The sequence below is a fragment of the Niabella terrae genome, assembly GCF_054783135.1.
In genome coordinates this window covers 1-57,671 of record NZ_BAAGRD010000012.1, presented here as the reverse complement: position 1 = coordinate 57,671, position 57,671 = coordinate 1, and the positions used below count along the sequence as shown (strand labels likewise).

Here is a 57,671-nt window from a genome sequence, read left to right as displayed (position 1 = left end):
GCCCACCGCAGCAGCATTCGCATCATTGGTCAGGGTACAGGGGACACCGAATTTATCACTAATCAGTTTGGCAATGGGTATAATGCCTTTCCAGTGGAGATTAGGCGCGTATTCAATGGTACCGGTATAATAGTTGCCATTCGGAGCGCCGACGCCGATACCGATCAATCGATGGGTCTTCTGGTATTGGTCGAGCAGGGGCTTCAGCGCTTTATGCAGCGCGTTGATGAATTGTTTCATGGTCGGGTAATCATCGGTCTTGATCTCCCCCTTGTCGAGAATTTCTCCGCGGTGATTTACCAGTCCGTATTTGGTATTGGTGCCGCCGATGTCAATACCTATCACCATCTCGTTTGAAAGGTCATATACCCCCATGTTCTTAATTTGATATATTGAAAATAAAATGCATTTACTGTAGTTTTTGGTCGCTAGTGACCGCCGCCACTCACTGGATTGTCAAAATCAATTCCCTGACTCTTCAACGCTTTTTGGCTGTTGATGGTATGCCAGGCGATATAAGCAAAACAAATAAGTGGCACAATATACGACATATGCGTCCAGGGACCCGTTGTTACGCCGTTAACTTCTGTACCCAGGTCCAGATCAATCAGGGCGCCCTGTGCCGGTGGGATGATCGCCCCTCCCAGGATCATCATGATCAGGAAGGCGGAACCCTGACTGGCATATTTGCCGGTACCGGCGATGGCCAGAGAGAAGATACCCGGCCACATGACCGAACAGCAGAGCCCGCAGGCAATCAGGCAATAATTGGCCAGCATGCCGGTATTGAACAGGGAAACCAGTACAAAACCAACGGCCATTACCGCAACGGTTAATAATAATTTGACGGGTTTTTCCTGCGCATACAGATTGGCACCAACCAGGAACAAAAGGAAGATCGGATAGTACTTGAAATCACTGATAGGATTGCCTTTCAGGAAATTGGCCAGACAAATGATGCCGAAAGCGATAAATGGCATCAGGATCACCAAAATCCTTTTTGCAGATTTGCTGATATTAAAAACACTAACGGCACCAGTCCAGCGACCGATCATCAGACTGCCCCAGTAAAGGGCGATCAGATGAGAATTATGTTCTTCGTTAAATCCGCCAAACTCGCGGCGCAGCAGCAGGGCGCCGAAATTATTATCGATGGTGACTTCCACACCCACATATACGAATATTGCAATCATGCCCAGCACCAATTGGGGATACTGCATCGCACCCCAGCCTGTTTTGTCTTTTTTTGCCAGGCGCATACTGCTGAACAGCAGGCCGAGGATGATAATCAATGAGCCATAAATTACCGCGGATTTGGGAATACCGGTGGATTCCCGGATAGCGTCAGCAAATAAAATAGGCAGGAAGACGATACCAATGATCAGCAGTACCCGCAGTGCTTTGGGACTTTTCTCCAGTTTCTCGTCGCTGGTGACTTTGGGCAGTTTGGAAAAAGCAAATATGATAGCCGCCAGCGTAAACAGTCCTGCCAGTACAAAATACACGGTTTCGATATTGCCGAGTGTTGCTTCGGTCTGACTGGTAACACTTCCAAATAACATAAAACTTACCGCTAGGGGGCCCAGCAGGGTACCGAAGGAGTTGACACCCCCGGCCATATTGAGCCGGTGGGAACCCGTTTCAGGAGAACCCAGCGCAATGGCAAAGGGATTGGCCGCCGTTTGCTGCAGGGAAAAGCCCAGTGCAATGACAAAAAAAGCAACCAGAATCAAACCAAATGTCGGATTGGCGGAAGTACTGATCAGCGCCAGTGCCACGGCACCCACCACAGAAATCAACAGGCCATAAATAATACCTTTCTTGTAACCGATCTTATTGAGGATGTCCACACCACTGAGGTAGGAGAAAAGGTATAAAAGAAGCGATCCATAAAAATAAGCACCATAAAAAGCAGATCCGATCAGTTGCGACTGTAATTGATCCAGGTGGAAAAACTTCTTACAGAAAGGAATAAAGATGCTGTTACTTGCGGCTACAAAGCCCCAAAAAAAGAACACTATTATTAGTGTTCCGAACTGCGACCACTTCGTGGTTTGTGTATTCATGTCAATCGTTTTAGTAAAATATTATGCGGGTAAATGTAAAAAGATCTGCTGTAAATAAAAAGTTTTAAATAGATCGGGTGGTTTTGTCGCTATTAGCAAAATTATCCTACTTTTAAGCTAACCAAGTAATTACGCATGGAAATAATTCACGTATCAGCAGAGTGTTATCCGATGGCTAAAGCCGGCGGACTGGGCGACGTGGTGGGAGCGCTGCCAAAATACCAGAATGAACTGGGGCATACCGCAAAAGTGGTGATGCCAATGTACCGTACGAAGTTCCTATACGATAATGAATGGGAGCTGGTTCATGAGGGAGGACAGTCACTGGGTAATAACTGGTTTAAATACAGTATTATCCGGGAGAAGACCAATAAACTCGGTTTTGATTTGTACCTGGTGGACATCAATGGAATGCTGGACCGGGAGAAAATTTACGGTTATGATGATGATACAGAAAGATTTATTGCTTTTCAGCTGGCTGTCTGCGACTGGATCAGTCACTGGGTGGACAAACCCGATCTGATACATTGTCACGATCATCAGGCGGGTTTTATTCCTTTTTTGTGTCGGCATGCCTATGTGTTCCGCTATCAATTGGGAAATGTACCGACCATATTTACCATTCACAACGGCGAGTATCAGGGCCAGTTTGGCTGGGATAAATATTATCTTATTCCAGCTTACGATACCTGGAACTGGGGGTATCTGGATTGGAATCACCTGATTAATCCGATGGCTTCTGCTGTCAAATGTGCCTGGAAAGTAACGACCGTGAGTCCCAATTATATGGAAGAACTGCGCCATTCGGCAGCGGGACTGGAAGCGCTTTTCGAGTATGAAAAAGGTAAATGCAGCGGTATTATAAACGGAATCGATACCGGGGTCTGGGATCCCGCAACAGACCCGTTCCTTATCAAAAATTATACAGCGGCCCATGTCAAAACAGGCAAGGCCAGGAACAAGACGGAACTTATCAAACAGTTTGGGCTGGATCCTAAAAAGCCCCTGATCTGCTTTATCGGCCGACTGGTGGATGAGAAAGCCGCTGATCTGTTGCCCGAAGCCATTAGTCAGTCCGTATATCAGCATGGCGGCAAAGCCTCCTTTCTGGTACTGGGGTCTGGTAATCCTTATGTGGAAGCCGCACTGGCGGAAATGAACCGTACCCTGCGGGGCTATGTCAACAGTTATATCGGTTACAGTGAACCGCTGAGTCACCAGATATATGCCGGTGCCGATTTTTTGCTGATGCCCAGCCGTGTTGAGCCCTGTGGCCTGAATCAGATGTATGCCCTGAGGTACGGCACCATCCCCATTGTCAGAAGCATCGGCGGGTTGAAGGACACCGTACTGGATTATGGTGAACCGGGTGGTTTTGGTATCACGATGGAACAATCCAGCATCGGAGATATTGTATATTCGGTACAGAGGGCCATCGAATTATATGAGGAGAAACCGGAACGGTACAACGAGATTGTGCAGCAGATAATGGGCATTGATCATAGCTGGAACCAATCAGCGAAAAAATATATTGAGTTATATCAAACAGTGTTGTAGATTTATGCCTGAAAATATCAACCTTGAAATTATGTAAGCCGGAACGAAGTTTTTGCCATTAAAAGCTACCGGAAATTTTATTATATTTTTAAAATAATGTTATGAGTTTTTCCCAGGAAGTTATTGCGATGATTTTAGGCGGTGGGGCAGGAACGAGATTGGCTCCTTTAACCAGCAGCCGATCCAAACCGGCGGTTCCGATTGCGGGTAAGTACCGGTTGGTGGATATACCAATTTCCAACTGTATTAATTCAGACATTAACCGGATGTTTGTACTGACCCAGTTTAATTCGGCATCACTCAACCGGCATATCAAGAATACCTACAGTTTTAGCGTATTCAGTACTGCTTTTGTCGATATTCTGGCAGCGGAACAAACACCGGATAACCCGGCCTGGTATCAGGGTACGGCAGATGCCGTCCGACAGTGCCTGCGGCATCTTTCGGCTTTTCCCAGTGAATATGTGCTGATACTTTCGGGAGATCAGCTCTACCAGATGGACTTTAATAAGATGCTGGATAATCACAAACAGACCGGTGCTGATATTTCTATTGCCACCATTCCGGTAGGAGATCGGGAAGCGCCGGAGTTTGGCATCCTCAAAGCGGATGAAAACAGTATGATCAGTTCCTTTGTTGAAAAGCCCGCTAAAGAACTGCTCGCCGACTGGGTCAGTGATACCGGGGCGGTAATGCAGCAAAAAGGCCGCAATTATCTGGCGTCCATGGGCATCTATATATTTAACCGGCAACTGCTGCTTGATCTGTTGTTAAAGATTCATCCTGAAGCAACTGATTTTGGTAAAGAAATTATCCCGGCATCCATAGAAACCTATAAAGTCGCCAGTTATCAGTACGATGGTTACTGGACCGATATCGGAAATATTTATTCTTTCTTTGAGGCCAATCTGGAACTCACAGCCGACATTCCGGAGTTCAACCTTTTTGACAATACCAAGGCTATCTACAGCCGACCGAGAATGTTGCCACCCGCCAAGATCAGCGGAACGACACTGGAAAAAACGGTCATCGCGGATGGCTGTATCATTAATGCTTCCAGGATCGAGCACAGTGTGATTGGTATCCGGTCCAGAATCGGCTATGGTTCCACCGTAGTCAGTTGTTATATCATGGGTAGCGATTATTATGAAACGATTGACGATATCTCCAATGACCAGAGTCGGGGGCTGCCGCCCATCGGTATCGGAAAACGCTGTTACCTGCGCAACTGTATCATAGATAAAAATTGCCGTATCGGCGACGATGTCCGGCTCAACGGGGGCCCACACCTGGAAAATTCTGATACGGATTTATATACGATTAAAGAGGGGATTATCGTTACCAAGAAAGGCGCTGTATTTCCTAACGGTTTTGTGGTATAAGCGCAGTATAGGCGCACCGGAGGTTCAATAAGTACTCCGGCAGCCGGTTCCTTACTGCAGTATTTGCTGACCTATTAAGGCCTGCCATTGCCAGTAAAGAAAATTAATGTGTATTAAATACATATTACTATATTTGTAACCGGTTAACTGCCCCATAATTTAGGATTGCATATGTCAGCAACGCATCAAGTACAAAAACCCCTGTTATCGCTGGGCCGTATCATCAATATGAGTATCGGTTTTCTCGGTATTCAGATGGCATTTGGCCTGCAGAATGGAAATGCGAGCCGTATCCTGGCGAATTTCGGTGCCGATGTGCATCAGTTGTCCTGGTTTTGGCTGGTGGCGCCTGTAACCGGTCTGATTGTACAACCATTGATTGGTCACCTGGGCGATCATACCTGGGGGCGCTGGGGCCGCCGAAAACCTTATTTTCTGATCGGCGCCGTCTGTTGTGCCCTGGGCCTGGTCTTTTTGCCGAATTCCGCAAGTATCACCTATTTTATTGGGGCAAATGTCTTATTACTGGCCGTGATATTTCTGACACTGATGGATGCTTCGGTGAATGTGTCGATGGAGCCGTTCCGGGCGCTGGTAGGGGATATGCTGCCCAAGGAACAGGGTACACTGGGATTTAGTGTCCAGACCATTCTCATCGGCATTGGTGCGGTGATTGGTTCTTCGCTGCCCGCCCTACTCAGCTGGGCCGGAGTTCCCAATACCGCTCCACAGGGTTTTGTACCACCCAATGTGATCTGGTCTTTTTATGTGGGCGCCTTCCTGCTGATTGCAACGATTCTGTACACCATGGCGACAACCCGTGAATACAGTCCCGAGCAATTGGCGGCATTTTCGGGTGAGCCCAGGTCGGAGACCCATAAAGGAATTTCCGGTATCCTCCGGGATTTTGCCGGCATTCCACGGGTGATGCGTCAGCTGGGACTGGTGCAATTCTTTTCCTGGTTCGCGCTTTTCTCGATGTGGGTATTTACGACCAGTGCGATAGCCACCCACCATTACGGGCTCACACCCGATGATACCCATTCAATAGCCTTCAATCAGGCAGGTGATCAGGTAGGTTATCTGTTCGGCTTGTATAATTTTTTTGCCATACCGGCAGCTTTCTTACTGATTCCCCTGGCCGCCAGAATCGGGAAAAAACAAACGCATTCCCTGGCTTTATTATCCGGAGGGATCGGGCTTTTACTGCTGTATTTTATAAAGGATCTGGGTTATTTATGGATCCCGATGATCGGGATCGGTTTTGCCTGGGCCAGCATCCTGTCCATGCCTTATGCCATGTTAATTGAAGCCATTCCCCAGCAAAAGATGGGGATATTTATGGGCATATTTAATTTTTTTATCGTCATACCGCAGATTGTGAATGGTGTTATTGGCGGACCGATCGTCAGTAAATTATTTAATAATCATGCGATCTATTATTTGATGGTTGCCGGTATACTGATGATACTGGGAGCGGTCATCGTCCTGTTTATCAGGGAAGACAAGCCGACCAGCACCCAGGGACGTTAACGCAAAAATTATTGTATATGAAGAAAAAAAGCAGCGGACTGCTTTTCTGTCTGCTATTGGCAGGCTTGACGCTTTGCGCACAAATCAATGTCTATCCGACCCACTGGTGGACCGGCATGAAATGGAATCGGGTGCAACTGATGATCCGGGCAAAAGACATTGCGGCTTCGGTGCCGCAGGTTAAAATGAAACCGGAAGGTATGGAACTGGCCAGGGGTGTCTACCTGCGAAATATCCGTCGGGTGACCAATAAGAATTATATTTTTTACGATATCGAAATCGGACCGACTGCGCAGCCGGGGACGGTCCGACTCCCCTTTATCGGTAAAGACGGCCGGGACTGGGAACTCAAAGCCCGCCGTACCGGCAATGGCAGCAGTTATGCCAATGGCGTAGGTTCGGAAGACCTGTTGTATCTGATCATGCCCGACCGTTTCAGTAACGGTGATCCCTCCAATGACAGGATTGCCGGGATGCGGGACCAGAGCCTGAACCGGGACACGGTATTCAACCGGCATGGCGGCGATCTTTCCGGCATTCAACAGCATCTGGATTATTTGCAGGACCTGGGCGTAACAGCGCTCTGGCTGAATCCGGTCATTGAGAATGATATGCCCGAACGTACCGAACACGGGTATGCATTTACCGATCACTACAGGATAGACAGACGGATCGGTGGTGAACAGGCCTACCGGAATCTGGTTGATGCAGTGCATGCCCGCGGTATGAAGATCATTCAGGACGCCGTTTACAACCACGTGGGTACCGAACATTTTCTCTTTAAAGACCAGCCGGACAGCAGCTGGTTTCACCGATGGCCCCGTTTTACCCAGACCAGCTATAAGGACCAGGTGCTTTTTGATCCCTACGCCGCTACCGCAGATAAGCAACGCATGGTGGATGGCTGGTTTGTTCCTTCCATGCCGGATTGGGACCACAGCAATCCCATGGTGCAGAATTTTCTGATTCAGCATGCGATCTGGACGGTTGAAAATTTTGGTATTGATGGATGGCGGATCGATACTTATGCTTACAATGACCTGGATTTCATGAATCGATGCAATCAGGCACTTTATGATGATTTTCCACGAATCAGTCTGTTCGGAGAAACCTGGGTACACGGCGTGCCCAATCAAAGCTTTTTCTGTCAGAATAATTACACCGATATTTCTTTCAAGAGCAATTTACAGGCGACAACAGATTTTCAAACCCTGTTTTATGGCATACAGCCGGCCCTGACCGAGCCGTTCGGATGGACCAATGGCGTCAATAAGCTCTATACCACCCTGGCCCAGGATTTTGTCTACCAGGATCCGATGCGGCAGGTCATTTTTCTGGATAATCATGATATTTCGAGGTTTTACAGTGTACTGCAGGAAGATACTTCCAGGTACAAGGCAGCCATGGCCTGGTTGCTGACCTGTCGCGGCATTCCGCAAATGTATTATGGCAGCGAGATCCTGATGACGGGCACGACTTCACCCAATGACGGCTATGTTCGTCAGGATTTTCCCGGCGGCTGGGCGGGAGATCCCCGGAACAAATTCAATTCAGCAGGCCGTACTGAAAAGGAAAACAGCATTTTTAATTATATCCGGAGTCTGGCGCAGTTCCGGAAACATTCATCGGCCATCCGAACAGGAAAAATGATGCAGTATGCACCCTATGACGGGGTCTATGTATATTTCAGGTATGACAGTGTCCAGACGGTAATGTGTTTAATGAATACCAATGATCAACCCGTCTCCGTAGTGACGGACCGGTTTCAGGAACGATTGGAGGGATTCCGTGAGGCGACGGATATCGCGACAGGTCAGACTTTCCCGATCACAGATTCCATGCGTATAGCGGCTGCCAGCACCCGGGTACTGGAACTGCGCCGATAGGTTACAAACCCCTGATGCCGGAAGTTTTTAATTGCCAATCGTAACCGTTTGAACCATTTTTTTGGCTACTGGTTTTTCGTGGTATATCGCCGGGGTCCATTTGGGCATCTGCTCCATATTTTCGACGACCTTCGAATTGAGATAATCGTCAACACCTTTCAGGACTTTGAAGTTGACAGGTGCGCCATCCGTATCCACGATGAATTCCACCTGCACGTAGGCCCGCATTACTTCATCAGGTAATTCTTTTACCAGGTCCTTGCCGAGTTGGGACAGATAGGCTTCATAAGCATCCATACCGCCGGGGAATTCGGGCCATTTAGCCACGGCGTCTGCCACGAAATCAATCTGACGGACGATGGGTTTATGGTTGGACTTGGGTCTGAGTTTTGGCTGGAATTTTAATACCTTGGGCAGGGCATCGTTAATGGTATATTCACCATTGTCCCTTACCATTACAATAGGAATCTGTTTGTATTTTTCAAAATAGTCAAAAGCCTGTTCGAGCCGGTCAGTGAAAGATTTTAAACGCGCGTCGTCTTTGGTAAGTTTTGCCAGGTACTCATAGCTTCTCTTCACATTATAGTTGATTGGGAAAATATGTACCGGAATAAAATCCAGTCCGCCGGACTTGGCGCTGGCCGTCAGTACATATAATTCTTCAATCTGATTGTCCTTAATGGGGATACAACCTACCGTTGCACATCCGCCATGTATAAAGATATCACCACCCGGTTTTACAGGATCGCTCAGCATCCGGTCAGATGCATTGGGGTAATTCAAACCCAGGGAGAGCCGGTAACTGCTGTTGGGGTTGAATTCATTGATATGATAGAAGCCTTCCGGAACCTGGTAATCGCCTTCAAATCTTTTCGGTCCCAGGGATCCGGCCAGGGCGCAGACCTTATAGATCTTCAATAATTTATAGGGCTCGTTAATTGTGTTTTTTACCCATACTTCCAGCTGACTGTCATATTTAAAAGACCGGATGTACATATACCGTGCGGGCCAATTAAGGTTTTTTGCAGCGAACAGGGCTTTCAGGTTGGATTCCGTTCTTGCAAAAGCTTCTCGTGGTCGCTGAAATCCCATCTGGTAGGCTACAAAGGAAGTTGCCGCCGGACTGTTGTAGGAGTTGGGTTGTGCTGATACGTTAAAAGCGCCAATCAAAATAGCAAAGCCACAGATAATTTTTTTCATCGTCAAAATAAAATTCCCGATTAAATAATATCAATTAGTAACTCCCGGGGAGCCAGTAATAATAATATACAAAATTAGTTTTTAAATGTTAAAAAAATATTAATCAAATGTTGTGATCAGCCCAAATGGTGAAAATGGGTGGAAATCCGGTCCCCGGCCGCAGATGAAGGATGCGACCGGCAACCCGATTGGCGCTGGCATAACAGCGCATACTGCCCGGGTTTCCTGTATTTTAAAGAGATCCTAATTTTTGAGCTTCAGCCGCTTAGGCCGGGCCGGGCCGGGTCTAAAATATATCGATGCTTAATCGGGTCACTGCCTATCTTTGCGGCATGCAAAAAATAGGAATACTCGGGGGTGGCCAATTGGGCCGCATGTTGTTACAAGCTGCCGCCAATTACCCTGTCGAGACCTATATCCTTGAAAATGATGCTGATTGTCCGGCGGCCGGATTCTGTCATCATTTTGTACTGGGTGATATCCGCTCCTATGAGGATGTGTACCGGTTCGGCAAGGACCTGGATGCACTGACCATAGAAATTGAAAACGTCAATATTGAAGCACTGGAACAATTGGAACGGGAAGGAAAATGCATCCTACCCCGACCGGGCGTATTGCGCATTATTTGCAATAAGGCCAGCCAGAAAGAATTTTACAGCCAGCATCAGATTCCCACAGCCGCCTATGTGCTTACCCGGAATAAGGCAGAATTGGCCGCTCAGGAAGCATTTTTACCAGCCGTCCATAAACTGGCTGAAGGCGGATACGACGGAAGGGGGGTTCAGTTACTCCAGGAACCTGCTGACCTGGAGCTGGGTTTTGATACATTGAGTGTGCTGGAAAAAATGATTGATGTCGAAAAGGAAATAGCCCTGATGGTCGCCGTAGCCCGGGATGGTAAAATAGCTATTTATCCAGCCGTGGAAATGCTTTTTGACCGCCAGTTGAACCAGCTGAGTTTTCAGTTATGTCCTGCAGAAATAGATCAGGCAACTTATTATAAAGTAGAAGCCATTGCACTGACGGCAGTGAAAAATTTTGAAGCGCCCGGCTTATACGCGGTAGAATTGTTTGTTACCAAACAGGGGGATGTGCTGATCAATGAAATCGCCCCCAGGGTACACAATAGCGGACATCATACCATAGAAGCTCATTTCTGTTCCCAGTTTGATATGATATGGCGGATATTGCTGGATTATCCCCTGGGTAGTACCGAAGCCATCATGCCTTCCCTGATGCAGAACATTCTGGGAGCGGAGGGTTATCAGGGTAAAGCTGTTTATCAGGGCCTCAAAGATTTACTGGCGATTGAAACTGCTTTTTTCCACATTTATGGTAAAAGGCAAACCAAGCCCGGACGTAAAATGGGCCATGTTACGATTATAGGTAAGACAAAGGCGGATTTGTTGTACTATGCGAACAAGATCCGGCATAACCTTGCTGTCGTCAGCAAATAGACCGTCCTCCTGAACCGCCATCGCCTGTACCTGACTTTATCCGGAAATGTCGCAGATTGCTAAATGACATTTCATCAGATCACTGTGATCGGGTAACTGATATTAAATAGGAGATGCTTGCAAGGTTTTATGTTTTTAGACGTCTTATGTACTGATGCCGGCTTAACATAATTGAAATTGACGTATAATGCATTTAAGGTATATTTTTATAACGAGCGCTGTAATGGGCCTGTTTTTTTCCGCCTGTAAAGAACCAGCTCCTAAAAAATCCGGACCCTCCAAAAGACCCAGTCCTGCATTGGACGCCTATATCGTAAGAACGGAAACTTATGCGGAACTGATTGAAGTACCCGGCACCATCATGGCCAATGAAGTCACGGAAATATTTCCGGAAGTCTCGGGTCGACTGGTGCGGCTGAATGTGGCCGAAGGCAAAACCGTGGGCAAGGGTACATTACTGGCCAAAATCTATGACGGTGACCTGGTAGCCCAGCTCAATAAGCTTAAATCGCAACTGGCGATCGCCCGGTCCAACGAAACCAGGGCTGCGCAGTTACTTAAAATACAGGGCATCAGTCAGAATGACTATGACGCCACCTTACTTACCCTCAATAATATTCAGGCAGATATCAACCTGATTCAGACCGAGATCGACCGTACCGAAGTTCGGGCGCCGTTTAGCGGGAGACTGGGTCTCAGAAATATTAGCCCGGGCGCCTATGTGACTCCTGCTACCGTCATTGCTACCATCAATCAGGTACAGGAACTGAAACTGGATTTTTCAATTCCCGAAAAATATGTCGGCCGGATACTGGAAGGGCAGGTGGTTCATTTTACCGTCCAGGGAAGTCCCGAAACTTATGCCGCCAAAGTGTATGCTACCCAGTCCAATGTGGAAATCAATAACCGGAGTCTGGTACTCAGGGCCAGGGTATTTGGCAAAACAAAGGGATTGGTACCCGGGGCATTCGCCAAAGTTCAGGTGGGTTTTAATCCCAATAATAGCGCGATTTTTGTACCCTCTCAGTCAGTGATTCCCACGGCCCGTGGCAAGCAGGTAATTCTGGTAAGGGACGGCAAGGCGGTTTTCAATGAAGTGGAAATCGGCGGACGGGATTCGGCAAGGGTGGAGATTACCCGTGGCGTGAAAGCCGGTGATACAATTCTGGCCAGTGGCATGATGACGACGCGGGAAAATGCCGATGTAAGCATCGGGAAAATTATTCAGTAAAAGCGGCAGGGAAGGCCAGTGCCTTCGGGTTTCAGTATATACCGCCGTTAACGATTCGACATGAATATATCAGAATTAAGTTTAAGGAGACCGGTACTGGCAATCGTCATGAATGTGGTGATTATCGTTTTCGGTATTATTGCCTTTAAATTTCTGGGCGTCAGAGACTATCCCGCCATCGATCCTCCGAATATCGGGGTAAGGACCACCTACACAGGCGCCAATGCCGATATCGTAGAATCCCAGATTACCGAGCCCCTGGAGGAAGCGATTAATGGCGTGCCGGGGATCCGGAATATTACGTCTTCCAGCAGTAATGGCAACAGCAGTATCAATGTAGAGTTTGAAGTAGGTGTGGACCTGGAAGCAGCCGCCAATGATGTCCGCGATAAAGTAGCGGCCGCCCAGCGACAGCTGCCGGATGATCTGGATGCACCTTCAGCGGTCAGTAAGGCGGATGCCAGTGCGGAACCCATTCTGGCCATGACGGTACAGAGCAATACCAAAAACCCGATGGAACTGACCGAATACGCCACCAACGTGCTGGTAGATCAGCTCCAGACCATTCCCGGCGTAAGCAGTATTGATACCTGGGGCGAGAAAAGATTTGCGATGCGGCTTTGGCTTGATCCCAATAAAATGGCGGCCTTAAGTGTGACACCCGATGAGATTCGAACGGCCCTGCAACGTGAGAATATTGAACTGCCTTCCGGTAAATTAACCGGTGACAATACCGAGCTGACAATCCGGACTTTCGGGCGCCTGGATACCGAAGAGGAATTTGCCAATATTGTAATTAAAAATATAGGCGGTGCCGATATCCGTGTCAGGGATATTGCGCAGGTCGTACTGGGACCGGAAAACGAAGAATCACAGCTCAAAGAAAGTGCGATCCCGATGATTGCCCTGGCGGTCATTCCGCAACCCGGGGCTAATTATGTTTCGATATCTGATGAATTTTACAAGCGTATTAAAGACATAGAGAAGGAAGTGCCAGCCGATATCAAGTTGAATATCGCGATGGACCAGACGGAATACATTAAGAAATCGATTACCGAAGTAGAGGAGACGCTTTTTATCGCCATTGGACTGGTGGTGCTGATCATCTACCTGTTTTTCCGGGATTGGATGCTTTCCATCCGCCCCCTGATCGATATCCCGGTATCACTGATAGGTGCATTTTTTATAATGTATATCATGGGTTATACCATCAATGTGCTCTCCCTGCTGGCGATTGTATTGGCCACGGGTCTGGTGGTAGACGATGGTATCGTGGTAACAGAGAACATATATAAGAAGCTCGAAAAAGGAATGGGCAAACGACGGGCAGCACTGGAAGGCTCCAAGGAGATTTATTTCGCGGTCATCGCGACTTCCATTACACTGGCAGTCGTTTTTCTGCCGATTGTTTTCCTGCAGGGATTTGTGGGCAGGCTGTTTCGGGAATTCGGGATTGTCGTAGCGGGAGCGGTATTAATATCTGCCTTTGTATCCCTGACCCTGACACCGGTCCTGAACGTCTTCATTACCCGAAAAGATGTCCACAAAAAATCCTGGTTCTACAGAAAGACCGAACCATTTTTCCGGGGCATGGAGCAGGGCTATGAACGCAGTCTCGGCGCCTTTATGCGGCTGGTAGCCACCATCCGGGGCAGGCATGTTCACTGGCTGGCCTGGACACTTGTATTCGCTTGTTTCGCCATTATCTTTCTGATCGGGACGAACCTGCAATCCGAACTCGCTCCGCTGGAAGATAAGAGCCAGTTTCGACTGAACTTTTCGGCGCCCGAAGGCACTTCCTTCGAAGCCATGGACAAATATGTGGATGAAGTGTCTCAGTTCATTATTGATTCAGTTCCGGAGAATGAAATTGTATTGTCGCTGGCCGGTTCCCGTAGAAGTGGCAGTGCCAACAGCGGATTTGCGCGGGTCCGGCTGGTTGGGCCAAACGAACGTTCCCGCAGCCAGAAAGAAATCGTGGAGTACGTGAACCGGAATATTCCAAAATTTACCAGTGGCAGGGCTTTTGCGGTGCAGGACCAGACGATTCAGGTGAACAGAAGGGGTGGTCAGGATATCCAGTTTGTTATACAAAACAATGATTTTCAGAAATTATCCGAAGTATTGCCCCAGTTCCTGGAAGAAGCCGGTAAAAGTAGTATCCTCCAACAGGTGGATGCAGATCTTAAATTTAATAAACCTGAGCTCAGGGTGCATGTGGATCGTCTGAAAGCTGCGCAGCTGGGCGTTTCCATCGAAGATGTTTCCCAGGCGCTGCAAACTGCCTACAGCAATCAGCGGCTGGGTTATTTTACCAAGAGCGGGAAACAGTATCAGGTGATGGCGCAGGTGGACCGGATCAATCGGGATGATCCCGATGATCTGAAGAAAATATTTGTCCGCAATAATGACGGCCAGCTGATCAGTCTGGATAATATTACGCGGGTGGAAGAATCTACGACACCGCCGTCTATTTACCATTTTAACCGTTATAAGTCGGCCACCGTTTCGGCAGGATTAACAGAAGGCCATACTGTAGGCGACGGTGTTGCCGAAATGCAGCGAATCGCTGAAAAAGTGCTGGACCCATCTTTCACTTCTTCACTGACCGGTACCTCACGGGATTTTGCTGAAAGCAGCAGCAATACCAGTTTTGCCTTTTTGTTGGCGCTCGGTTTGATTTACCTGATCCTGGCAGCCCAGTTCGAAAGCTTCCGGGATCCGTTCATTATTATGATTACCGTGCCACTGGCGCTGGCAGGTGCTTTTATTTCACTATGGATATTCGGTCAGACTTTGAATATATTTTCGCAGATTGGTATGATCATGCTCATTGGCCTGGTAACAAAGAACGGAATTTTAATTGTGGAGTTTGCCAATCAGAGCCGCAAGCGGGGGATGGACAAAAATGAAGCGGTGCTTCATGCAGCGGGACAACGACTACGCCCCATTCTGATGACCAGTATGGCGATGGCATTGGGTGCCCTGCCGATCGCTTTATCACTGGGGGCGGCGGCTACCAGCCGGATACCGCTGGGTATCGTTATTGTAGGCGGGATTGTTTTTTCACTGATATTGACCCTGTATATTCTGCCTTGTATTTATAGTGATGTTTCTTCCAGGAAGAAAAGACGGGAGTTTGATGAAGTACTGGCGACGGAACGAAATCATTCGGAAGGGGCTCCCGCCGATACCCCGGATTTCCTGATGGATCAGCAAGCAAAGGATCCGGTAGCGGGGCATCCAGCTATTAAGTAAAATTGTATACGCATGTGTTTTGTCAATAAATGGCGCGCTGTTTTTCTTTTTTTATGTGGGCCGGTAATCTATATGCAGGCTGATGCGCAACGGGTGCTCAGTTTGGAAGAAGCCATTGCCACGGCCCTGCAAAATAATTATGAGATACAGCTGGCAAAAAGTGATTCGCTTGTAGCATCCATTGATTACAGTTACCGCAATGCTGTTTTTTTGCCGGCCGTCAATGCCTCGGCTACCACTACTTTCAATAATAATAATCAGAAACAGACACTGGCCGATGGCAGTGAGCGTAAATCCAATCGCATCAGATCGGAGAATGTACAGGGCCGGGTTGGACTGGATTGGGTGCTTTTTGACGGGCTGAAAATGTTTGCGACCCGGGATAAGGCCAGGGCGCTGGTGGAAGCGGGCAGTATCGTAGCCAAAGAGCAGGTTATTAATACCGTTGCAGCGGTGATCAATACTTATTATAATATTGCCCGTCAGGAGCAACTGGTGAAGGCCACCGACGTGCAGATACATCTGAATACCGACCGGGCCAAACTGGCCCAGTACAAGCTGGATATCGGCAGTGGCGCCAAACCGGATGTCTTACAGAGTAAGGTGGATTTGAATGAGCAGCGGGCGCTTAAAATCCAACAGCAGACTTATATTGCCCAGCTCAAGGAACAACTGCTGCAGCAAATGAACAGCAAGATCCGGCCGCACGAGTTTGAGATACCGGATACCATCCCCATTAATCATGAGATTGCTCTGGGGGATATTCAGGATGGTATAGAAAGAACCAATCCTTCCTTATTGTTGGCGCAATCCAATATTGAGATTGCCAGGTACAGTCTTAAAGAATCCAAAGCCGATTTATGGCCTACCATTTCCTTCGGCTCGGCTTATAATTATAGTCGCACCCGTAACCGGAAAGTGCTGAATAATTTTTCCACGCTGTTTAACCGGGTCAACGGTTATAATTATGGTTTTACGGCGGATATACCCATTCTGAATCAGTTCCGGGTTAAACGTCAGATCAAACAGGACAAATTGAATATTTTTTTACAGGAGCTGAACTATGACAACCAGCGGTCGCTGGTAGACCTGACGATTGCCAATGCTTTTAAGGAGTATCAACAACAGGAGCGGTCCCTGCAGCTGGAAGAAGAGAATATACTATTGGCAGAAGAGAATGTAGACATTGTATTTCAGACCTATAAGCTGGGCGCTGCCACATTGGTGCAATTAAGAGAAGCCCAACTCAGCCTGGCACAGGCTTATGACCGTCTGATCGATGCGCGTTATAATATGAAACTGGCCGAAACCGAACTTCTGCGAATAAAGGGCTCATTGGTGCGTTAACGACCAAAAAATTTCCCCGACACCTATAAATACCATAAGTATATAAAAACAATACAATTACTATTATAGTATTTGTATATTTATAATATATACCTATTATGAATAGGAAATGTGTTTAAAATGTGCATAATTGCGTTCTGTATTTTTTGTTAGAACTTGCTAAAAGTATTAGTATTGCATTGCTGAATGGCCGATAAGGATGTAATCGGCATGTCGCCCTATACATCGCTAAACCTATAACGATTAAGATTTCAAAGCATACATAATTTGCAATAAACAGGTATGAACCTGTTCAGATTTCTAATAGAGGAATTTGCACTACCGTGAAATCAGTTGAAAAGCTTTGATTCGCCAGTCCTGATGTTTTATTAGGGCGCCGCAGCTTTAACCGAATTTGTAACCATAATAAGATGATATGAAAAAGACAAGTACGAATGGACCAAGAATGGGCCGGTATCTGAATCCACTTAGTGATACAGGATTTAAGAAAATATTTGGTTCCGAACCGAATAAAGATCTGCTGATATCTTTCTTAAATGCTCTGTTCCAAGGTAAGAAGGTAGTCCGGGATCTGGTATATAACCCACAAGAGCAACAGGCTTCGACCAAAGAACATCGAACAGTTATTTTTGACCTAACTTGCACCGGCGAAGATGGGGAAACTTTCATTATCGAGATGCAACGCACCGGACAAACTTACTTCAAGGATCGTGCTGTCTTCTATGCGACCAGACCTTTTAACGACCAAGTTCAAAAAGTGCCCGCGGGGTGGAATTATCAGCTCCAAGAGGTATATTTTATTGGAATAATGGATTTTAAGTTTCAGGATTCTGATCCGGATGCATATATTCAGGAAGTGATGCTAATTAACAAAAAGACTTGCAATGTATTCTATTCTAAATTATGTCTTTTGTTTATTGAATTACCTAAGTTCAATCTGCCTGAAGATCAGTTGAAAACGGAGTTGGACGGGTGGCTCTATCTACTTCGCAACCTTTCTGAAATGAAAGAAAAATCGGTATTTTTGCATAAGAACGTATTTCAAAAACTTTTTAGAATAGCAGAAATTGCAAATTTAAAAAAGGAGGAATATATGTCATACGAAAGCGAACTTAAAGCACAACGGGACTATAATGCAGTCATGCAGTCACTTAAAGCGGAGGCTGAAGAAAAAGGCATGGAAAAAGGCTCAAAGTCTGCCAGAATAATGATTGCCCGACAACTTTTACTTCAGGGACGCTTATCGGTAGCGGAGATTGCCGCTGTGGTAAATGAACCTGAAACGCTAATTTCCGAGATGAATGAGAGACTAAATTCGAAGAAGTAATATCAGGATACCCGGATCCTAACTTATGGAGCCCGGGTATCCATCTAACTAATTATTGCAAGTTTAAAAAGAGTCCTGTATTCCTGCGGGACCAGGTAGGGGAATCGTTATTTTCGGGATACACATTATTGTAATCATTTTTACCTCGAATAGATTTGTCAAGTAAGTCAATTCCTCGGGATATTTCTGGCAGTGCTTTTGATGAATATTATTTTAAAGGGCCTCTCCATAAACAGATCGGGGATACTTTAACTTTTCTCAGAACTAATATTATTGCTGAACGTGTGATTAAACAACCGGACAGGGCAGAAGCAGATCGATTCTATAATTTTCCTCTTCGGGCGCTGGAGGAAGTGTTGTCCAACGCGATTTTTCATAAAAGTTACGAATTGGGATCTCCAATTGAAATCCAGGTATTTCCTGATAAAATTACCGTATTGAGTTATCCAGGACCAATGCCTCCGGTAGACGAGTATATGCTCAAGAATAATCGACAAATTCTAGCCAGGGAATATAGGAACAGGCGCATTGGAGATTTTTTGAAAGAGTTGCATTTAACAGAAGGTCGGGGTACAGGATTTCCGGCCATTTATGATGCCATGGCGGATAATGGTTCTCCCCCGCCCGTATTTGAGACGGATGATAAGAATTATACTTTAGTGACACTGCATGTGCATTCCCAATTTGAAAACTATTTTATTAAAATAGACGAGTAGGTGTAATTGATAATGAAATGAATATAAATACGTTGAGCCAATTAAATGAATATCTGAATAGTAATTTAGACGGAGCTGTAGACGGAGTTATAAACGGAGCTGTTGAGCATATTAAATTAATGGTGGAAGAGTCTGTGCATAGTAAAATTGTTAAGTTTTTAAAAGCGACTTTAAAATGGGTTAATAGGAGGGACTTGTTTAGTTTGGTAAGTCTAAGCAATAATACACAAAATAGGAGAAGGTATTTAGATCCACTTATCAATAATGGTTGGATTGCAAAAGAATATCGTAAGAACGCAACTAATCCCAAACAACGATACAGAATAACAAAACCTGGACTAAAATTATTAAAGTTGATCTCGGGGAAACCAGCAAACAGCTAAAGAATATATCTTTAATCACATTGATTCCGGATCGAAGACTCAATGGATATTGTCTCATCGCCAATTTCCCAACTTTGTATGTGACCAATCGACGACACCTTTTTCATCAGCAGACATTTAATTTTGAGCGACCATTGTATATCAATTGTTCCAAGACGATCTTCATATTCTGACAAAATAACTAGGGCAAATGAAACAACAGGAGCTGCGGGTATTTAAATATACATTTTTAAAGCTTCGGTGATATGATGGTACTGTGTTGCTTCATCGATGTCCCGTGGTTGAAATGGTTCCCCAATCACTTTCTCGTATAATTCTATATAGCGTTTAGAAATCGTCTGGATCCATTCGTCAGTCATTTCCGGTACCAGCTGGCCTTCCTTTCCCATGAAACCATTTTCAATCAACCATTCCCTGACAAATTCCTTACTCAGCTGACGTTGCCTTTCACCTTTGCTTTGCCGTTCGGCATAACCTTCGGCATAAAAATACCGGGAACTGTCAGGGGTATGGATTTCATCCATAAGAATAATTTCATTACCCAGTTTGCCAAATTCATACTTGGTATCTACCAGAATCAGTCCCTGTTTAAATGCCAGTTCCCGGCCTCGGGAATACAAGGCCAGTGTATATTTTTCCAGTTGTTCCCATTCTGACGTTGTCGCCAGCCCCTGATTAATAATTTCCTCCTTACTGATGTCTTCGTCATGACCCTCACTTGCCTTGGTGCTCGGTGTTATGATGGGTGTTGGGAAAGGGTCATTTTCCTTTAAACCTTCAGGAAGTGGTACTCCGCACAAGGTTCGCTTGCCGCTGCTATAAGTTCTCCAGGCATGGCCTGTCAAATATCCCCTGACCACCATTTCGATTTTGAAAGGATCGCACTTTATGCCAACTGACGCATTAGGGCCGGGACTACTTAACAACCAGTTTTTACAGATATCGGTCGTGGCATTCAGCATATAAGCCGCAATCTGGTTCAATACCTGGCCCTTGTATGGAATGGGGCGGGGGAGAATGACGTCAAATGCTGAAATGCGGTCTGAAGCTACCATTACCAGCCATTTATCAGCAATAGTGTACACGTCTCTGACTTTGCCCTGATAAAAAGCGGTTTGTCCGGGGAAATTGAATTTAGCCATGCCGCGAAATTAGGCAGTATTCAGAAATCTTAGACCGGCCTGCTTTGATTTTATATCGAAAAGATTTTTGGCGCTCGATTTCGGCATGATCCGGATTAATATTTTTTTGTTTGTAAGCTAACAAGTGTTATTTTAACAGTATAATTTATCAAAACACAATATTCTATGAGAGTAATGCTACGATTGTTTGCTATAGGGGCATGGCTGTTTTTTGCACAGATGGCCTTTTCCCAAACCATCAAAGGGGTGGTGAAGAATGCCGAGAACGGTGAAGGAATTGCTGCTGCTTCAATAGTAGTAAAGGGGGGTACCCTTGGTGTGGTTGCCGATTCTTCGGGTGCTTTTGAAATCGTCCTGCCATCTCTGCCTACCGTCCTGACGTTGAGTTCTGTCAATTTTGAAGCTCAGGACATCACCATTAACAGTGATGCCTTTCTGACCATTTCCTTGCGGCCGCTGATGGGACAGGAAGTGGTGGTTTCGGCCTCCAGAATCAGTGAACGCCTGATTGAATCACCGGTTACGGTGGAACGAATCAGTGCCCTTGAAATCAAGAATACGCCGGTAGCCAGCTATTATGACCTGGTAGCCCAGCAAAAAGGCGTAGATGTGGTGAATGCCTCGCTTACATTTACCTCGCCGACGACCCGGGGATTTGCCGGAAGCGGCAGTACCCGGTTTAACCAGCAGGTAGACGGCATCGACAACCAGGCGCCTGCCCTGAATTTTTCAGTCGGTAGTGTGGTCGGACTCTCGGAATTGGATGTTGAAAGCATGGAGCTGTTGCCCGGTGCCTCTTCCGCCCTGTATGGCTCCGGCGGAATGAACGGCACACTTTTAATTACCAGTAAGAGTCCCTTTACCCATACCGGTCTTTCTTTTCAGGCCAAGACCGGCATCATGAATGTGGGCAATAACTATAGAAGCGCCTCGCCCTACTATAACCTGTCACTCAGATGGGCACAGAAAGTTTCAGAGAAATTTGCCTATAAGATCACTACGGAGTATGTACATGCCAAAGACTGGCTGGCCCGTGATTACCGCAATTATGGCCGGGTGGGAACCAACGGAGTCATCAAAGATGGAACACGTGATACCGATCCGAATTACGATGGAATCAATGTGTACGGCGATGAAACCACCATCAACTTAAGGTCCCTGGTGCTGGATGCTATCGGGGCACAGGTTCCTTTCTGGCAATCCTATATCAGTCAGATGCCTGAGAATATTCCGGTGTCAAGGACCGGATACACAGAGGACGAGTTGGTGGATCCCAATACCATCAATTATAAGTTATCCGCGGCGCTTCATTACAAAATAACACCCGGTATTGAAGCCATCCTGATGGGGCAATTCGGGTCCGGTAACACCATATATACAGGCAGCGACCGGTATTCACTCAAGGATCTGAAAATTGCCCAGTATAAACTGGAATTCAAAGCGGACAATTGGTTTCTGCGGGGCTATACCACCCAGGAAAATGCCGGAGAATCCCATAACCTGACCGCTACCGCTCGTCAGTTTAATGAAGTCTGGAAGCCCAGCACCCAATGGTATCAGGAATATGGTTTTGCTTATATGAATGCGAAAATGGCGGGACTGAGCGATATCGTCGCCCATAATCAGGCCCGTACAGTGGCGGATCAGGGACGGCCGGAAGCAGGCACTGCAGCATTTCAGCAGATATGGGATGAAGTGCGCCTGAAACCTATTTATCAAAATGGGGGACTATTTCTTGATAAATCCGATCTGTATGTTGCAGAAGGGCAGTACAATTTTTCCTCTCTGTTGAATAATGTGGTGGAATTGCTGGCCGGCGGAAATTGGCGCCAGTTCGTCCTCAACAGTGAAAAAACATTGTTTTATGAAGTCAATGGACCGATTAAAATCAATGAACTGGGCGCCTATCTCCAAGTCGGTAAAGAGCTGATTCCCGACCGTTTAAAGCTGACTGCTTCGGGCCGCTATGATAAGAACGAATATTTCAAAGGTCGTTTCACACCCCGGGTTACTGCTGTGGTCACACCTGCGCGGGATCATCATATTCGTCTGTCCTATCAGACCGCATACCGTTTTCCCAGTACCCAGCAACAATGGATTGATTTGTCGGTGGGTTCAGGTACACTGATCGGGGGCAACCGGGCCATCTGGGAAGCCTATGACCTGATCAATAATCCGGGTTATTCCGCACCGGAATTTATTGCTGATCCCAGCAACAGAGTTCCCGTGAACTATAAGGAAATCAAACCCGAATCCGTGACCAGTTATGAATTGGGCTATAAGGCCCTGATCGCTAAAAAACTATTGCTGGATGCCTATGTATATACGGCGGAATATGAAAACTTTATTGGCCGGAGGGATGTCGTGCAGTTTTATGATAGCGAGGACCCCACCGCATACCGGGGTATTTCTGTTGTTGTGAATTCCGATGCTCAGGTCAAGACCTTCGGTTGGGGGCTGAGTCTGGATTGGCGGCTGCCTTCCAATTTTGCAGTGAACGGGAATATCTCCTCGGATCAGATCCAGGATGTGCCGGATAATTTCCGGTCCTCCTTCAATTCGCCCAAGTTAAGAACCCTGCTCGGCTTAAGCAATTCCGGTTTCGGTCCCAGAAATCTTTTCGGTTTCAACCTGAACTGGCGTTGGCAGGATAAAGTAGATTTTGAAGGTGATTTTGCCAGCGGCCATTTGAATCCGATTCATGTAGTGGATCTGGCGCTGATGTATAAACTGCCCGAAATTCGGTCACAATTGAAACTGGGCGCCAATAACCTGTTCAATCAATACTATACCAATGCGATTGGTAATCCGAGTATTGGCGGATTGTATTACCTGGCCTTTACCTATAATCTACAATAACAATATTGCTTACCAAAAACAAATGATGCATATGAACTTTTCTATATATAGATTACTCAGATGGGGCGCGGGATTGCTGATACTGTGCTGGCTGTTGATAGCCTGTAACAAGGAATTACCGCAGCCGGTTCCTTTGACTCCGGCACCAACTGAAGGCACGGAAACTATTCTGGAAAAACTGAATGCAGATGAGTTTTCCATTTTGAAGGCGGCTGTAGAGAAAGCCAGTGGCTTTGCGAGCAGTACAGGGAAGCTTTCTGATATCCTGGGTAATCCGGAAGGAGAAATTACTTTTTTTGCACCGGATAATACGGCCATACTTACCTCCTTTGCCTTGCTGGGTCTGCCGGCAGACCCTTCGACACTCAATCTGTTCAGTGCCGGGCGACTGGATACCCTGCTGAAGTATCATATTATTGGCGGTCAAACACTGACCAGTGCAAAAATTACCGAGACCTTCCCCAATCTGTACCTGCAAAGCAGTCTGGTACTGGCGCCCCCTTCTGCGGAACTACCGCCGGGACTACGGATGCCGATTTTTCTGGACCGGGAAGGCTCGTTCAGTTTTGTGAACAATGTGCCGGTTACCGGACCGGATATGATGGCTTCCAATGGCGTCATGCATAAGACCGCCATCGCCTTATTACCACCCGAGATGGTATTATGGCAGCGAATTGCCACGGACAATAGTTATAGTTATTTTCGGGCAGCGGTACTAAAGGCAGATGAAGGTGATGAAGCCAAAACCCTGCAAAATGCACTGAGTAATCCAGCAGCTAATTTAACGGTATTTGCACCGACCAATGCTGCGTTTCAGGCCTTGCTGACAGCACAGATTGCCCAGGGTGTTCGCCCCCTGGTGCAACAACAGTATATGGCTACTTATCTGGTACCAGCCATTAAAGCAGCCAACCCGGGCATTTCAGATGAAGATGCCCTTACCCAGGCTACTGCGCTGGCAGCTACCGAACCTCATGCCACCAATATTACCAACGGTGCCATAGAACAGGCCGGGCTTCTGGCTTCCACGCCGGATGTATTCAGCAATCCGATGCTCGCTTCCGTATTGACACCAACCGTGGTCAAAGGCCTGGTGGTCTATCATATCCTGGGCAAAAAAGCTTATACCGTCAATATCCCGGCTGCAGGGGTAAGTACACCTACCTTATTGAATACCGGGGCAGGCTATGAAACCCATCCCGGCCTGGCTTTAAAAGCGGTTTTCGGGGCTACCGGGGTTACTGCAGCGACAGTGAAGGGGGTGGGGAATGCTACGGCTGCTAATATTCAGATCAGTGCACCACCCAGTACGACCCAGGATGTCAATCATATCAATGGCGTCATCCATCGCATCGATCAGGTGCTATTGCCCCAGTAAAAGACAACTATTCAACATCCTTATAAAGGCCTTCCGCATTGTACGCAGAAGGCCTTTTTTTCAGGTCCAGATATTCCTTTCTTTCCAGCGGTTGCCGCGCATATACACCCGGGCCAGCAGGAAGGTTGCGCCCCAGTAAAGAAGTTCTGCAGCCCAGGCGACCATGAGTGAAGCCTGCAGTATCTCAATGACCAGATAGATATATATACTGTAAATCAGAATGGTGATTAGCTCAATCCGCAGATTTACGCGGGTGTTGCCGGTTCCGGTAATACTGTTCCGCCAGACCACAGCGACAGACATCAGCAGGAGCCCGGCAGAAACCATGCGCAGGACCGGAATTGCCTCACGGATAAAATCAGCAGGTACGCCGTAGATTCCCAGCCAGTGTTCCGGAAACAGGTTCAACAGAAAACAAAGTGTTGCCACCGTAACAAAACTGAGCCGGGCAATTTGTTTCACAAGCCGGATGACCTGATTCTGTTGCTGCTGACCAATAATATTACTGACCATCATATTGGTGGTATTGGCAAAGGACCAGGTGAAAATACCGAAGACGGCAAAGAAGTTACGCATGGTATTGCTGATGGCCAGTTCCCGCTCGCCCAAATGTTCAATCAGAATATAGAAAAGCAGCCAGGCACTTACACTGAGCACGAATTGCAATACCAGTGGGAGGGACTGATTAAATATGATCCGAAGCGTCCGCCAGTCGGGTCGGGTAAATTCCCCAATTGAAAAGCGGCCGAAAAATCCTTTTCGGATCAGGATAGAGAAAACAATGATAACCCCGGTTGCTTCAGCCAGAATGGAAGCATAGGCAGCACCATTAAAGCCAAAGGCCGGAAACCCAAAATGTCCGAAAATCAGGGCATAGTCAAAAAAAATATTAACCAGGGCCTGCGCCATAAAGCCATATTTAAGCAGTTTACTGTTATTGGAACCTACCAACAGGGCATTCCCCATTTGAAATATAAACAAGAGGGGTAGGCCCCAGACCCGGATGTGCAGAAAGCTGACAGCTTCCGCCAGCACTTTTTCGCTGGCAAGTGTGGCGGCCAGAAAGCTATTTACGATCAGGGCATTCATCCCGATGATAAAAATTGAAAATGTCAATGCGATGTAAAGGGACTGCATGAACAGCCTGCCGATTTCCCGGGGTTGGTTTTCGCCGGCCCGTCGCGAAATCAGCGCCTGTAAACCGCTGTTCAGCCCACTGCCCACCAGCGCAAAAACCAGATAGTAAACGCCTGTAATACCGGCTGTGCCCAGTTCCGTTTCACCTAAGTGACTCAAAAAGATAGTATTGGCAATAAAATTCAGCTGCGGTACCAACATGGCCAGGGCGATCGGCAGGGCGATTTTTAGGATCTGCCGGGTGCTGATCCTGACCTGAAGGGATGTTGGCTGGCTGGATGGCATATGCAAATTTGCAAATATCGTAAACTTTATAAGATTTTTAGCCGCCGGACTTATCCGTAAATTAAAGATAATCATGATATATTTGCCGGCATACCGTATTAAAAAGAAATATTTTGATCGAACAGTTCGACATCAGGGAATCGGCGGACATAGAACCGGAAGACAGTTATCTGGCGATGCAATTAGGTCGTTATCATTTTAGTTTTTGTATTTACGATCCGATAGCGCAACAGTTGTTGCAGTTGAAAAGATACCATTTTGATTTCCTCAATACAGATATACTGGATCAGATTATGGTGGCAAATCCGATTCTGGAAGGAAGTTTTGATAAGATCATGACAGCGCTTGATTTTGGTATCAGTGCTTTGCTGCCCCAGGCATTAAGTACCGGAGACAGCACCCCTTTGATGTACCTTGAACAGGCCGATCCACAGGATCATGTCATCAGGGAATACCTGGACGATCAAAAGATTACGCACCTGTATACCGTACCTTTTAATATCCTGAACTGGATGGTGCAACATTTTCCCTCCTCAGGATTTTTACATGCTTATTCTGTCCGGATTAAGAATATTAAAAATGCCGGCGCCCCCGGAATTATTTCGATCGATGTTCAATCTGAGGCATTCAGTTGTATTGTAGTTAAAGAATCCACCCTGCAACTGGCCAGGACATATACTTACGGTTCACCGGAAGATATGGTTTTTTACCTGCTGAAAATTGCCGCATCCTTCGGCCTCTCTCAGGAGACGGTGCAGCTGGAGATTTCGGGGCTGATTGACGCTGATTCCAAATTATATAAAGCAGTCTACGACTATTTTCTGAATGTAACATTCAAACAGGTACAGTGGATTGACCGGATATCAGGGCTGCCGGCTCATTATTTTACCTCCCTCAATGAATTGACGATATGCGAATTATTGCAGGAAGCTTAGGCGGACGTAAGATTCATCCTCCGGCAAAGATGCCCTATACAAGACCTACAACGGATCTGGCAAAAGAGGGTCTTTTTAATACCCTGCAGCACCGTATTGATTTTGACGGCATTCGTACCCTGGATCTGTTCGGCGGAACTGGCTGTATAAGTTATGAACTGGCCAGCAGGGGTGCCGGGGATCTGACCATTGTAGAGAAAGACCATCGTATGGCAACTTTCATTAAGAAAACAGCCGCGGACCTGAAGCTCGATCAAATCCGACTGGTTAAAATGGACGTGTTTAAATTTCTCAGCGGAACGCCTGTTGCTTACAATTTTATTTTCGCCGGCCCGCCATATGCATTACAGGAAATCGATGAGCTACCGCGAATCGTAACGGCACAGCCCTGGTTGAGCGATGCCGGTATCTTTGTTCTGGAGCACACGCCTCGTAACGATTATAAACAGTTTGATCATTATCGTTTTGAGAAAAACTACGGCACCACCATATTTTCTGTTTTTAGTCATTCCAACCTGGTTTAACCGCAATTCCGCATCTTTGCAAGAGCACAGTACTGCGTCGCGACCGCAGGCAGCTGCCAGATCCGGAAACTATGTTAAAATCAGATGCCAGAAATAAATACAGGACACTTCGCAGCCAGCTACCACCTGCCCGGCGAATGAAATGGGATGACCTGATCCTGATTCAGTTTCAGCAACTGCCTTTACCCGATCTGCATAGCGTATTTGCCTATGCAGCTACACCCGAGGAAGTTCCAACAGACGCGATCGTAGACTACCTTCTTTTCCGTTTTCCAGGTCTGAAGCTCGCTTATCCGGTGGCTGATTTCAGCAGTGGCAGGATGCAGGCTGTTCTCGCAGACGACGCTACTGTCTTTGACCGGAATGCATATGGCATCTACGAACCCCAGGGACCGAGAAGTGTTCTTGAGGTGACGGATATTGATCTGGTTCTGGTCCCCTTGCTATGCTTTGATCTCCAGGGATACCGGGTAGGCTATGGCAAAGGTTTTTATGATCGCTTCCTGGCCGGAACCGGTGCAGAAACCCTTAAAATCGGATTGTCTTATTTTGAGCCGCTGGAGCGTCTAACTGATCGCAATAAATTTGATGTACCTTTAGACTATTGTATCACGCCTGAAAGGATCTATGAGTTTTAGCAGATTAACAAAAAAAAATTTCTTATTAATTCCCTTTTCATGGCTGTATAAAGCAGGGGCATTTATTTATCACAGTCTCTATGACTGGCGGGTGTTGCCATCCCGTATTCCGGATATCGCTACGATCTGTGTGGGCAATCTTTCCGCCGGCGGTACCGGAAAAACACCTATGGTGGAATACCTGATCGGGGTCCTGAAGGACCGGTACGAAATCGCGGTGCTGAGCCGTGGTTACGGACGCAAGACAAGAGGTTTTTTACTGGCTGATCCAGAAAGTACCGCCGCCGATATAGGCGATGAGCCCTTACAGTTTTTTAAGAAGTATCCGGACCTTCGGGTAGCGGTAGGTGAGGACCGGACCGGTGCGATCTGTCAGCTGCAACAGCAATTCCCTCAATTGGAGCTGATTATTCTGGATGATGCTTTTCAGCATCGCAAAGTCAGGGCGGGATTGAATATTCTGCTGACGGCAGCAGATAATTTATTCCCCAATGACTGGTACCTGCCGGCAGGCAGTCTCAGGGATATGAAATCCGGTTATAAGAGAGCAGATCTGATTATTGTGACAAAAGCCGATCCTGATCTGAGCCCTTCCCGGGCGGCGGAGATGGTTCAGGTCATCCGGCCGCTGGATTATCAGCAGGTATTTTTTTCCAGTATCGCCTATGGCACACCCTATCATCTCAGGACGGGTCAGTCCCTGGCCTTGTCAACAGAACAGCAGGTGGTACTGGTAACCGGGATCGCCCGTCCGGAATCCCTGTTAACCTACTTCGAAAACCTTCATATAGACTTTCAGCATCTGGCGTTCTCAGATCACCATGATTTCAGCCAAAAGGAGATTGGGGAAATTTTAAGGGTGTTTGATGCGGTAAATAAAGAAAATAAAATTATTTTAACCACCGAAAAGGATGCAATGCGGTTAGGTGTCTGGCCGCAGCTAATGCAGTTGCCTGTATTTGTCCTGCCAATAGCCCATCGTTTCCTATTTAATCATGAGCCAGCTGTACGTAAAGCCGTATCCGAATATCTGGCTGTTAACACTACAGGACCCGGCACCGATAAATAAAGTAAAATGAGTAAAAAAAATAAACCTAAAAAGAAAACCAAGTCTGAAAAGCAGGCCAAACGCAGCCGGAGAGCGCAGGAAACGACCCTCAAAGGCCGTTTGGAAATTACCCGGTCAGGCAGGGGCTTCGTCATTGTTGATGGCCAGGAAGAAGATGTAATGGTACCTTCCGAAAACCTGGCCGGTGCTTTACACGGCGATACCGTACGGGTGAAACTTACCAGCGGCTATGACAGCAAATTGAAGGGCCGGGTAACAGAAATTATACAAAGAAAAAGGATCGAATTTATCGGCAAAGTACAGATGAGCAAGGGATTTGCCTTTGTGCTGGGTGATGCAGAAAAGAATATTCCCGATTTATATGTTGCCCAGGAGTTTATTAACGGTGCAAAAGATGGGGATGCCGTGATCGCACGGGTAATAGACTGGGGCGGTAACGGTAAGAAACCCGCAGCAACCATCGTGTCTATCCTTAGCGGAGACGACGCTGCAGATGAAGCCATGCGTAATATTTTACTGGAACATGGTTTCCCGCTCAGTTTCTCCGACGAAACCATGGAAGAAGCGGCCCGGCTGCCGGAACAGATCACCCGGGAAGATATTGCCAAACGCAAGGACATTCGCCAGGTATTGACTTTTACCATTGATCCGGCCGACGCCAAGGATTTTGATGATGCTATATCCTACCGACAGTTAAAAAACGGCAATCATGAAATAGGCGTTCATATCGCCGATGTCAGCCATTATGTAACGCCGGGTGGTCCCCTGGATGAGGAAGCTTATTACCGGGCGACATCAGTTTACCTGCCTGACCGTGTCAATCCCATGTTGCCGGAGCAAATTTCCAATGTACTTTGTTCCCTGCGCCCCAACGAAGACAAGCTTGCTTTTTCAGCAATCTTTCAGGTAAATGACAAGGCCGAAGTCAAACAATACTGGCTCGGCAAAACGGTTATTCATTCTGACAGGCGGTTCACCTATGAAGAAGCGCAGGAAGTGATTGAATCCGGGCAGGGCGATCATGCGGAAGTGATAGCGACCATCAACGGAATTTCACAGACCCTGAGGAAATACCGCTTTGATGAGGGGGCGATCAATTTTAATTCTACAGAGGTTCGATTCAAACTCGATGAACAGGGGACCCCCCTGGGCATTGTACTTAAAGAAAGCAAGCAGGCGCACCAGTTAATCGAAGAGCTGATGCTGCTGGCCAACCGGTATGTGGCCAAGCATGTGTCAAAGGTCAAGATTAACAATAAAGCCATACCTTTTCCGTACCGGATCCACGATACGCCGGACGAGGAAAAATTACTGCCCTTTATCGCATTTGCCAATAAATTTGGTTACAAATTCGATATATCCAGTGCAGAAGCCATCGCAGCTTCCTTTAACAAACTGTTGAAGGATGTGAAAGGCAGGCCGGAGGAAGCCGTATTGCAGCAACTGGGCATCCGAACCATGGCCAAGGCAAAATATACCGAGAGCAATGTGGGCCATTATGGTCTGGGCTTTGAATACTACTGTCATTTTACTTCTCCGATACGGCGCTATCCGGATGTGATGGTGCACCGGATTCTGCAGGAAGTACTGGAGGACCGGGTGAAGCCGGATAAGAAAATGGAGGAGAAATGCAAACATTGCAGTGATCGGGAGCGTGCTGCAATGGAATCTGAACGGTCTTCCAATAAATACAAACAGGTGCAGTTTATGCAACAGTTCATTGGTGACGAATTCGATGCCATCATCAGTGGCGTATCGAAATTTGGTTTCTGGGCAGAAACGGTGGATCATCTCTGTGAGGGGCTGATCTCTGTTACCAGCCTGGCAGCATACGACAGCTTTCGTCATTCGGAAGCCGATTATGCCCTGGTAGGGATGCGTACCGGCCGCAAATTTACCATGGGAGATAAAGTGCGGATCAAAGTAGCCGCTGCCCATTTGGAAAAAAGACAGCTGGATTATGAATGGGTGATGGAGTCAGCGAAAAAAAGTTAATGCAGTATGTCCAATGTCAATATGTTTAATTGTTATAGGTTTTTAAACAATTAAATATTTTAAAATGACACAGAGAATTAATCTTATGACAGATGGTGCACCTGCCCTGAAAGCGCTTTATCCCGTTGCCGCCCACTTAAAGAAATCCGGTCTGGAAGACCAGCTCCTCCACCTCGTGTATCTGAGGGTTTCCCAAATTAATGGTTGTGGCTTTTGTCTCGATATGCATTCCAAAGACCTCTTGGCAGCCGGGGAGCCCGTGCAAAGGCTGATCCTGCTGAATGCCTGGCGGGAAGCGCCATTTTATACCGAAAGAGAGCAGGCGGCATTGGCCTGGGCTGAAGCCCTGACCAAACTGGAAGCTACGCTGGTGCCCGACGCCATTTATGATGCAGCCCAAAAGCAATTTTCCAGGGAAGAACTTGTGGATCTTACACTGGCCATAACCACGATCAATACCTATAACCGGTTTAATATCGCTTTTGGTGGTCCCGTAGGCAGCTACCAGCCCGGACAGTTTGCAGTAAATTAAGTTTCGGGAAGGTACCCGGCAACCAGGAAGTTGAAAGGGTTGGCCTACCCTGTCACCTGGGGTGTATCCGTTGTTTGATTATCATATAAAAAAAATAAAATGAAAGACTTCTTATTGATTTTCAGGAGAGATGAGCAGGAGATACCTGAACAGTCGCCTGAAGAAATGCAGGCAGATTTTAAAAAATGGATGGACTGGATTGGTGGTATTGCCGCCCGCAACCAGCTGGTAGATCGCGGCAATCGTCTGGAGCGTTCAGGTAAGGTGGTTCGCAGCGGTGGTCTGGTAACCGATGGCCCGTTTGTAGAGATCAAGGAATCGATCGGTGGTTATATAATGATCCGGGCAGCCGGTTTAGAAGAAGCGGCAGAGATAGCCAAAGGATGTCCGGTATTGGGTTATAAGGGCAACGTCGAAATTCGGGCCATAGCCAGTATTTAATTATGCAGGATCGCGAACTGATACCGCATTTATTCAGGACAGAGTACAGCAAGATTGTAGCTGTACTCTGTTCTTTATTCGGACTCAAAAACATGGAATCCGCCGAAGATATCGTCAGCGATACTTTTCTGGCAGCCACAGAATTATGGGGGCTGAAAGGGTTGCCTGAGAATCCGACCGCCTGGCTCTATACTGTTGCCAAGAACAAAACCATTAATTATCTAAAAAGAGACCAACGTTTTCACAACAGTATTGCGCCGGCTTTACAGCATCAGCAGCCAGAACCCGTATTGCCTGAAATTGATCTGTCGGATCAGAACATCCGGGACAGTCAGCTGGCCATGATGTTTGCGGTAGTACATCCGTCGATTAGTCAGGAAGCGCAGGTCGCCCTGATCCTGAACCTGCTTTGTGGTTTTAATGTACAGGAAATTGCGGATAGCTTTCTTACCCAAAGGGATCAGATTTATAAGCGCATTCAACGGGCCCGGCAACGTTTAAAATCAGAACAGATTGAGATTGCATGTCCGGCACCTGCGGAAATTGAGGCCAGGCTGGATACGGTATTGGCCGCAATTTATCTGCTCTTTAACGAAGGCTACTATTCCAGTTCTGCCAACCAGGTACTGCGCAGGGACCTCTGTCGGGAAGCAATGCGGCTGGCTTATTTGCTGGTATCCAATCCATTGACCAAGCAGCCAAAAACACAGGCAGTTCTGGCACTGTTTTGTTTTCACGCTTCCCGTTTTGAAGCCCGGACCACTGTGGGAGGTGACATTATTCTTTATGAGGACCAGGACCGCAATCTATGGGATCGTTCCCTAATTGCCAAGGGCCGTTATTATCTGCGCCAGTCAATTTCGGCGAAGCAGCTTTCCAAGTACCAACTCGAAGCGGCCATAGCCGGCTGCCATAGCCGGCAGGAGGAAGATCCTCAAAAATGGGAACAGATTCTGCAATTGTATAACCAATTGCTGATCCTGGAGTATACACCGACCGCAGCCCTTAACCGTACTTATGCATTGGCACAGGTCGCGGGCCAGGAAACAGCCCTGAAGGAAGCCCTTGCGCTCGATTTAAGTGGTAACCGGTTCTACCATGTATTGCTGGGCAGGCTCTTCACCGGTCTTGATAAACAGGAGGCTGAGCGGCATTATCATCAGGCTTTGACATTGAGTCATGATCCCGCCGAAATCCGATTGATACAACAGTATATCAGCCAGTTGACCTAGCATCTCCATCCGCAGACCGGAGCTTACCTCCCTTGCGCATCCTTTGCATCAGTTTGCGGATCAACCAGAAAAAACTCAGTACGAATAACAGCGCCATCGCTATGGGAACGACAAAACTCAGGACGGAACCCGTGATAGCAGCAGCATTTTCTCCCGTTGAAACAACAGCATTGCCCGTGCCCAGGGTTGTTTTGCTACTCAGCAAACGAAGCAGGCCGGTTCCGGAAGCCACCAGTCCGGCACTTCCACCGCCGGCAACGATACCGATGACCCATTTCAGCCATTCTGCATCTATCGGAATGACGGATGTTGCTATTAAAGTTCCGGCAATCGCCGCCAGTGGTGCGGCAATCGTATCCAGAATATTGTCAATAAACGGAACATAGTAGGCCACGATTTCCAGCAGGGTGGCAGCCCCCAGACAAATCAGTGCAGGAGTAGAAGCCAGCCACTGAAAATTTTCAGAAAAGTGAAAAATATTGAACCGGGCGGCCAGGCCGGCGACCAGCATGGGTACAAAAACCCGAAACCCGCAACAGGCAGCCAGTGCCACACCGAGGGCCGCGGCTGTAAAACTATGTAGGTCTATTTGCATACAGCTTGATTTAAGCAATCCTACCGGATAACTTTTTAAAGTTAATTCAATTATTCATTATAATTTACTTTCCAGGAAGAATAGTAATAAGCGGTTGGCACCAGAGAAACCGCGGCCAGGTCATTCATCAACCAGCATCTTCCGGTCTTCCTTGGTATTCGCCAGCGAGTAAATACTGGCGTTGAATTCAAAGCCGATCAGCAGGATCAGCGAATTGAGAAAAATCAGCACCATCATAAAAATTATGGTACCAATGGACCCGTAGAGTTTATTGTAAGTGCCAAAGCGACTTACCCACCAGGTAAAAGCCAGTGTACAGATAATCACGAGACAGGTGGCTACCACGGAGCCGGGTGTAATCAGTTTCCATTTTTTATCTACACTGGGGGCATGGCGGTAAATATAGGATATGATGAAAAATACCAGCAGCAGAATCAGGCCCCAACGAAGGGTGGACCAGACGGAAGTGATCCATTCATTGTTAATTCCCAGCCAGCTCAGTACTGAGCCCTGGGCGATCAATAAAGCCAGGCAAAGTATAAACAGAAACACCAGCGTAAGCGTAATGCGAATTGCAATCAGTCTTCTTTTTAATCCTTTTCGTTTGGTAAATCCGGGATAGTTCTGGTCAAAGGAACGCATGACCCCCATGATGGCGTTCGAAGAAAAAAAGACAGACATCAATATACTGAAAAACAACAGTGCGTTTCTGGGTTTTTCGACAATGGTATCGATAAAAGACAGAATGGGTTCATAATTGTTTCGGGCAGGTATAATATCAGTGATCAGGGTACGCAACTGCGCCATAAGTTGCAGATCGACAATGAAATTAAAATTGGCAATAACCGGGATCAGGGTACACAGGAACAACAGCAGGGGGGGGAGCGCCATCGCTGAATTAAATGATATAGCCGACGCTCTTTCTATCAGGTCGTCCCAGATGACATGTTTTCTGAACCGTTGAATGGCCTGGTGCAGCGATACCTGCTGAAATCCCGGAAGGTTTTCTTTGCGGCTTTCTTCCACCAATTTCTTCCAGAATCCGGATGCACCTATAATGGATCTTATTTTTTTGCCGATACTCATTTGCTTGCCGGGGCAGGGTTGCCGAATCGATCGTTCAATGCCTGCTGGTAGTCCTTCGCGTATTTTAAATGATCCTGATAATTAGTCGTAAAAATATGGGTGCCGTCAAATGCGGGACTCGCTACAAAATATAGGTAATCCGTTTCGGGGGCATTCAGTACAGCGTCAATGGTATGTTCCTGGGGTGTATTAATGGGCCCTGGAGGCAAACCTTTCTGCATATAGGTATTATAAGGCGAAATTACCTGGAGGTGTTTCTTGAGCACTCTTTTAATGGCAAAATCATTTAAGGCAAATTTTACGGTGGGGTCAGCCTGCAGCGGCATGCCTTTTCGGATCCGGTTGAGATAGACACTGGCAATCTGCCCTTTTTCCTGTCTGGCATTGGTTTCTTCGTCAATGATTGAAGCCAGGGTAATAACCTCATTAATAGTCAGGCCGTTTTTCTCAGCCTGATGCCTGCGTTCCGCGGTCCAGAACAGCTGATATGCGTCGTAAAATTTGTCAAATACAGCTTTGGGACGGGTCGCCCAATTGATTTTGTAAGTAAGTGGCAGCACGGCGCCCATCACGGTATTGGAATCCAGACCGTAGGGCCGCAGCGAATCATTGCTGTTGAGAAATTGCAATGCGGCGATGGAATCAAATTCAAAGGACCTGCCCAGTCTGCCGGCCAGCTGTTCCCGGGTGCGAATCCGGGTAATCACCAGGTTCACGGGCGTCTGAGAGCCGTTACGCAGCATCCGGAGCAGCCGCAACACGCTGGTTCCCGCCGGTATGGCGTACTTGCCCGGCCGGGGCTTTTTCAGCGGCAGAAAACGTTCCAGGAGATTGAACCAGGTCAGGCTGCCCAGAAGTCCGTCCCTGACCATTTGTTGTTTCAAAGCTGCCGTCCCGGTACCGGTATTGACATAGTAGAAGCCGTCCGCTGTTTTCTTTGTTGCCGGCCCCAGACATTTGAAAACGATGAATAAAGCAGCCAGTATGACAGCCACGAGTATTCCTTTTATGATTTTTGTTTTCTGCATGGAAATTCTCAGTGCTAAGGTTCAGATCGGGGACCGCGTCCCATTAATGATCAATACTACCGGTTAAATCTACAAAATTAAAATCGCAATACTTTGCTGGTGACCCTCAAAAGCAATAAAAAACCCGCGATCTTACCTCGCGGGTTTTTTGTATAAATTGCAGGTAATTACCCGATAATTATTTTCCGGAATCACTGGTGGCAGGTGCTGTTGGTGCAGCAGGAGTAGCAAACGGCACCGCATTCTGCTGGGGTTGCTGTACCGGCGTATTACTGATATCCTCCAGACGTCCGCCGCCATCCGTGGTAGATTTTCCCTGAATGAAGAAAGTCGACAGCAGGCTTAAGACACCAATAAGGCCGGCGAAAATCCAGGTACCTCTTTCCAGAATGTCATTGGTTTGCTTCACGCCCATAAACTGGCTGCTTACACCGGCGAAATCTCCGGCCAACCCACCACCTTTCGGGTTTTGAATCAACACGATAAACCCCAGAATTACAGAGGCCAGTATGATGAGTACGACAAATAAAACGATCATATTGAATTTTTTAAATGGTCAATTTTGGCTGCAAAATAAGCGCTTTTAGCGGGATTTTGCAAACTTAATTTTTTGTAGATATCGAGTGCTTTCTGCTTATTGCCCTGTTTGATCCATACCCTGGCCATGGCTTCCGTGTCGGCATTTTCGCCGGCCAGAGAGGCGGCCGCCATTTTTTCAATATTTTGTTCGTCCTTGGCGGACAGGGCGTTCTTTTGGACCGTTCCAGGCAACCGTTTCATGTGTTTGAGCCATTCTGTAAAACTTTTCAGCTGGTTACCGAAATGATCATTACCCGGGTTCTCGGCGCCCAGTTTAATTCCCTGGGCGGCGAAATAATCAATGGTATGGTAAGGCGTAAAACTTAGTTCGGCAGCGGCCGGATCGATGGTCTCCAGGCGAAATGCTGGTAAGGGAGGCATTTCGGCTGCTTCGGATGCTTGGAGCCCGCTGTCGGGCTGGTCGGGTTCCGGATCATGCTTGTCCTCCGGGGTGGCCGTCTTAACTTCAATCACTGTAGCTGCCGGAACTTCGACGGAATCCGCAGGCAAGATTGGCGCAGTGGCTGTCCCCACATCATTTGTCAGGTTGGCAGCCGGCAGGGCCGCCGGGGGTGGCGCCTGGAATAAATGATTGATCAACAGCGGATTATTAACCAATAGCAGTGTTTTTTGCCATTGGGCTTCATACTGATCGCTGTCAATTGCCTGCAACCGGCGGGCATAAAGGAGCTGAAGCGCGGTGGCGTATGGATATTCCCGGCAGAGTTGTTCCAGCGACTGCGTGCTGCAGCTGGCAAAGGGCTTTGCCAGGATGCTGTCAGCGAGTGCGTTTAATAATGATTCCATAATGAAGCGACTACCAGTTGGAAAAAATGCGGTTAAAAATTGCGTCCGGAATATCCCGAAGCATTTGTGTCAGCAATCCCTCCTCCGCCTGTTGCAGCGAAAGGGTTCCTGAATAATCAAAAGGAGTGCTGACATCATATTTTTCTGTCTTCTGGGTATGGGTATCCCTGATTTCTATATGGACGCCAACGTTCAGTCGGTTGGTATTCACCTGCTGATTGGATATGCCGGCGGTCGAGAAAGAATAACTGGTGATCTTGCAATTAATTTCCCAGTCAGCATCATCACCGTTGGTTTGACGTAATTTGGTCTGACTCACAATCTTCTGTTTCAATTTATCGGTCAGCGCCGGCGCCAGCGCCGGATTCACATAAGAAGCTGTATTGGTAAACTGATTGATTTTGACCACATTGATGCTATCGGGAATCGACACGTCCTTGAACCGGTAAATCCCGCAGCTGCTCTGTGTAAAAGTCAGCAGGATCCCCAGTGTCCCGAGCATTAACAGGGCAAAAATTTTACAACTCTTCAATATCATATTCTTTTAATTTACGGTAAAGCGTACGTTCACTGATTCCGAGATCCAGTGCCGCATCTTTCCGTTTGCTTTTATGCTTTTTCAGCGCTTTGATAATGAGTTCTTTTTCTTTGTCCACAATATTCAGACTTTCCTCAACTTCTTCGTGGTCCTGAATATCATGATCCATGATCACCGGTGTGTTTTCATGAACTGGGTTCAGATTACCCGGCATCTCAATTTGCAAGGGTGAAGTTAAGTGCTGGAAACTTTCCGGACCGGTTTTTAAGTCTTTTAAATTGTTAATAAAAGCAGGGTTCTGTTCTGCAATCGACGGATTCTGGAGTACTTCCAGGAACATTTTCTTCAATTCATTAACGTCTTTTTTCATATCGAAAAAGAGCTTATACAGAATTTCCCTTTCATTCTGGAATTCATGCTGGTGGCCATGGTCCACGACGGCCGGCAGCCGGTTGTTGGAATAAGGCTGCAGGTAGCGCCCCAGTTCCTTGGCGCTGATATTTTTGTCTGGGGACAGGACGGAAACCTGTTCGGCTATATTTTTCAGTTCCCGCACATTTCCGGGCCATGGATAAGAAAGCAGCAGGGCGCGGGCGTCTTCTTCCAGTTGCACGGACTGGGTCTTGTATTTATCTGCAAAATCACTGGCAAATTTTCGGAAGAGCAATACGATATCTTCCTTGCGATTGCCCAGGGAAGGCACCCGGATCGGTACTGTACTCAGACGATAATAAAGGTCTTCACGGAATTTATTTTGCTGGACCAGCTGCAGCAGGTCCTTATTGGTGGCTGCTACGACCCGAACATCGGTTCGCTGGACTTTACTGGAACCCACCCGGATGTATTCACCGGCTTCCAGTACCCTTAAAAGTCTTGCCTGGGTGCCCAGTGGCATTTCTCCGATTTCATCCAGAAAAATGGTGCCGCCGTTGACGGTTTCAAAATAACCTTTTCGGGCATCGAATGCGCCGGTAAAGGAGCCCTTTTCATGACCGAACAATTCAGAATCAATGGTACCCTCGGGGATCGCACCGCAGTTGACAGCGATGAAAGGATTATGTTTACGGGCAGACAAGGCATGGATGATGCTGGAGAAAGCCTCTTTACCCACACCACTGTCACCAATAATCAACACGGTAAGATCGGTATTGGCTACCTGTATGGCCACCTGCAACGCATAGTTCAGTCCCGGCGAGTTGCCAATAATTCCGAATCTGTTTTTTATACTTTGTAAATCCATTTCGTCTTTGATTATGAGGGCCGGCCTCCCTGGCTGCCACTGTTTTGATCGTTAATTATATGCTTTCCAGAACCTTGGGTTTCGATGAATAGAGGCTCAGGCTATGATGGATCCAAACAAAGTGGCCTGTGTACAGTCATTGATCAGTACCTCCACATAGTCACCTTTTTGAAACGAATAATCCCCTTTAGGGAAGATGACGACTTTATTCTGAGAACTGCGTCCCACCCAATTGTCGGCACTTCTTTTACTGTCGCCGTCTATCAGCACCCGGAAGGTTTTACCCAGGTCTTTGCGATAATTGGTCAGTGAAAGCTGGTTTTGTTTTTCAATTATTTCCTGCAATCTTCTTTTTTTGATAACCAGGGGCACATCGTCTTTATAACGTCGCTGGGCCAGGGTACCGGGTCGTTCACTATAGAAAAACATATAACTCAGGTCGTACTGACTGTAATCCATAATGGACAGGGTCTGCAAGTGGTCTTCTTCCGTTTCAGTGCAGAATCCTGCGATGATATCAGAAGTTATACTACAATCAGGCAGGATCCGACGGATTTCATCCACTTTATGCTGGTACCATTCCCGGGTATAAGTGCGGTTCATCAGCTGCAGGATGCGGGTAGCACCGCTTTGTACCGGCAGGTGAATGCATTTGCAGATATTTTCATGGGCCGCCATGGTATGCAAAACCTCACTGGTAATATCCTTGGGATGGGAAGTGGAGAACCGGACCCTCAGTAAGGGGGATATCCCTGCCACCATTTCCAGCAATCCGGCAAAAGTAACGGGAGCAGGCCTGTCCGTGGTACTGTCGGGTGCAGGACTGTAATAATAGCTGTCAACATTCTGTCCCAGCAAAGTGACTTCACGGTAGCCATTTTCAAATAACTCCCGGCATTCGTTCAGGATACTTTCTGCATCCCGGCTCCGTTCCCGGCCCCGGGTAAAAGGAACCACGCAGAAGGAGCACATATTATTGCAACCCCTCATAATGCTCACAAAGGCAGTGACACCATTGGTATTCAAACGGACGGGCGCAATATCGGCATAGGTTTCTTCACGGCTCAGCAGCACATTGACTGATTTTTGCCCCTGACCTGCTTCGTCCACCAGCACCGGGAGGCTGCGGTAGGCGTCCGGCCCGACAACAATATCCACGAGTTTTTCTTCCTCCAGAAATTTAGATTTCAACCGCTCCGCCATACAACCCAGTACACCCACCAGGGTGCCCGGGCGTTCGTTTTTAAGTTTTTTGAATTCACTCAGCCTCTTACGGACAGTTTGCTCCGCTTTTTCCCGGATAGAGCAGGTATTGATGAAAATCAGGTCGGCCTCTGCAGCGTCGCGGGTGGCGCCAAATCCCTGCTCCTGTAAAATGGATGCAACTACTTCGCTGTCTGCAAAGTTCATCTGACAGCCGTAGCTTTCTATGTAAAATTTCTTTCTGTAATCATTGGGATCATGGGCAAAAGGACTGAAAGCGGTCCCCTGTTTTGCCTCGTCATGTACCTTATTCGCAACTAAATCAAGCATTAGTAAGTCCTTTATAAAATGAGCTGGCAAAGATAAGTTTTTTAAGCCGGTTAATGACAGGATGGCAGATGTGGTTCAAAATTTTACCGGCTGGCAGGAGCCACCGGAGCCGGAAGCGGGACAGGAGAAGGGTTCGATCTAAATAAATGCCTGAATCTAAGGTTTTTTAAGAAAATGTTCCTACATTTGCACGCTCTAAATTTGAGGACTGTAGTATTATGGTATTCAGAAGGGAATATGATATCGCATTTGTGGGGTTAAAACCCGGTGTCCATGAATACAACTATGAGATTACAGACCGGTTCTTTGAGGCGTTTCAACAGCAGGATTTCACTGATTGTCAGGCACATGTAAAATTGCAATTGGACAAGAAAAGCAGTTTTATGATGTTGAAATTCGAAATCGGTGGCAGTCTGATGGTGACCTGTGACCGGTGTAATAATGACCTGAAACTGGATCTCTGGGATGAGTTCAATATTACCGTTAAGATGGTAGAGGATCCCGAACAGATGAATGAGGAGGAAGGCGATCCGGACGTTTATTATATCAGTCGCACGGAAAGTCATTTGAATCTGGAAAACTGGATTTATGAGTTCATCAACCTCAGTATCCCGATGCATAAGACCTGTAATGAAAACGGCGGCAGTTGTAATGAGGAAGCGCTGAAAGTACTGGATCGGCTGGAACATGAACCGGCTCCCAGCCAGCAAAAGAATCCGATCTGGAAGGATCTGGAAAAATTTAAAGATAAAAAAGACTGAATTTGTGAGGGCTGGAGCTGCATTCACAAGGAACAGCAAGATTATAATAGATTTTTAACCGCATTAAATAAAAAGTTATGCCAAATCCCAAACGCCGGCACAGCCAGCAGAGAAGCGCAAAACGCAGGACACATTATAAAGCGACCGCACAGACTTTAACTACGGATGCCAGCACCGGGGAAACCCATGTGCGTCACCGCGCTCACGTAAGCGAAGGAAAGTTGATCTATAAAGGTAAAGTAGTTGCAGAAAAGGCACCTGCGAAAGCCTGATATTAAAGTTCTGTACCAATAATATTATTGAATTCCACATACGATGCTGGTTTTTACTGGCGTCCGTATCTGGAATTTTTTTATTTTTAAGCCCTGTATGATTATAGGAATAGATATGATGGGCGGCGATTATGCCCCCCTGGAAGCGGTGAGAGGGGTAAAGGAATACCTGCTGGCGCACCCGATACATGAGTTGAAATTACTGCTCTTTGGCGACGCAACAGCGCTGCAACCCTTACTCGTAAGCGAACAGGTAGACGAAGGTTTGTATGAGATTGTGCCGACGACGCAGTTAATTGGTATGCATGAGCACCCCACCAAAGCGCTGAAAGAAAAACCGGATGCTTCAATTTCAGTGGGCTTCCGGTACCTGGCAGCAGGGAAAACCGATGCCTTTATCAGTGCCGGTAATACGGGCGCCATGCTGGTAGGTGCCATGTTCAGCATCAAAACAGTCGAAGGCATAATGCGGCCGACAATCTCCTCGGTTATACCCAAACAGAATGGCAGTACCGGCGTCTTGCTGGATGTCGGCCTGAACGCGGACTGCAAGCCGGAACAGCTCAATCAGTTTGCGGTTATGGGAGCGGTATACAGCAAGTATATTCTGGGGGTAGACCAACCCCGTGTAGGGCTGATTAATGTAGGGGAAGAAGAAGGGAAGGGTAATATCCTGGCCCAGGCAACTTACGGACTCCTGAAAGAAAACGAGGCCATTGATTTTATTGGCAATGTTGAAGGACGGGACCTGTTTAACGATAAGGCCGACGTGATGGTATGTGAAGGTTTTACCGGGAATGTGATATTGAAAATGGCCGAATCTATTTATGATATTTCCTCCAACCAGCAACTGGACAACCCTTACCTGAACCGCTTTAATTTTGAGATTTACGGCGGGACGCCGGTACTGGGCGTGGAAAAGCCGGTCATTATCGGACACGGTATATCCCATGCAGTGGCTTTCAGCAATATGATAGATGTAGCGGTAAAAATGCTGCATACGGATGTGTTGGGTAAGGTAAAAGCTGCCATCGCAGCGCTCTGATTTCTTTTCCGACAACAGCGGTTCCCTATAAACATTTGAAAATTACAACCGATTATGAAAAAATTCGTTACCGCCATTACCTGCCTGCTGACGCTGCAGACCTTAGGTCAAACCGGTCTGGTTATACAGCCGCAGCAGCCCCGGGCCGGGGAGTTGATCCGGTTTGAATACAGCCAGTCCGGGGATCTTTCGGGACTGCCGCAGTTGCCTCAGGCCTATGTGTTGCAGTTTTCCAGCAAGGGTAATAAGATCATCGATATTCCCCTGAAACGCTCCAATGGTCAACTGGTGGGCAGTTTTCAATCGGACAGTGCTGCCAGTCTGCTGGCCTTCGGGTTTGCCATAGATGACAAGATCGATGATGCTCAGGACAGTGGTTACCTGGTGCCGCTTTACCAGGAGGGCCATCCAAAAGCGGGCAGTAACGCTGGTATTGCTGCTTTTTACAGGCATTTTGGCGACAATTTTTTTGGCGTCAGCAGTGACCCACAGAAAGCAGTTACTTATTACCAGCGGGAATTTGAAGCTTATCCGGAGTCCAGATCTACCTATATTATGGAGTATCTGAGTACCCTGATGGCTGTCGATAAACAAAAAGGTGCAGAAGCCGTTCAGCTTGAAATAGAAAATAAGATCAAGGCAGGACTGACTGCCAAACAGGACTATACCGAATTGGTCAATCTGTACAGCCTGGCCGGTTTGCGCCAGCAACGCATGTTTTTTACACAATTGGGGAATGAAAAATTTCCGGGGGCTGCCAATGCCGCTCCGGGGCCTCAGGAATACTACCAGCGTTTTGAGGGTGCGGAAGACAATAATGAAAAGGCAGCAATTCTTCAGGAAACGCTGGCGGTAGCTGATACCTCGGCGAATAAAGAGGCCTACAATCCCTATATTGGTTATTTCCAGAGAAGCCTGCTGAGCGCCTATGCCGCAGAAGCGCAGTGGGACCTGTTTGATAAGCTGGCTGCTACTATCAAGGAAGAAAAGCAGCTGGCACAGGCCTATAACAGCATCGCCTGGAAGTTGCAGGAATCCGGAAAGAACCTGGATCGGGCAGAGAAATTGGCGGCATTTGCGAGCCGGTATGCAAGGAAGCAGTGGAAGGATCCGGAAGGTCCCAAACCTGATATGCTGACCGCCCGGAAATGGGCAGATGCAAGGGAGGCTGCCTATGCTACCTATGCGGACACTTATGCAATGGTGTTGTACAAAGCAGGCAAAGCCAAAAAAGCGCTGCCCTATGCCAAAGAGGCTGCTATCGATATTCATAAAGGGCAGGAGACCGGTCTGAATAAGACCTATGCCTTAGTGGCCGCCAAAGCCCTGTCATCCAGAAAATACATTCCGATGCTGGAACAGTTTGTGAAAGACGGTAAATCCGATCAGGAGATGAATGAGTTGCTGCGTGCCGGGTACCTCAGCAAGCATCCCAACGGCAATTTCGACCAGTACCTGGGGGCTTTGGAAAAAGAGGCCCTACTCAAAATGCGTAAGGAACTGGAGAATCAGGTGCTGAATTCCGAAGCACCGGATTTTGCGCTGAAAGATCTGGAAGGTCATGCCGTACAGCTCGACGATCTCAGGGATAAAGTCGTCGTAGTGGATTTCTGGGCTACCTGGTGTGGTCCCTGTAAAGCTTCTTTTCCGGGCATGAAAAAAATGGTAGCAAATTATAAAGCAGACAGCAGCGTTGTTTTTCTGTTTGTTAATACCTGGGAAAATGCAGAAGACAAGTTGAAAAATGCCAAAGACTTTATCGAGCAGAACAATTACAGCAGTTTTCATGTTTTGCTGGATGAGCAGGATAAAGTGGTGAAGGATTTTGATGTATCCGGAATACCGACAAAATTCGTCATTGGCAGGGATGGCAAATTAAAATTTAAATCTATTGGTTTTAACGGGGAGGATCATCTGGTGAAGGAACTGCCGGTAATGATTGATCTGGCTGCTCAGTAGGGTCCGTACCCGCACCAATCAAAAAGGGATAATGGCATATAGAAATCAGCAACACTTTATCAGTGAACTGGAGAAGGCAGGGGAGTTGATCCGTATCAAAAGCTATGTGAACCCCCATCTGGAAATAGCGGAGATTACAGACCGCATGAGCAAGGAACCCGGTGGTGGCAAAGCCCTGCTGTTTGAAAATACGGGCTATGAGTTTCCGGTGCTGATGAATGCCTATGGCAGTCAGCGACGGATGTGTATGGCTTTGGGTGTGACCGACCTTAACGATGTGGCAAAGGAGATTGAAGGGCTTTTCCAACTGCTTTCAGCGCCCAAGGAGCATATTATAGATAAATTGAAACTGCTGCCAAAACTGGGTGCTTTTGCCTCCTGGATGCCGAAGGTTAAAAAGGGACGTGGTGCCTGTCAGGAAATCATCCTGACAGAAAAACCCTTAGCTTCCGGAGAACCCTGGGGCGGGCTGCCTGATCTCAGTAAATTGCCGGTAATTACCTGCTGGCCTCAGGACGGCGGTCCATTTATTACACTACCCGTTATTCATACCAAGGACCCTTCAAGCGGGGTGCGCAATGTGGGTATGTACCGGATGCAGGTTTTTGGTCCGCAACTGACCGCGATGCACTGGCACAAACATAAGGTCTCTGCCAAGCATTTTGAAGCCTATAAAAAACTGGGTAAAAGGATGCCGGTAGCGGTAGCCCTGGGTGGAGATCCCGCTTATGCCTACGCGGCGACAGCACCTTTGCCGGAGAATGTAGATGAATACATGTTGGCCGGTTTCCTGCGCAAACGTAAGGTCGAACTGGTACGTTGTATTACCCAGCCCGATGTCGAAGTGCCTGCCGATGCTGATTTTGTTATTGAAGGTTATTTGGATCCGACAGAGGAGCTGATTTGGGAAGGTCCCTTTGGAGATCACACCGGATATTATTCCCTGCCTGACTGGTACCCCCGATTTCATGTTACGGCCATTACACATAAGAAAAATGCAGTGTATCCGGCCACGATCGTCGGGATTCCGCCCCAGGAAGATGCCTGGCTGGGCAAAGCCACTGAACGGATTTTTCTGGCGCCGATTAAAATGACCCTGGTTCCGGAGATAGTCGACATGGAAATGCCGGTGGAAGGCGTTTTTCACAACCTGGTGATTTCAAAAATTGATAAACAGTATGCCGGTCAGGGCGCCAAGGTAATGAATGCTATGTGGGGTGCCGGGCAGATGATGTTTAATAAAATGCTGGTTCTGGCCTCCGACAGGCCGGATGGTGCAACAAAATTGTCGCTAAGTCAATACCGGGAATTGGCCCGTGTCGTATTTCAGCATTTAAATCCGGCAACCGATATTTATTTCTCCCAGGGGCCGATGGATGTGCTGGACCACAGCTGCAGTAAAATGGGCTTTGGTGGAAAACTTTGCCTGGATGGAACTTATAAATTCGAGGAGGAAAAAGATGAGTTGTATGAAGCCCTGCCGGTACCCGGCAGCCTGGATACCGAAAAAATCCTGCAGGCCTTTGCCGAGATCAAAGCGGTAAATGCAGCCCTGCTTTCTTCGGAAATCCCCTGCCTGATTGTGTCGGTGGCCAAGAACAGGAAAGGACATGTCCGGGAGCTGCACCGCCAACTGGCCGCCCTACCTGAAATGGACGGTATAAAGATGATTCTTTATGTGGAGCATACGGTTGATGCGACCGATCTGGCGACCGCTTTATGGCGTTTTTGTAATAACCTCGACCCCCGCAGGGATCATTTTATCTACAGAAAGGAACAGGCAGGCCGGTATCAGGCTATAATGGGGCTGGATGGCACCATTAAGACCCGGGAATTGGATGGATTTGAACGTGACTGGCCCAATATTATTGTGGCGGATGATGCGACCATTGAAGCGGTAGATCAGAAATGGGAGGCACTTAATATTGGACCCTTTATTACTTCTCCCTCACTAAAATATAAGGACCAGATGTATGGGCAGGAGGCGGTAGCCGCCCCATAAAAAAAGAGCTTCTGCATCAGAAGCCCTTTTTAATATAACTTTTCCGGAATTATTTTTGAACATCCCCCCGCATCTCCTGTAATTTTTTGGTAGGCAGGTGAATCTGGAAGCCCAGATTGATATTCGGGTTTAAGGTGGTTGCACCGCTGCCGGCAATCAGCCCCAGCCGGGCTCCGGTTTCCAGGGCGATATTTTCACTGACAAAATAAGCGACACCTGCACCCGCAAAACCCCTGAAGCCTGTGGTTGTTTCACCACCGGTTCCTTCACCGCCGACGCCGGCGCCTGCTTCAGCGAAAATCCGGGTCTTTTTTACCACTTCAAATCCCTCTCCGGGAAAATAATACCTTGCAAAAGGAACGATACCCCAGCCGATGGGATCATCACCTTCCTGGAAAGTCATGTTTAGATTCACTTCCGCACCCACGGCCCAGTCGTCCTTAATAAACCAGCCCGCTCTGGGGGACAGGGATAAATTGAAGCTGCTGCTGCCTTCCCTTATATTGGCGCCGATATTTGCCAATTGGGCGCCAACAATAACATTACCTTTTTCAGTCTGTGCGTTTACCATAATGCCGGTCATACATAATGCCGTTACCATTAATACTAGCTTTTTCATAAAATATTGATTTATAATAGCTGAACCAATAACTATGCCGAAAGAAAAAACCGGCCATAATAGCCGGTTTTCCTTTAGTTAAATGTTTGTAAATCAAGCCATTTGCGGCTGTCTTTTTCGTTCTTTGGGAGAAGCAGCACTACGCTCTTCCACCGGTCTTTCAAAACGAGTCGCGGTCCACACATGATCCAGTTCCACATTGTCAATGCTGGCATAACCTTCATTCGTCAGCCTGTTCCAACTCCGCTCCCTGTTCAGATCAGTTACGATCTTCGAGGTGGTCTTTGGATACGCAACCCAAAATTTCGTATTTTCCTTTAAAGAAGGCATCACATCACTCAGAATGCTATTCAGCTGGTTTTCATTAACGGCAAATACCAGTGCAAAATCAAGTTTCCTTGATCTAAGCAGGGGCGTCATGTTTTTGGCGAATGAAAGTTTGCTGAACTGTTTTTCGATGGAGGAAGGGAGGCCTTGAATTAAAAGATTCTTTTCGTCTGCGTACTGAAGTTTTTCGAAAACTGTTTGAATCATAGAACTTTTGAATTTATTAGAAAAATGTCACCCTTGAGAGGTAAATTTGAATAACAAGCCCTTAAACGCTTTGCAAATTTACGCTTAAATGTTTAAAGCAGCCAGGGTTTTAACAGAAAAACCATTATCAACTGAATGATAATGGTTTATGAATTGTTAATTATTTTAACTTATTTACCGGCCGGTTGGTAATATTTCATGGCTTCCGGCAGGTATTTACGCAGTTGTTCGATCCTTCTTTCCGGACCAGGGTGGGTGCTCAGGAATTCCGGAGGGCGACCGCCACTGGATTGGGCCTGCATCCGCTGCCAGAGGCCAATGGCTTCTTCCGGATTGTATCCCGCCATGGCGGCCCAGATCATACCATAATGATCGGATTCCAATTCCTGCTTACGTGAAAAGGCCAGGATACCGACCTGGGACCCAAGTCCGACAGCGGTACCGAAAAGCTGGCGCATTCCGGAAGAGGTCTTATTGGCCATAAAAGCATCAAGAATATTGGTGCCGTACTGGGCGGCAATGCTTTGGCTCATCCGCTCATTGGTATGTCCAAACAGGGCATGCGAAACCTCATGTCCCATGACATTGGCGAGTGCGGCCTCATTCTGGGTAATCGGCAACAGGCCGGTATATACGACAATTTTACCTCCCGGCATACACCAGGCATTCGCCTCATTGCTTTGAACAAGTCTGGTCTCCCATTGGTAACCCTGCAGGTCCTGCGACATATTGTTCTGCTTGAAGAAGCGGGTTACCGCATTCACAATCCGCTGACCTACCCGGTTGACCATCGCCGCATCCCGGTTGTTGGATGAGTTGGCAACTACCTTATTCGTAGATAAAAAGGATTGGTATTCGGTCACCGCCATCTGCTGCAATTGCGATTCGGGCAATAATTTTAACTGACTGCGTCCGGTAATGGCGTTGGTGGAGCAGGACAGCGAAGCGGATGCCAGAATAATAAACGCGAAAAGTTTCTTGAACATAGCATTGATTTTAGTTATTGACTTTATATAGATCAATCATTATACCAAATCTTCAGGATGGGAGATATGTTTCTGTAAAGAACCTGTTTCAATAGATAATCCCGGGAAAAAAGACGATCAGTTAACTAATCACGTTGTCTGCGGCGGTCCCTGTTTTTAAAAATTGGGACTTTATTCTCTCCGCCTCTTAAAATACGGCCGATATTTTTCTGATGGGTCAGGATGACCAGCAGTGCCACCGCAACGGCGAATACTCTGTAAAAAGAGTTGTCGACATTAAAAATTACCAGGATAAATACCGGGAAAGCAATGGAAGCCAGTATGGAGCTCAGGGAGACAAAACGGGTCAGGTACAATACCAGCAAAAATACACCGGAGCAGGCCAGCGCCGTCCAGGGCGAAATGCCAATCACCAAACCGAAAAGTGTAGCAACCCCTTTACCTCCTTTAAAATCAGCCCAGACGGGAAAAACATGACCAATAACAGCAGCGATGCCGAGAATCAGTTGCATGTTCAGAAAGGCTATTTCATTATGAAAGGGGGGTAATAAAAAAATGAGTTTCACAGCCAGAAATCCTTTGAGTACGTCACAAACCATGACAAAACTACCCCAGCGTGGTCCCAGCACACGGAACGTATTGGTCGCCCCGGCATTTCCACTGCCGTAATCCCGTATGTCGATATTGAAAAAATACCGGCTCACCCACACAGAAGTTGGTATGCTTCCGAGACAGTAAGCGCATAAAACGAGAAAAATTTCCAGCATTATTAGATATATAAATTAATCAGATGGACAATGAAATTCAAATATAAGGGTTTAATTGAAATATTATACCGAACCCTGCTTTTCGCGAATTATAAGTTGCTGAATAACAGACAAATCCAGTTTTCTTTTTTAGCTTTTTCTTTAAGAATCAGTCCCGCAGTTTCAGCTGCCTCTATTAATCGCTGCTGGTCGGATTCCAGGAGCCCGCTGAGCAGCAGCTTGCCGCCGGGATATAACTGTGCTGCCAGATCGCTGATATTATCCAGCAATACATTGCGGTTGATATTCGCCAGAATGATATCAAAACTTTGTCCGGTGCGACAATGATCCGCCTGGAATAACCGGATAGCTGTTGCCTGGTTGACGGCAAAATTTTCCCGGGCATTTTCAATACTCCAGTTGTCAATATCATTGGCCAGTACTTCCACCGCACCCAGTTGATGGGCCAGAATGGCCAGTACACCGGTACCGGTTCCAAAATCCAGCACCGCCTTTCCTTTGAAATCCAGCCGCCGCATGGCCTGCATCATCAGGAAAGTTGTCGCATGGTGACCGGTACCAAAACTCATTTTGGGGGTAATGATTATTTCATGTTGCACACCAGGAAGGGGTGGATGAAAATGCGCCCGGATGCCGGCGAAATCATCAACCGTCACCGGCTCAAAATTCGACTCCCAAAGCTGGTTCCAGTTCTGTTCGGGCAGCTTCGATTCACGAAACGGCAGCTGCAGATTTGATAATAGCTGGCTGGTCTCCGGGGTTTCAAAATTGGATTCCCGGAAATATACCTGCAGCCCCCGCTCGGTTTCTTCAAAACCCTCGGCTGCTGCTTCGAGCCTGGCGATCAGCAAAGCGGCCTGATCGCTGTCGATATCCTGGAAACTGATTTGTATGTACATCGTTTTGTCGTTCATGAAAATTTCAATTATATCGTTTCGATCAGCCGGGTGATGGTATAGATGAGCAGACCGACCAGGCCGCCTACCAGGGTGCCGTTAATACGGATAAATTGCAGGTCTTTACCGACTTCCAGTTCCAGCTTGGTACTGAGTTGCCGACCTTCCCAGTTGCCCACCGTATTGCTGATCAGTTCGCCGGCTTTTTCGGTATTTCTCAGCAGGTAGCGGTAAGCATTTAAACGAACCCATCGGTTGATTTTTTCCTGCAGATCCGGATTTTCTTCGAGGTTGCTACCCATTTCGGTAAGGGTCTGTTCCAGGTACTTACGTATCATCGAGTGCGTATCGGACAGATCACTAATGATCGCGGTCTGCAGCTGTTTCCAAATCGCACCTGCATACCGCTTCAGGCGTGCTTCATCCAGCAGGGCATTTTTAATTTCCTGAAATTGCGCTTCCCATTTTGAGCTGGTGCGCAATTGATCCACCAGGAGGTGAAGTTGCCGGTCGATGTCTTTTCGGATCACATGTTGGGGATCCTGTTCTATTTCGCTCAGGTACCTGGTCAGACCGCTGACTATTTTGGAAGCGATCAGGTTGTCCACGAAACCGGGTATCAGGAAATGACTTTCCTTTTTGACCCGTTCCCGTACCAGTGCTTCATGATCGGTGACATAGACTTTTAGTTTACCGACCAGATAATCCAATATCCGGACCTGATCACCTCTTTGTATAACCAGTTCCATACCCGAAGCAACGGCATCCGTTAAACGCAGCTCCTGCAGCCATTGGGCGGATTTGCGGGCGATAAAGCCGCTGATAAGCTGTTCGTCTGTCCGGCTGATCAGGTCACGCAGTAACCGGCTGATTTCCGTGAGCAGCAGGGATTTGTTTTTGTCCTGCTGCAACCATTGAATCAGCAACCGGCTGGTGTCCAGTTTCAGGATATAAGGTTTGATCGTACGGGCATTCAGAAAATTATTTACCACAAAACCGCCCAGATTTGCGCCAATACTTTTTTTGCGGTTTTCAATCAGGTTGGTATGGGGAATGGGGATACCCAGCGGGTGATGAAACAGGGCGGTGACGGCAAACCAATCTGCCAACGCGCCTACCATGGCGGCTTCCGCAAATGCCTTGACATATTGCAGGCCAATCATCGGATGGGTACGCAGCAGCCAGGTAGTACCGATATAAAGCAGTACCATCAGCAGAAAAAGTCCGGTGGCGACACGTTTATGCTTTTTCAGCTGCCGTTCTTTTATCTGATCGGAGCCGAAGTTCATACCTTTTTCTTTTTAAGGATATCGGAAACAATCATCACCGCATGTTCGCGGGAATTTTCAATAAAAAGCCGGTGGGTATTCATACCTCCGCATATCACCCCGGCCAGATAAATACCGCTGATATTGGATTCATGCGTCTGCTCATCAATTTCGGGCGTACGCTGATCATCGGAACTGAGCCGGATACCTACGGACTCCAGAAAACGCAGGTCCGGCTGATAGCCGGTAGCGGCGATTACCCAGTCATTCTCAATGACATGCGTGCCCTCAGGATCCCTTATTACCACAGTAGAAGGGTGGATTTCTTCCAGGGTAGCGTTGAAAAAAGCCCGGATGGCGCCTTCAGCGATTCGGTTTTCAATGTCGGGTTTTACCCAATACTTGACCCGGGAACCAATATTTTCACCCCGAATGACCATGGTCACCCGGGCACCTTTACGATAGGTTTCCAGCGCAGCATCGACGGCAGAGTTCATCGCCCCCACAACGACCAGGTCCTGGAAAGCGTAAAAATGTGGATCACTGTAATAATGCGTGACCTTGGGTAAATTTTCACCGGGTATATTTAACAGGTAGGGGATATCATAAAATCCGGTGGCAATAATGACATTTTTAGTCTGGTAAACGGCCCGTGAGCTGCGGATCCGGAACAGGTCTGCTGTTTTATCAACAGCTTCCACCTGTTCGAAGAGGTGGATATTCAATTCAAAACTCTGTGCGACCCGGCGGTAATATTCCAGGGCCTCGTTTCTGGTAGGTTTGGCGTTATTGGAAACAAAGGGTACCCCACCGATCTCCAGGCGTTCGGAGGTCGAGAAAAAAGTCATATTGACCGGATAATGGTACAGGGAGTTGACCAGGGCGCCTTTTTCCAGTACAATATACCGGAGCTGATGTTTGCGGGCTTCAATGGCGCAGGCCATACCAATCGGGCCGCCACCAATAATAACGATATCATAGTCCTGCATGCAACAAAGATACGGGCTTACTTACAGGCGCTTTCGAAGGGGTAAAAAAAATCCCGGTGAAGGACGCCGGGATTTTTGAAAAATTTAAACAGAATCTCAGGTGGTTGCTGGTTCTTTTTTCTCCAGCAGTCCTTTGTAAAGCAGTCCGCCAATCACGGCTCCGAGAATGGGGGCGACCCAAAACAGCCAGAGCTGTTTGAGTGCCAGTCCACCTACAAATAATGCCTGTGAAGTGGAACGGGCAGGATTTACCGATGTATTCGTGATCGGGATGGATATCAGGTGAATCAGCGTAAGGGCCAGGCCGATGGCAATACCGGCAAATTTGCCATTTGCATATTTATCAGTGGCGCCCATGATTACAATGACAAAGAAGGCCGTCAAAATAAATTCAGCGAGAAAAGCCGCTCCAATGCTGAAACTGCGGTTATTATACACGGGGCTGTCGTAAAAGTTGGTGGCAAAGGCACCTGCACCTTCACTGGAAAAAGCGCCTGCACCATTCAGGATGATATACAGGGCGCCGGCAGCCAGAATTGCGCCTACCAGCTGTGCACTGATATAGGGAATCAGCTCCTTGGCGGGAAATCTTCCCCCGGCCAGCAACCCAAAGGAAACGGCAGGATTGAAATGTCCTCCGGAAATATGACCTACTGCATAAGCCATGGTGAGTACTGTCAGGCCGAATGCCAGGGCTACGCCCAACAGTCCGATGCCCAGTTCAGGAACGCCGGCAGCAAAAACGGCACTGCCACAACCGCCGAAAACGAGCCAGAATGTTCCGAAAGCTTCCGCTAAATACTTTTTCATAAATGCAAGAATTTAAGTTTAAGAATAATTAAATTGAGAACACGGCAAATCGTCTCATCGTTGAATTAATGAAAATAAGCAAATTTCAAGGAAATGACCGCCGTTTTTTTAGTTTTTGTCATCTTGATCCGGCCTGTTTTCGGCTGAAAAACTGACTTTGGTAGTATCCGGCATCTCACTTAAATTTGCTGCACTTTAAAAGTATTTATAAAATCAGAATATGTCAAGAATAATACCGTTCAGGGAGGCTTTAAGAGAAGCGATGTCAGAAGAAATGCGCAGAGATGACAGGGTGTTTTTAATGGGTGAAGAAGTGGCGGAATACAATGGTGCATATAAAGTGAGTCAGGGGATGCTTGCCGAGTTTGGCCCGAACCGGATATTGGATACGCCGATCTCTGAGCTGGGCTTCACGGCCGTAGGTGTAGGCGCCGCACAGAACGGATTGCGACCTATTGTTGAATTTATGACCTGGAACTTCGCCGTATTGGCCCTGGATCAGATACTGAATACTGCTTCCAAAATGCTGGCCATGAGTGGTGGACAGGTATCCTGCCCCATCGTGTTCCGGGGCGGAAACGGATCTGCGGGTCAGCTGGGTGCGCAGCACAGTACTGCTTTTGAATCCTTATACGCCAATATTCCCGGCATCAAAGTTGTTTCTCCCAGTAATCCTTATGATGCCAAGGGACTGTTGAAGCAGTCCATTCGTTATGAGGAAGATCCGGTAATGTTTATGGAAAGCGAGACAATGTATGGTGATAAAATGGAAGTGCCTGAGGAAGAATATTATATTGAATTGGGCAAAGCTGATATCAAAAGAGAAGGAACGGACGTCACAATTGTCTCATTTAACAAAATGATGAAAGTGGCGCTGGCCAGCGCAGTTGAACTGGAAAAGGAAGGCATACAGGCGGAAGTGATCGATCTGAGAACCGTCCGTCCGCTGGATATTCCTACCATTGTGGAAAGTGTGAAGAAAACCAACCGGCTGGTTATTGTGGAAGAACAATGGCCATTCGGTTCAGTGTCTTCTGAAATCTCTTATAATATTCAGAAAGATGCCTTTGATTACCTGGACGCACCGATTCGACGGATCACAGCCGCCGATGCCCCGCTGCACTATGCACCGAACCTGGTGGCAGCCGCGTTACCGGATGTAAATCGTACCGTGAAACTGGTCAAGGAAGTCATGTATCAGGTCAAGTAATTATAATACAGCAATCTTTGTAAGTCCATGGTGCAATTGCATTGTCCATGGGCTTTTTAATGAAAAAACTTTTTTGAGTGTCAAAAGCAAAAAACAACGAACCCAGTGCGCATATCCTCGTTATTGATGATGAGGCAGCGATAAGAAAGACCCTTACCGAAATCTTATCCTTCGAAGGATATAAAATCGATGAGGCAGCGGACGGTGAACAGGCCCTGAAACTCCTGGAACAGCACAAATATGATCTGGCGCTCTGTGATATAAAAATGCCCAAAATGGACGGCGTCGAGTTCCTGAAGAAAGCGACCGAACTCACCCCCGATATGCCGGTGATTATGATTTCAGGGCATGGTACCATTGAAACCGCTGTAGAGGCGGTTAAAAAGGGCGCCTATGATTTCATATCCAAACCGCCGGATCTGAACCGCCTGTTGATCACTATCAAGAATGCATTGGAAAAAGGCAATCTGGTAACTGAAACCCGGGTACTTAAAAAGAAAATATCAAGGGTACAGGATATGGTTGGAGAATCCGAACCCATAAAAAAGATTATTGATACCATTGATAAAGTAGCACCCACGGATGCGCGGGTGCTGATTACCGGCGAGAACGGCGTTGGTAAAGAACTTGTCGCCCGGTGGATACACGAGAAAAGCGCACGGAATGCCAGTCCGCTGGTAGAAGTCAACTGTGCAGCCATTCCGACAGAGCTGATCGAGTCCGAACTCTTCGGTCATGAGAAAGGCTCTTTTACTTCTGCGGTGAAACAACGGATTGGCAAATTTGAGCAGGCTGATGGCGGCACCCTGTTTCTGGATGAAATCGGCGACATGAGCCTGAGTGCGCAGGCCAAAGTGCTGCGGGCACTTCAGGAGGGAAAGATTACCCGTGTAGGCGCTGACAAGGATATCAACGTCGATGTACGGGTGATTGCTGCCACCAACAAAGACCTCCTGCAGGAAGTGGAACTCAAAAGCTTCAGACTGGATCTTTATCACCGGCTCAGTGTAATTCTGATCCATGTGCCTTCGCTCAATGAACGCCGTGACGATATTCCCATGCTGGTCGATCAGTTTCTGGAACAGATCTGCGTTGATTATGGAATCAACAAAAAAAGCATCGATACGGCTGCTTTGAAAATGCTGCAATCCTATAACTGGACCGGGAATATCCGGGAGCTCCGCAATGTGGTGGAAAGACTGGTGATTTTAAGTGGTAAAACCATTGCCGGTTCGGATGTGGAAAGTTATGTAATTCCTAAATAGGCGCATCCCTGCCAAAAGCAATTGCAGGACGGAGTGTCGGGCTACTTCGTTCCAATGGAAATTAAACTTACAAATCCGCCAGTTCCATTATGAAATCCCCCGCCAAATATATCCTGCTATTATTGCTAACGATCCCATTCCGTCCCGTACTGCAGGCACAGGATATGTTGTCCCGGGTGTTAGCGGCGGAGTTGCAACGGGAATACCAACAACTGCAAGAGGCGGCCCCGAATCTTTATAATAAAACGTGCCGCAAAACCCGAAAGTCTTTAGCTTTTGGGATGTAAGGCACAAGAAAAATTTAGCCTTGTGAAAGAATATATTGACGGACAGTTTCAGGACTTGCTTCTCCAATAGAGCAAACAAAGTAACCATCTGACCAGAAAGCATGCTTTTTCCGTAAGTTCTTTGACAATATGTTTTTGTGCTTTTGCCAAATTGCAATAGTGATTTCCTGCTTTAGCTTTCAAATACTTCAATTTCAAAATCAGATTTGGCAGTAATTGAATGTATAATAGACTTCCTGACATGATCCCAACCACCAATCAGCAGCTTTTTAGGATACTTGCATAAAAATTAGATGGTATTTTAAGCAATGCATTGAATAATTTGTGGAAGTATAACTGCTTATAAGGTTTTTTAACATTATTATTGTGTATTAATAGTTATCTTTAATTATACTTATTGAAAATATAAGTAGTATATTCTATACATTATATATATCAATTGATCCATAATTGAAATTAATACATAAGACATACCGTTTTGCATTGTTGCCGACAAAGCAACAGGAACTGCTTTTGAGTAAGCATTTCGGGTGTGTGCGTTTTGTGTTCAATCACTTTTTGAACGAAAGAATTGAGCAGTATAAGGAAAATAAAAAATCGGATAATTATATTAAACAGTCTGGTGCTTTGACCCAGTTAAAAAAGAAAGAAGCAACTGAATGGTTAAAGGAAGTAAACAGTCAAACATTACAAACCGCCCTGCGAAATTTAGACACCGCCTTTGTGAACTTCTTTAGAGGCAATGCTAAGTTCCCCCGATTTAAAAGTAAACGCAAAAAGAACAGTTTCACAGTTCCGCAATTTGTTGAAGTGAGTAATGGGAAATTGTTTTTCCCAAAATTTAAAGAGGGCATTAAAATCATCGAACATAGAGAATTAAAGGGTGAAGTGAAGCATTGTACTGTATCAAAATCACCAACAGGTAAATACTTTGTATCCATACTTTGTGAAGTGCAGTATCAACCATTGAAGCCAACAAAAAAACAGGTGGGCATTGACTTAGGAATTAAAGATTTTGCTGTTACTTCCGATGGCATAAGGTTTACAAACAACTGTCATTTAAAGAGATATGAAAATCAGTTAGC

Annotated in this window: 51 protein-coding genes (1 of these 51 running past the window's edge); 29 read left to right on the top strand and 22 right to left on the bottom strand. The window is 47.0% G+C overall.

Annotated elements, in window-relative coordinates; all coding sequences use genetic code 11:
• Positions 1-375: the start of an ROK family protein gene (locus tag ACYVI9_RS13350; RefSeq protein WP_460765180.1), read on the bottom strand. It extends 594 nt beyond the left edge of the window; only the first 375 of its 969 coding nucleotides appear in the window; its start codon is at positions 373-375; its stop codon lies beyond the left edge, outside the window.
• Positions 376-428: 53 nt separating this feature from the next.
• Complete coding sequence (locus tag ACYVI9_RS13345; RefSeq protein WP_460765178.1) at positions 429-2,066, bottom strand: MFS transporter; 1,638 nt, start codon at positions 2,064-2,066, stop codon at positions 429-431.
• A 135-nt stretch (positions 2,067-2,201) separates the two neighbouring features.
• On the opposite strand from ACYVI9_RS13345, the gene ACYVI9_RS13340 reads away from it, so the two are divergent.
• The 4 genes from ACYVI9_RS13340 to ACYVI9_RS13325 all read left to right on the top strand — a co-directional run bounded on the left by ACYVI9_RS13340 (position 2,202) and on the right by ACYVI9_RS13325 (position 8,424).
• Positions 2,202-3,623, top strand: coding sequence for a glycogen synthase (locus ACYVI9_RS13340; RefSeq protein WP_460765176.1), 1,422 nt, complete (start codon positions 2,202-2,204; stop codon positions 3,621-3,623).
• 101 nt (positions 3,624-3,724) lie between these two features.
• Entirely contained in the window at positions 3,725-5,005 is a 1,281-nt protein-coding gene (locus ACYVI9_RS13335; protein WP_460765174.1) for a glucose-1-phosphate adenylyltransferase, read from the top strand.
• A gap of 171 nt (positions 5,006-5,176) precedes the next feature.
• On the top strand, positions 5,177-6,538 hold the full coding sequence (locus tag ACYVI9_RS13330) for an MFS transporter (protein WP_460765172.1): 1,362 nt from the start codon (positions 5,177-5,179) through the stop codon (positions 6,536-6,538).
• Positions 6,539-6,555: 17 nt separating this feature from the next.
• Complete coding sequence (locus ACYVI9_RS13325) at positions 6,556-8,424, top strand: alpha-amylase family glycosyl hydrolase (protein ID WP_460765170.1); 1,869 nt, start codon at positions 6,556-6,558, stop codon at positions 8,422-8,424.
• A gap of 27 nt (positions 8,425-8,451) precedes the next feature.
• On the opposite strand, the gene ACYVI9_RS13320 is transcribed toward ACYVI9_RS13325, so the two are convergent.
• Positions 8,452-9,624 carry a L,D-transpeptidase family protein gene (locus ACYVI9_RS13320; protein WP_460765168.1) on the bottom strand — a complete coding sequence of 391 codons (1,173 nt, stop codon included), beginning with the start codon at positions 9,622-9,624 and terminating at the stop codon, positions 8,452-8,454.
• A gap of 299 nt (positions 9,625-9,923) precedes the next feature.
• On the opposite strand from ACYVI9_RS13320, the gene ACYVI9_RS13315 reads away from it, so the two are divergent.
• From ACYVI9_RS13315 to ACYVI9_RS13285, 7 genes are all read left to right on the top strand, one after another.
• The gene (locus tag ACYVI9_RS13315; protein WP_460765166.1) at positions 9,924-11,081 is read left to right on the top strand and encodes a 5-(carboxyamino)imidazole ribonucleotide synthase; all 1,158 of its coding nucleotides are present in this window, start codon (positions 9,924-9,926) and stop codon (positions 11,079-11,081) included.
• A gap of 187 nt (positions 11,082-11,268) precedes the next feature.
• A complete protein-coding gene (locus ACYVI9_RS13310; RefSeq protein WP_460765164.1) occupies positions 11,269-12,312 on the top strand; it encodes an efflux RND transporter periplasmic adaptor subunit in 1,044 nt (347 codons plus the stop codon).
• Between the two features lie 60 nt (positions 12,313-12,372).
• The gene (locus ACYVI9_RS13305; RefSeq protein WP_460765162.1) at positions 12,373-15,570 is read left to right on the top strand and encodes an efflux RND transporter permease subunit; all 3,198 of its coding nucleotides are present in this window, start codon (positions 12,373-12,375) and stop codon (positions 15,568-15,570) included.
• Positions 15,571-15,582: 12 nt separating this feature from the next.
• The gene (locus ACYVI9_RS13300; protein WP_460765160.1) at positions 15,583-16,917 is read left to right on the top strand and encodes a TolC family protein; all 1,335 of its coding nucleotides are present in this window, start codon (positions 15,583-15,585) and stop codon (positions 16,915-16,917) included.
• A gap of 415 nt (positions 16,918-17,332) precedes the next feature.
• Positions 17,333-18,244 (top strand): Rpn family recombination-promoting nuclease/putative transposase, encoded by a 912-nt coding sequence (locus tag ACYVI9_RS13295; protein ID WP_460765158.1) that lies wholly within the window; start codon positions 17,333-17,335, stop codon positions 18,242-18,244.
• 284 nt (positions 18,245-18,528) lie between these two features.
• Complete coding sequence (locus tag ACYVI9_RS13290) at positions 18,529-18,960, top strand: ATP-binding protein (RefSeq protein ID WP_460765156.1); 432 nt, start codon at positions 18,529-18,531, stop codon at positions 18,958-18,960.
• Positions 18,961-18,977: 17 nt separating this feature from the next.
• The gene (locus tag ACYVI9_RS13285; RefSeq protein ID WP_460765154.1) at positions 18,978-19,343 is read left to right on the top strand and encodes a Fic family protein; all 366 of its coding nucleotides are present in this window, start codon (positions 18,978-18,980) and stop codon (positions 19,341-19,343) included.
• A 215-nt stretch (positions 19,344-19,558) separates the two neighbouring features.
• Here ACYVI9_RS13285 and ACYVI9_RS13280 read toward each other — a convergent pair whose 3' ends face one another.
• Entirely contained in the window at positions 19,559-20,485 is a 927-nt protein-coding gene (locus tag ACYVI9_RS13280; protein ID WP_460765152.1) for a phosphoribosylaminoimidazolesuccinocarboxamide synthase, read from the bottom strand.
• A 165-nt stretch (positions 20,486-20,650) separates the two neighbouring features.
• Between ACYVI9_RS13280 and ACYVI9_RS13275 the strand changes: the two genes are divergently transcribed.
• Positions 20,651-23,344: a TonB-dependent receptor gene (locus tag ACYVI9_RS13275; RefSeq protein ID WP_460765150.1), complete on the top strand. Its 2,694-nt coding sequence runs from the start codon at positions 20,651-20,653 to the stop codon at positions 23,342-23,344.
• 31 nt (positions 23,345-23,375) lie between these two features.
• Positions 23,376-24,722, top strand: a complete 1,347-nt coding sequence (locus ACYVI9_RS13270; protein WP_460765148.1) for a fasciclin domain-containing protein — start codon at positions 23,376-23,378, stop codon at positions 24,720-24,722.
• Between the two features lie 60 nt (positions 24,723-24,782).
• Here ACYVI9_RS13270 and ACYVI9_RS13265 read toward each other — a convergent pair whose 3' ends face one another.
• Positions 24,783-26,144, bottom strand: coding sequence for an MATE family efflux transporter (locus ACYVI9_RS13265; protein ID WP_460765146.1), 1,362 nt, complete (start codon positions 26,142-26,144; stop codon positions 24,783-24,785).
• A gap of 113 nt (positions 26,145-26,257) precedes the next feature.
• Between ACYVI9_RS13265 and ACYVI9_RS13260 the strand changes: the two genes are divergently transcribed.
• The 8 genes from ACYVI9_RS13260 to ACYVI9_RS13225 all read left to right on the top strand — a co-directional run bounded on the left by ACYVI9_RS13260 (position 26,258) and on the right by ACYVI9_RS13225 (position 33,510).
• Positions 26,258-27,079 (top strand): DUF3822 family protein, encoded by an 822-nt coding sequence (locus tag ACYVI9_RS13260; protein ID WP_460765144.1) that lies wholly within the window; start codon positions 26,258-26,260, stop codon positions 27,077-27,079.
• A complete protein-coding gene (locus ACYVI9_RS13255; protein ID WP_460765142.1) occupies positions 27,055-27,603 on the top strand; it encodes an RsmD family RNA methyltransferase in 549 nt (182 codons plus the stop codon). The genes ACYVI9_RS13260 and ACYVI9_RS13255 overlap by 25 nt, the downstream gene beginning before the upstream one ends.
• A gap of 71 nt (positions 27,604-27,674) precedes the next feature.
• Positions 27,675-28,241: a 5-formyltetrahydrofolate cyclo-ligase gene (locus ACYVI9_RS13250; RefSeq protein ID WP_460765140.1), complete on the top strand. Its 567-nt coding sequence runs from the start codon at positions 27,675-27,677 to the stop codon at positions 28,239-28,241.
• Positions 28,231-29,310 carry a tetraacyldisaccharide 4'-kinase gene (lpxK, locus tag ACYVI9_RS13245; RefSeq protein WP_460765138.1) on the top strand — a complete coding sequence of 360 codons (1,080 nt, stop codon included), beginning with the start codon at positions 28,231-28,233 and terminating at the stop codon, positions 29,308-29,310. The genes ACYVI9_RS13250 and lpxK overlap by 11 nt, the downstream gene beginning before the upstream one ends.
• 6 nt (positions 29,311-29,316) lie before the next feature.
• A complete protein-coding gene (gene rnr / locus ACYVI9_RS13240) occupies positions 29,317-31,305 on the top strand; it encodes a ribonuclease R (RefSeq protein WP_460765136.1) in 1,989 nt (662 codons plus the stop codon).
• A gap of 64 nt (positions 31,306-31,369) precedes the next feature.
• Complete coding sequence (locus ACYVI9_RS13235) at positions 31,370-31,837, top strand: carboxymuconolactone decarboxylase family protein (RefSeq protein ID WP_460765134.1); 468 nt, start codon at positions 31,370-31,372, stop codon at positions 31,835-31,837.
• Between the two features lie 99 nt (positions 31,838-31,936).
• On the top strand, positions 31,937-32,278 hold the full coding sequence (locus ACYVI9_RS13230; protein ID WP_460765132.1) for a YciI family protein: 342 nt from the start codon (positions 31,937-31,939) through the stop codon (positions 32,276-32,278).
• A 2-nt stretch (positions 32,279-32,280) separates the two neighbouring features.
• Positions 32,281-33,510: an RNA polymerase sigma factor gene (locus tag ACYVI9_RS13225; protein WP_460765130.1), complete on the top strand. Its 1,230-nt coding sequence runs from the start codon at positions 32,281-32,283 to the stop codon at positions 33,508-33,510.
• Here the strand turns inward: ACYVI9_RS13225 and ACYVI9_RS13220 are convergent.
• The 8 genes from ACYVI9_RS13220 to miaB form a co-directional block, all read right to left on the bottom strand.
• Positions 33,494-34,105 (bottom strand): DUF4126 domain-containing protein, encoded by a 612-nt coding sequence (locus ACYVI9_RS13220; RefSeq protein ID WP_460765128.1) that lies wholly within the window; start codon positions 34,103-34,105, stop codon positions 33,494-33,496. The two genes, ACYVI9_RS13225 and ACYVI9_RS13220, sit on opposite strands and share 17 nt — an antisense overlap.
• 120 nt (positions 34,106-34,225) lie before the next feature.
• Positions 34,226-35,191, bottom strand: a complete 966-nt coding sequence (locus tag ACYVI9_RS13215; RefSeq protein ID WP_460765126.1) for a YihY/virulence factor BrkB family protein — start codon at positions 35,189-35,191, stop codon at positions 34,226-34,228.
• Positions 35,188-36,219 (bottom strand): endolytic transglycosylase MltG, encoded by a 1,032-nt coding sequence (gene mltG / locus ACYVI9_RS13210; RefSeq protein ID WP_460765124.1) that lies wholly within the window; start codon positions 36,217-36,219, stop codon positions 35,188-35,190. Before mltG ends, ACYVI9_RS13215 begins: the two co-directional genes overlap by 4 nt.
• Before the next feature lie 178 nt (positions 36,220-36,397).
• Positions 36,398-36,757, bottom strand: a complete 360-nt coding sequence (gene secG, locus ACYVI9_RS13205; protein ID WP_460765122.1) for a preprotein translocase subunit SecG — start codon at positions 36,755-36,757, stop codon at positions 36,398-36,400.
• Positions 36,754-37,605, bottom strand: a complete 852-nt coding sequence (locus ACYVI9_RS13200; protein ID WP_460765120.1) for a hypothetical protein — start codon at positions 37,603-37,605, stop codon at positions 36,754-36,756. The genes secG and ACYVI9_RS13200 overlap by 4 nt, the downstream gene beginning before the upstream one ends.
• Before the next feature lie 10 nt (positions 37,606-37,615).
• Positions 37,616-38,143 carry an LPS assembly lipoprotein LptE gene (gene lptE, locus ACYVI9_RS13195; RefSeq protein ID WP_460765118.1) on the bottom strand — a complete coding sequence of 176 codons (528 nt, stop codon included), beginning with the start codon at positions 38,141-38,143 and terminating at the stop codon, positions 37,616-37,618.
• Positions 38,124-39,383, bottom strand: a complete 1,260-nt coding sequence (locus tag ACYVI9_RS13190; protein WP_460765116.1) for a sigma-54 interaction domain-containing protein — start codon at positions 39,381-39,383, stop codon at positions 38,124-38,126. The genes lptE and ACYVI9_RS13190 overlap by 20 nt, the downstream gene beginning before the upstream one ends.
• Positions 39,384-39,479: 96 nt before the next feature.
• Positions 39,480-40,916 carry a tRNA (N6-isopentenyl adenosine(37)-C2)-methylthiotransferase MiaB gene (miaB, locus tag ACYVI9_RS13185; protein ID WP_460765114.1) on the bottom strand — a complete coding sequence of 479 codons (1,437 nt, stop codon included), beginning with the start codon at positions 40,914-40,916 and terminating at the stop codon, positions 39,480-39,482.
• Positions 40,917-41,134: 218 nt separating this feature from the next.
• Here miaB and ACYVI9_RS13180 point away from each other — a divergent pair, with 218 nt between their 5' ends.
• From ACYVI9_RS13180 to ACYVI9_RS13160, 5 genes are all read left to right on the top strand, one after another.
• A complete protein-coding gene (locus tag ACYVI9_RS13180) occupies positions 41,135-41,677 on the top strand; it encodes a YceD family protein (RefSeq protein ID WP_460765112.1) in 543 nt (180 codons plus the stop codon).
• Positions 41,678-41,754: 77 nt separating this feature from the next.
• A complete protein-coding gene (rpmF, locus tag ACYVI9_RS13175; RefSeq protein ID WP_346239437.1) occupies positions 41,755-41,949 on the top strand; it encodes a 50S ribosomal protein L32 in 195 nt (64 codons plus the stop codon).
• A gap of 97 nt (positions 41,950-42,046) precedes the next feature.
• Positions 42,047-42,994 (top strand): phosphate acyltransferase PlsX, encoded by a 948-nt coding sequence (gene plsX / locus ACYVI9_RS13170; protein ID WP_460765110.1) that lies wholly within the window; start codon positions 42,047-42,049, stop codon positions 42,992-42,994.
• A 54-nt stretch (positions 42,995-43,048) separates the two neighbouring features.
• Positions 43,049-44,953, top strand: a complete 1,905-nt coding sequence (locus ACYVI9_RS13165; RefSeq protein ID WP_460765108.1) for a TlpA family protein disulfide reductase — start codon at positions 43,049-43,051, stop codon at positions 44,951-44,953.
• 31 nt (positions 44,954-44,984) lie between these two features.
• On the top strand, positions 44,985-46,955 hold the full coding sequence (locus ACYVI9_RS13160; RefSeq protein WP_460765106.1) for a menaquinone biosynthesis decarboxylase: 1,971 nt from the start codon (positions 44,985-44,987) through the stop codon (positions 46,953-46,955).
• A gap of 49 nt (positions 46,956-47,004) precedes the next feature.
• Here ACYVI9_RS13160 and ACYVI9_RS13155 read toward each other — a convergent pair whose 3' ends face one another.
• The 8 genes from ACYVI9_RS13155 to aqpZ form a co-directional block, all read right to left on the bottom strand.
• Positions 47,005-47,574, bottom strand: coding sequence for a hypothetical protein (locus tag ACYVI9_RS13155; RefSeq protein WP_460765104.1), 570 nt, complete (start codon positions 47,572-47,574; stop codon positions 47,005-47,007).
• A 93-nt stretch (positions 47,575-47,667) separates the two neighbouring features.
• Positions 47,668-48,108: a hypothetical protein gene (locus ACYVI9_RS13150; protein WP_460765102.1), complete on the bottom strand. Its 441-nt coding sequence runs from the start codon at positions 48,106-48,108 to the stop codon at positions 47,668-47,670.
• A gap of 170 nt (positions 48,109-48,278) precedes the next feature.
• The gene (locus ACYVI9_RS13145) at positions 48,279-49,094 is read right to left on the bottom strand and encodes a M48 family metallopeptidase (protein WP_460765100.1); all 816 of its coding nucleotides are present in this window, start codon (positions 49,092-49,094) and stop codon (positions 48,279-48,281) included.
• Between the two features lie 125 nt (positions 49,095-49,219).
• Positions 49,220-49,861 carry a glycerol-3-phosphate 1-O-acyltransferase PlsY gene (gene plsY, locus ACYVI9_RS13140; protein WP_460765098.1) on the bottom strand — a complete coding sequence of 214 codons (642 nt, stop codon included), beginning with the start codon at positions 49,859-49,861 and terminating at the stop codon, positions 49,220-49,222.
• Positions 49,862-49,950: 89 nt separating this feature from the next.
• Complete coding sequence (gene prmA, locus ACYVI9_RS13135; RefSeq protein WP_460765096.1) at positions 49,951-50,775, bottom strand: 50S ribosomal protein L11 methyltransferase; 825 nt, start codon at positions 50,773-50,775, stop codon at positions 49,951-49,953.
• A gap of 11 nt (positions 50,776-50,786) precedes the next feature.
• Positions 50,787-52,046: a DUF445 domain-containing protein gene (locus ACYVI9_RS13130; protein ID WP_460765094.1), complete on the bottom strand. Its 1,260-nt coding sequence runs from the start codon at positions 52,044-52,046 to the stop codon at positions 50,787-50,789.
• Positions 52,043-53,014 carry a YpdA family putative bacillithiol disulfide reductase gene (locus ACYVI9_RS13125; RefSeq protein WP_460765092.1) on the bottom strand — a complete coding sequence of 324 codons (972 nt, stop codon included), beginning with the start codon at positions 53,012-53,014 and terminating at the stop codon, positions 52,043-52,045. The genes ACYVI9_RS13130 and ACYVI9_RS13125 overlap by 4 nt, the downstream gene beginning before the upstream one ends.
• Positions 53,015-53,110: 96 nt before the next feature.
• The gene (aqpZ, locus tag ACYVI9_RS13120; protein ID WP_460765090.1) at positions 53,111-53,824 is read right to left on the bottom strand and encodes an aquaporin Z; all 714 of its coding nucleotides are present in this window, start codon (positions 53,822-53,824) and stop codon (positions 53,111-53,113) included.
• A 220-nt stretch (positions 53,825-54,044) separates the two neighbouring features.
• Between aqpZ and ACYVI9_RS13115 the strand changes: the two genes are divergently transcribed.
• A complete protein-coding gene (locus tag ACYVI9_RS13115; RefSeq protein WP_460765088.1) occupies positions 54,045-55,034 on the top strand; it encodes a pyruvate dehydrogenase complex E1 component subunit beta in 990 nt (329 codons plus the stop codon).
• A gap of 77 nt (positions 55,035-55,111) precedes the next feature.
• Positions 55,112-56,299 (top strand): sigma-54-dependent transcriptional regulator, encoded by a 1,188-nt coding sequence (locus ACYVI9_RS13110; protein WP_460765086.1) that lies wholly within the window; start codon positions 55,112-55,114, stop codon positions 56,297-56,299.
• 301 nt (positions 56,300-56,600) lie between these two features.
• On the opposite strand, the gene ACYVI9_RS13105 is transcribed toward ACYVI9_RS13110, so the two are convergent.
• Positions 56,601-56,750: a transposase gene (locus tag ACYVI9_RS13105; RefSeq protein ID WP_460765494.1), complete on the bottom strand. Its 150-nt coding sequence runs from the start codon at positions 56,748-56,750 to the stop codon at positions 56,601-56,603.
• Between the two features lie 286 nt (positions 56,751-57,036).
• Here ACYVI9_RS13105 and ACYVI9_RS13100 point away from each other — a divergent pair.
• On the top strand, positions 57,037-57,671 hold a 635-nt coding region (locus ACYVI9_RS13100; RefSeq protein ID WP_460765084.1), incomplete at its 3' end, for an RNA-guided endonuclease TnpB family protein.

Excerpts from the sequence above, each read along its gene's own strand:
- aqpZ (WP_460765090.1), bottom strand. The coding sequence starts at position 53,824 with ATGAAAAAGTATTTAGCGGAAGCTTTCGGAACATTCTGGCTCGTTTTC.
- ACYVI9_RS13160 (WP_460765106.1), top strand. The coding sequence starts at position 44,985 with ATGGCATATAGAAATCAGCAACACTTTATCAGTGAACTGGAGAAGGCA.
- ACYVI9_RS13330 (WP_460765172.1), top strand. The coding sequence starts at position 5,177 with ATGTCAGCAACGCATCAAGTACAAAAACCCCTGTTATCGCTGGGCCGT.
- mltG (WP_460765124.1), bottom strand. The coding sequence starts at position 36,219 with ATGCAGAAAACAAAAATCATAAAAGGAATACTCGTGGCTGTCATACTG.
- ACYVI9_RS13280 (WP_460765152.1), bottom strand. The coding sequence starts at position 20,485 with ATGGCTAAATTCAATTTCCCCGGACAAACCGCTTTTTATCAGGGCAAA.
- plsY (WP_460765098.1), bottom strand. The coding sequence starts at position 49,861 with ATGCTGGAAATTTTTCTCGTTTTATGCGCTTACTGTCTCGGAAGCATA.
- ACYVI9_RS13180 (WP_460765112.1), top strand. The coding sequence starts at position 41,135 with ATGGTATTCAGAAGGGAATATGATATCGCATTTGTGGGGTTAAAACCC.
- ACYVI9_RS13270 (WP_460765148.1), top strand. The coding sequence starts at position 23,376 with ATGAACTTTTCTATATATAGATTACTCAGATGGGGCGCGGGATTGCTG.
- ACYVI9_RS13320 (WP_460765168.1), bottom strand. The coding sequence starts at position 9,624 with ATGAAAAAAATTATCTGTGGCTTTGCTATTTTGATTGGCGCTTTTAAC.
- ACYVI9_RS13345 (WP_460765178.1), bottom strand. The coding sequence starts at position 2,066 with ATGAATACACAAACCACGAAGTGGTCGCAGTTCGGAACACTAATAATA.
- ACYVI9_RS13300 (WP_460765160.1), top strand. The coding sequence starts at position 15,583 with ATGTGTTTTGTCAATAAATGGCGCGCTGTTTTTCTTTTTTTATGTGGG.
- ACYVI9_RS13255 (WP_460765142.1), top strand. The coding sequence starts at position 27,055 with ATGCGAATTATTGCAGGAAGCTTAGGCGGACGTAAGATTCATCCTCCG.
- ACYVI9_RS13190 (WP_460765116.1), bottom strand. The coding sequence starts at position 39,383 with ATGGATTTACAAAGTATAAAAAACAGATTCGGAATTATTGGCAACTCG.
- ACYVI9_RS13155 (WP_460765104.1), bottom strand. The coding sequence starts at position 47,574 with ATGAAAAAGCTAGTATTAATGGTAACGGCATTATGTATGACCGGCATT.
- rnr (WP_460765136.1), top strand. The coding sequence starts at position 29,317 with ATGAGTAAAAAAAATAAACCTAAAAAGAAAACCAAGTCTGAAAAGCAG.
- ACYVI9_RS13265 (WP_460765146.1), bottom strand. The coding sequence starts at position 26,144 with ATGCCATCCAGCCAGCCAACATCCCTTCAGGTCAGGATCAGCACCCGG.
- lpxK (WP_460765138.1), top strand. The coding sequence starts at position 28,231 with ATGAGTTTTAGCAGATTAACAAAAAAAAATTTCTTATTAATTCCCTTT.
- ACYVI9_RS13315 (WP_460765166.1), top strand. The coding sequence starts at position 9,924 with ATGCTTAATCGGGTCACTGCCTATCTTTGCGGCATGCAAAAAATAGGA.
- ACYVI9_RS13115 (WP_460765088.1), top strand. The coding sequence starts at position 54,045 with ATGTCAAGAATAATACCGTTCAGGGAGGCTTTAAGAGAAGCGATGTCA.
- ACYVI9_RS13285 (WP_460765154.1), top strand. The coding sequence starts at position 18,978 with ATGAATATAAATACGTTGAGCCAATTAAATGAATATCTGAATAGTAAT.
- plsX (WP_460765110.1), top strand. The coding sequence starts at position 42,047 with ATGATTATAGGAATAGATATGATGGGCGGCGATTATGCCCCCCTGGAA.
- ACYVI9_RS13200 (WP_460765120.1), bottom strand. The coding sequence starts at position 37,605 with ATGGAATCATTATTAAACGCACTCGCTGACAGCATCCTGGCAAAGCCC.
- ACYVI9_RS13145 (WP_460765100.1), bottom strand. The coding sequence starts at position 49,094 with ATGTTCAAGAAACTTTTCGCGTTTATTATTCTGGCATCCGCTTCGCTG.
- ACYVI9_RS13225 (WP_460765130.1), top strand. The coding sequence starts at position 32,281 with ATGCAGGATCGCGAACTGATACCGCATTTATTCAGGACAGAGTACAGC.
- ACYVI9_RS13215 (WP_460765126.1), bottom strand. The coding sequence starts at position 35,191 with ATGAGTATCGGCAAAAAAATAAGATCCATTATAGGTGCATCCGGATTC.
- ACYVI9_RS13230 (WP_460765132.1), top strand. The coding sequence starts at position 31,937 with ATGAAAGACTTCTTATTGATTTTCAGGAGAGATGAGCAGGAGATACCT.
- ACYVI9_RS13335 (WP_460765174.1), top strand. The coding sequence starts at position 3,725 with ATGAGTTTTTCCCAGGAAGTTATTGCGATGATTTTAGGCGGTGGGGCA.
- ACYVI9_RS13295 (WP_460765158.1), top strand. The coding sequence starts at position 17,333 with ATGAAAAAGACAAGTACGAATGGACCAAGAATGGGCCGGTATCTGAAT.
- prmA (WP_460765096.1), bottom strand. The coding sequence starts at position 50,775 with ATGAACGACAAAACGATGTACATACAAATCAGTTTCCAGGATATCGAC.
- ACYVI9_RS13220 (WP_460765128.1), bottom strand. The coding sequence starts at position 34,105 with ATGCAAATAGACCTACATAGTTTTACAGCCGCGGCCCTCGGTGTGGCA.
- ACYVI9_RS13340 (WP_460765176.1), top strand. The coding sequence starts at position 2,202 with ATGGAAATAATTCACGTATCAGCAGAGTGTTATCCGATGGCTAAAGCC.
- ACYVI9_RS13325 (WP_460765170.1), top strand. The coding sequence starts at position 6,556 with ATGAAGAAAAAAAGCAGCGGACTGCTTTTCTGTCTGCTATTGGCAGGC.
- ACYVI9_RS13305 (WP_460765162.1), top strand. The coding sequence starts at position 12,373 with ATGAATATATCAGAATTAAGTTTAAGGAGACCGGTACTGGCAATCGTC.
- ACYVI9_RS13250 (WP_460765140.1), top strand. The coding sequence starts at position 27,675 with ATGTTAAAATCAGATGCCAGAAATAAATACAGGACACTTCGCAGCCAG.
- lptE (WP_460765118.1), bottom strand. The coding sequence starts at position 38,143 with ATGATATTGAAGAGTTGTAAAATTTTTGCCCTGTTAATGCTCGGGACA.
- ACYVI9_RS13235 (WP_460765134.1), top strand. The coding sequence starts at position 31,370 with ATGACACAGAGAATTAATCTTATGACAGATGGTGCACCTGCCCTGAAA.
- miaB (WP_460765114.1), bottom strand. The coding sequence starts at position 40,916 with ATGCTTGATTTAGTTGCGAATAAGGTACATGACGAGGCAAAACAGGGG.
- rpmF (WP_346239437.1), top strand. The coding sequence starts at position 41,755 with ATGCCAAATCCCAAACGCCGGCACAGCCAGCAGAGAAGCGCAAAACGC.
- ACYVI9_RS13310 (WP_460765164.1), top strand. The coding sequence starts at position 11,269 with ATGCATTTAAGGTATATTTTTATAACGAGCGCTGTAATGGGCCTGTTT.
- ACYVI9_RS13275 (WP_460765150.1), top strand. The coding sequence starts at position 20,651 with ATGAGAGTAATGCTACGATTGTTTGCTATAGGGGCATGGCTGTTTTTT.
- ACYVI9_RS13125 (WP_460765092.1), bottom strand. The coding sequence starts at position 53,014 with ATGCAGGACTATGATATCGTTATTATTGGTGGCGGCCCGATTGGTATG.
- ACYVI9_RS13150 (WP_460765102.1), bottom strand. The coding sequence starts at position 48,108 with ATGATTCAAACAGTTTTCGAAAAACTTCAGTACGCAGACGAAAAGAAT.
- ACYVI9_RS13165 (WP_460765108.1), top strand. The coding sequence starts at position 43,049 with ATGAAAAAATTCGTTACCGCCATTACCTGCCTGCTGACGCTGCAGACC.
- secG (WP_460765122.1), bottom strand. The coding sequence starts at position 36,757 with ATGATCGTTTTATTTGTCGTACTCATCATACTGGCCTCTGTAATTCTG.
- ACYVI9_RS13130 (WP_460765094.1), bottom strand. The coding sequence starts at position 52,046 with ATGAACTTCGGCTCCGATCAGATAAAAGAACGGCAGCTGAAAAAGCAT.